Raw genomic sequence first — 55739 nt, 5'->3', positions numbered from 1 at the left:
TGACCGCCGCCGTGCTGGTGCCCAGCGGCAAGATCGCGATGGGCAAGCTCGCGCAGGCCGTGATGCACGGCGCGAAGATCCTGCAGATCGACGGCAACTTCGACGACTGCCTGGAGCTCGCGTCCAAGACGGCGGCCGAGTACCCGGTCACGCTGGTGAACTCCGTCAACCCGGTGCGGTTGATCGGTCAGCGGACCGCGGCGTGGGAGATCTGCGACGTGCTCGGGCAGGCGCCGGACTTCCACTGCCTGCCGGTCGGCAACGCGGGCAACATCACCGCGTACTGGCAGGGCTACCTAGCGTACGAGCAGGGCCTGCCCAAGATGTTCGGCTTCCAGGCGGCGGGCGCGGCGCCGCTGGTCAGCGGTGTGCCGGTGGCGAACCCGGAGACCATCGCGACCGCGATCCGCGTCGGCAGCCCGGCGTCGTGGACCGGTGCCGTCACGGCCCGCGACGAGTCCGGCGGCCTGATCGACTCCGTCACCGACGACCAGATCCTGGCGGCGTACCGGTTGCTCGCGGGCAGCGAGGGCATCTTCGTGGAGCCCGCGTCGGCGGCGTCCATCGCCGGTCTGCTGAAGACGGCGGAGGACGGCCGGCTGCCCAAGGGGTCGACTGTTGTGTGCACGGTCACCGGTCACGGTCTCAAGGACCCGGACACCGCGCTGCTCGGTGTCACCGAGGTCGAGCCGGTCCCGGTCGACCCCGGCGCGGTCGCGCACGCGCTGGAGCTCGCGTGAGGTTTCTGGTTTCCGTCCCGGCGTCGACCGCGAACCTCGGTTCGGGGTTCGACGCGCTGGGCATGGCGCTCGGGTTGTACGACGAGATCGAGGTCGCCGTCGCCGACGGTCTCTCGATCACGGTCGAAGGCGCCGGATCAGGTGACGTCCCGCTCGACGAGTCGCATCTCGTCGTGCGGGCCGTCCGCGCCGCCGGCTACCCCGGCGGGCTCGCCCTGAAGTGCCGCAACGTCATTCCGCACGCACGTGGACTGGGCTCGTCGGCCGCAGCGATCGTGGCGGGTGTCGCAGCCGGATTCACCCTGACGGGTCGCGAGTTGGACACGGACGCGTTGCAAATCGCTGCCGAGTTCGAAGGTCACGCGGACAACGCCGCTGCCTCTCTGTACGGCGGTGTTGTCGTTGCGTGGTCCGAAGGAGAGCGATTCCGCGCGGTCCGGATGGAGCCCGACGCACGGGTGCGCCCGGTCGTGCTGATCCCGTCCCAGGAGTCGTCCACCAAGACGACGCGCGGCCTGCTTCCGGCCGAAGTGCCGCACGCCGACGCCGCGCACGCCGCGGGACGGGCTGCCCTGGCGGTGCACGCGCTGACGTCGGATCCGTCCGTTCTCCTTGCCGCGACTGAGGATCGCCTCCACCAGAACTACCGCGAGCCCGCGTGGCCCGACACCGTCCGGGTGATCAACGATCTTCGCAAGCTCGGTGTTCCCGCCTGCGTGTCCGGAGCGGGACCCACCGTGATCGCGTTCGGCGACCTGCCGGCCGAGGTCGACGTGACCGGCTTCGACGTGCGGAGACTCGACGTCGACACGGCTGGCGTGCGCGTTCGTCCATTGGACTGACACGCGCGACCCCGGTTGTTGCATGCGGGGAGACCGGCGTCTACCCTCGGGGGCGATCAGTCACCGCGCGCACGGGCGCCGGTGTCGCGCCCGGACACTCGTTCCGGGTCGCAATCCTTTTGTGTTCCGGCTCTGTGCCGTGCGGGCGGGGCGGACGCAAAAGAGGCACCCGATCGCCGTGTGACCTGAGAAAAGTCCCGTGCTTGCCGGAAGCGGTGTGTGCTTCCGTCTGCATCGGACTGACCGTCGTTCCCCAGTTGAAGCGGGAAGACGGGTCCGCTGGGCCGCGTAGGAGGCGGGGCCTGGTCAGGAAGGACATGTGTGAGCAACACCGATTTGCTGAGCAGCGACGTCGCAGCTGCTTCTGGTTCTGGAGCCGAGGAGACCGCTCTGTCCACCCCTTCGAACGGCACGACGCCGCGCCGCCGCGCGGGTCTGTCCGGCATGGTGCTCGCGGAGCTGCGTGAGCTCGCGGGCCAAATGGGCATCACCGGAACCGCTGGCCTGCGCAAGGGCGACCTGATCGCGGCCATCAAGGAGAAGCAGGGCTCCGGCGCCCCTGCCAAGGCGGAGAAGCCCGCGAAAGCAGCGAAGGCTCCCGCAGCCGAGAAGCCCGCGGCCGCCGAAAAGCCTGTTCAGCAGCAGCTCGAGGTAGCGGAGCAGCCCGCTGCCGCCGCTGCTCCCGCTGCCGCACCCGCCGAGACCGGCGCGCCGTCGGAGGACGGTGGCCGCCGAGGCAACCGCCGCCGTCGCTCCGGCCGTGGTGGCGGCAATGCCGAGGCCGGCGAGGGCCAGCAGTCCGAGCAGCGCGCCGAGCGTCCGGAGCGCGCCGAGCGTTCCGGTGACCGCCAGGAGCGTTCGGACCGCGGTGACCGCCAGGAGCGCGGCGACCGCCAGGACCGCGGCGACCGCGGCGACCGCCAGGACCGCGGTGACCGCGGCGACCGCGGCGGCCGTGACCGCAACCGCGACCGCGACCGCCAGGGCGGCCAGCAGCAGGACGGCGACGAGGAAGGCGGCCGTCGTGGCCGGTTCCGCGACCGTCGTCGCCGCGGTGGCCGTGGCGAGGGTGGCGAGCGCGGTGACCGCGAGACCGAGGTGCGCGAGGACGACGTCCTGCTCCCGGTCGCGGGCATCCTGGACGTGCTGGAGAACTACGCGTTCGTCCGCACGTCGGGCTACCTGGCCGGCTCGAACGACGTCTACGTGTCGCTCTCGCTCGTCCGCAAGTACGGCCTGCGCCGCGGCGACGCCATCACCGGTGCCGTCCGCCAGCCGCGCGAGGGCGAGCAGCAGCGCCAGAAGTTCAACCCGCTGGTCCGCGTCGACAAGATCAACGGCCTGGACCCGGAAGAGGCGCGCAACCGCCCGGACTTCACCAAGCTGACGCCGCTCTACCCGAACGAGCGCCTGCGCCTGGAGACCGAGCCGCACATCCTCACCACCCGCGTCATCGACCTGGTGATGCCGATCGGCAAGGGCCAGCGCGCCCTGATCGTGTCGCCGCCGAAGGCCGGCAAGACCTCGGTGCTGCAGGCGATCGCCAACGCGATCACCAAGAACAACCCCGAGTGCCACCTGATGGTCGTCCTCGTCGACGAGCGTCCGGAAGAGGTCACCGACATGCAGCGCTCGGTGAAGGGCGAGGTCATCGCCTCGACCTTCGACCGCCCGCCGTCGGACCACACCACCATCTCCGAGCTCGCCATCGAGCGCGCGAAGAGGCTGGTGGAGATGGGTCACGACGTCGTGGTGCTGTTGGACTCGATCACGCGTCTGGGCCGCGCCTACAACCTGGCAGCCCCGGCTTCCGGCCGCATCCTGTCCGGTGGTGTCGACTCGACGGCGCTGTACCCGCCGAAGCGCTTCCTCGGCGCGGCCCGCAACATCGAGGGCGGCGGCTCGCTGACCGTCATCGCGACGGCGCTGGTCGAGACCGGCTCCGCCGGTGACTCGGTCATCTTCGAGGAGTTCAAGGGCACGGGCAACGCCGAGCTCAAGCTGGACCGGAAGATCGCCGACAAGCGGACGTTCCCGGCCGTGGACGTCGACTCGTCCGGTACCCGCAAGGAAGAGCTGCTGCTCTCGCCGGACGAGATGGCGGTCACGCACAAGCTCCGCCGCGTGCTGCACGCTCTGGACGGTCAGCAGGCCATCGACCTGCTGCTCGACCGGCTGCGCAAGTCGCGCACCAACATCGAGTTCCTGATGCAGGTGGCGAAGACGACGCCGGGCGCCGAGCAGGACTGATCGCCCGCGTGAGTTTCACGTGAAAAGACCCCCGCTGCTGGTCAGCGGGGGTCTTTTCGTGTTCGTTCACTCGAATGCCGGAGCCATGTGGGCTTCAGCGGCAGTCCGAGGCAGGCGCGCTCTCGTCGTTCTGCACCAGGCACTGGAACACCAGGCCCAGCAGCACCGGCAGGCCCACCACGGCCGTGACCAGCGCGGGCACCTCCACCGCGCCCACCAGCACTCCGAAGGCCAGCACCGACGCCAGATACGGCCAGCGCACCCAGGTCCGCTGCCAGGAGCGGCGCCACCGCACCCCACCGGACACCGCAGCAGCCACCGCCACTCCGGCACCGGACACCACCGGCGACAACGGCACGGTCGTCCAGGAAGCGGTGATCAGCCCGGCCGACCCCATCAGGCCGAACACGGCGGCGGAGAACAGGAACGGCACAGCCACCCACAGACGCGGGCTCATCGGCCGTTCGGCGGTGCAGAACACGGCACACAGTCTGATGGAAGCTCTCCAACAACACGGAGCCGTATGTGGCCGAACGGGCGCACCTTGCGCCGAACGGCGTATCACGGAGGTTGAACGGTTGTGACTTCCGACACCCGGAAGCGCGGGGAACAACCGCGTTTTTGCACGTGTTGAAGGGTCTGGCAAACTAAGCGGTCGAGTCCGGCTCCGGTTCACCCGTCATCAGCAACAGGGACCCGGCGGCCATCCTTGAAAGGGACAAGATCTTGAAGACTGGAATCCACCCGGAGTACGTGACCACCGAGGTCACCTGCGGCTGCGGCAACACCTTCACCACCCGGAGCACCAAGACCTCCGGCTCCGTGCACGTCGAGGTCTGCTCGAACTGCCACCCGTTCTACACGGGCAAGCAGAAGATCCTGGACACCGGTGGCCGCGTCGCGCGCTTCGAGGCGCGTTACGGCAAGCGCAACAAGTAGCTGCGTTCACGGCGCCTGACCTCGGCAAACGAGCCGAGGTCAGGCGCCGTTGCCGTCTGTACGACCACCACTAGGGAGTCCTCAAGTGTCGCAGTCGCTGGACAGCCTGCTCGCCGAGTACGACGAGCTCGAGAAGAAGCTCGCCGACCCCAGCGTGCACGCTGACCAGGCCGGCGCCCGCAAGCTCGGCAAGCGGTACGCCGAGCTCGGCCCGATCGTGAAGACGGCTCGCGAGATCGAGCAGGTCCGCAGCGACCTCGAGGCCGCGAAGGAGCTCGCGAGCGAGGATCCGGCGTTCGCCGAGGAGGCCAAGCAGCTCGAGGAGCAGCTCCCCGCGCTGGAGGAGAAGCTCACCGAGCTCCTGCTGCCGCGCGACCCGCACGACGGTGACGACGTGCTGCTGGAGATCAAGTCCGGTGAGGGCGGCGAGGAGTCCGCGCTGTTCGCGGGCGACCTGCTGCGCATGTACACGCGCTACGCCGAGCGTCAGGGCTGGAAGGTCGAGATGCTCGACGGCACCGACTCCGACCTGGGCGGGTTCAAGGACGTCACGGTCTCCATCAAGGCCAAGAGCCCGACACCGGACGGTGTCTGGAGCCGGCTGAAGTGGGAGGGCGGCGTGCACCGCGTGCAGCGCGTGCCCGTCACGGAGTCGCAGGGGCGCATCCACACGTCCGCGGCCGGTGTCCTCGTGTTCCCCGAGACCGAGGAAACCGCCGAGGTCGAGATCAACGAGAACGACCTGCGCATCGACGTCTACCGCTCGTCCGGCAAGGGCGGGCAGTCGGTCAACACCACCGACTCCGCCGTGCGCATCACGCACCTGCCGACCGGCATCGTCGTCTCCTGCCAGAACGAGCGCAGCCAGCTGCAGAACAAGGCGCGCGCCATGCAGGTCCTGCAGTCCCGGCTCGCGGCCCTGGCCGAGGAGCAGAAGGCGCAGGAGCAGTCGGACGCCCGTCGTACCCAGATTCGGACGGTCGACCGGTCGGAGCGGGTGCGCACCTACAACTTCCCCGAATCACGAATTTCCGATCACCGGGTTGGGTACAAAGCGCATAACCTGGACCAGGTGCTCGACGGTGACCTGGACGCGGTGGTGGACGCGCTGGCCGCCGCCGACCGGGCAGAACGGCTCGCAGGCGGGTAAACCGACGTGAGAGGGGCGCGTTGTGGCCGAGATCCTGGTGAATCCGCAGACCGCACCCCTCGACCAACCGGTCGACATCATCGTCGTGGGCCTTCCGCCCGGCGACGAGGTCGTCGTTCAACTGTCCACAGGAGACCGTGCGTCCCACGGTGTCTTCATCGCCGACGAGCGCGGCGTCGTGGACCTCACCCGGCACGCCCCTCGTGAGGGCACCTATCACGGTGTCGATCCGATGGGCCTGTTCTGGTCGCTCGAACGCACCGGCGGCAAGCCGGGGCCGATGTGCCTGTCGGTCGAGGGTGCCGGTGAGATCGCGTTGCGGCGGCTGACCGTGCCCGAGGGCGTCGAGCGGCTGGAGGTCCGCGAGAACGGTCTGGTGGGCACTCTGTTCGCCCCTGAGGACGACGGAGGCGACCTGCCGGGCGTGATCGTGCTCGGTGGCTCTGAGGGCGGTTTGCACGAGACCGACGCGGCGCTCCTGGCCGCGCACGGGTTCGTGACGTTCGCGCTCGGCTACTTCGGGATGAAGGGCCTGCCGGAGCACCTCGTGGACATCCCGCTCGAGTACTTCGGCACCGCGATCGACTACCTGGCCGAACGGTCCGGCGAGATCGGCATCGTCGGCGGCTCGCGCGGCGGTGAGCTGGCGTTGCTGGTGGGTTCGATGTATCCACAGGTCAGGGCTGTTGTCAGCGTGGTCGGCAGCGGCGTCGTGACCCAGGGCATCGGGCCGGGCGCCAACCTGCTGCAGAAGCTCTCGTACGAGGCGGCGTCCTGGACCTACAAGGGTGAGCCGCTGCCGTACCTGCCGTACTACGTGAGCGAGGAGCTGCGGGCGAAGATCGTCAACGGCGAACCCGTGCCGTTGCGGCTCGCGTTCGACACGTCCGACGGCATCCCCGAGGACACCGAGATCCGCGTCGAGAACATCGTCGGCGGTGTGTTGCTCATCTCGTCCGGACACGACGACGGGTGGCCGTGCGTCGAGCTGAGCGAGGTCGCGATGCGCCGGTTGAAGGACCACGAGCACCCGTTCCCGTACGAGCACGTCGTGTATCCCGAGGCAGGACACCTGATCGCGGGCCCGCCGCACCGTCCGGCGACCGACGTGACCTATCCGGGGCCCGGTGTCACCTTCTCGGGTGGTGGTGTTCCGCACGCCACAGCGCACGCCCAGGCGAACGCCTGGAAACGGACGGTTGAGTTCTTGCGGGAGCAGCTCGGGACCTAGGGTGTGTGCTTATGAGCGCACACTTTGATGTCGTCGTCGTGGGTGCGGGTCCCGGCGGGTACGTCGCCGCGATCCGGGCGGCTCAGCTCGGGCTGAAGACCGCCGTTGTCGAGGAGAAGTACTGGGGCGGCGTCTGCCTGAACGTGGGCTGCATCCCGTCGAAGGCTCTCCTGCGCAACGCCGAGCTCGCGCACATCTTCACGCACGAGCAGAAGACGTTCGGCATCAAGGTCGACGGCACCGTCAGCTTCGACTACAGCGCTGCGTGGCAGCGCAGCCGCAAGGTCGCGGACGGGCGCGTCAAGGGCGTGCACTTCCTCATGAAGAAGAACGGCATCACCGAGTACAACGGGTGGGCCAACTTCACCGACGACCACACGCTGACCGTGAACGGCGAGACGATCACGTTCGGCCACGCGATCATCGCGGTGGGCGCGACGACCAGGATGCTGCCGAACACGCAGAAGTCCGACCGCGTCGTGACCTACGAAGAGCAGATCATGACCGAGGAGCTGCCGGAGTCGATCATCATCGCCGGCGCTGGCGCGATCGGCGTCGAGTTCGCCTACGTCATGCACAACTACGGCGTGAAGGTCACCATCGTCGAGTTCCTCGACCGCATGGTGCCCCTTGAAGACGAAGAGATCTCCGCCGAGCTGCTCAAGCGCTACAAGAAGCTGGGCATCGACGTGCGCGTCGGCACCCGCGTGGAGTCGATCGACGAGTCCGGCCCCAAGGTCCGCGTCACCGTGACGAAGAACGGCGCCCAGGAAGTCCTGGAAGCCGACAAGGTCATGCAGGCCATCGGTTTCGTGCCGCGCGTCGAGGGCTACGGCCTGGAGAACACCGGCGTGAAGCTGACCGAGCGCGGCGCGATCGACATCGACGGCCGCGGCCGCACCTCCGTGCCGCACATCTTCGCCATCGGTGACGTCACCGCGAAGCTGATGCTCGCGCACACCGCCGAGTCGATGGGCATCATCGCCGCGGAGACCATCGCGGGTGCCGAGACGATGGAGCTCGACTACGTGATGATCCCGCGGGCGACGTTCTGCCAGCCGCAGATCGCGTCGTTCGGCTACACCGAGGCGCAGGCCCGCGAGAAGGGCTTCGACGTCCAGGTCGCGAAGTTCCCGTTCACCGCGAACGGCAAGGCGCACGGCCTGGCCGAGCCCGGCGGCTTCGTGAAGCTGATCAGCGACAAGACGCACGGCGAGCTGCTCGGCGGCCACATCATCGGCCCCGAGGCCACCGAACTCCTGCCCGAGCTCACGCTGGCGCAGCAGTGGGACCTCACCGTCCACGAGGTCGCGCGCAACGTCCACGCGCACCCGACCCTCTCCGAGGCCGTCAAGGAAGCGGTGCACGGCCTGGCCGGGCACATGATCAACTTCTGAGATACCTTCTCGCTGATGATGAACCGGCAGCCGCTCCGCCTCGCCATCTCCGAGGCGGCCAAGATCCTCGCCGAGGCCGGCGTGGACAGCCCACGCGTCGACGCGGAGTACCTGGCCGCGCACGTGCTCGGCGTGGAACGCGGACGGCTGCCGCTCATCCCGCTGGTCGATCCACCGGTGATCGACCAGCTGCACAAGCTGGTCCGCCTCCGGGCCTCGCGCATTCCGTTGCAGCACATCCTCGGCTGGGCCCCCATGGGCGCCATCACGGTCGAGGTCGGCCCAGGCGTGTTCGTCCCCCGGCCGGAGACCGAACTGCTGATGGAGTGGGGCCTGAAGGCACTCGTGGGCGTCACCTCGCCCGTGGTGGTCGACCTGTGCACCGGCACGGGCGCACTGGCCCTGTCGATCGCGCATGCCCGCCCGGACGCGGTGGTGCACGCGGTCGAGATCGACCCGCAAGCCCTCGCGTGGACCCGCCGCAACGCGGACGCGCGCGCGGCAGCCGGAGACACCCCGATCCGCCTGCACTCGGGCGACGCCACCGACCCGTCCCTGCTGTCCGATCTGGACGGTCAGGTCGACCTCGTGGTCTGCAATCCCCCTTACGTGCCAGAGGGAACTCCCGTGCAGCCCGAGGTGGGCGTGCACGATCCGCACCACGCGGTGTTCTCCGGCACCGACGGCCTGGACGTGATCCGGCACGTGGTGTCCGCCGCGGCCCGCTGGCTCAAACCGGGCGGCTCCGTCGGCATCGAACACGACGACACGCAGGGCGAGTCCGTCCCAGCACTCCTGTCGGCCCGCCGCGTGCTCACGGACGTTGCTGACCACACCGACCTGGCGGGCCGCCCCAGGTTCGCGACCGCCCGCAAAGTCTAGAAGAGCACGTCAAAGGCCTTCTGCAGCTCCTTCACCTGCTCACCGAGCCCGCGGTCGGCCAGCTTCTCCATCAGGTGCTCGACAACGTCCCTGCCGGGCTTGGGTTTGCGCGCCTCGACCCGCAGGTCGTCGACCACCTCGATGGTCGACGTAGGCGCCTGGGCGTCGTTGAGGTCCTCACGCAACTCGTCGAGGAGCCGCAGCACCGCACTGACGTCCTTGATGTGTCCGATGTGGACGTCCCCGCCTCTGGAGCGCCCGCTGATCTTGAAGTTCCGTTCGCTCATGGGCTTTCCCTGCTCGTTCCTCCGGCGACCAACACGGCGGTGATCGCGATGCCGCCGTCGCCGCTCCCCGGCTCGCACCCGTCGTAGTACCTGGGCCTGCACATCACGCCGCTGAACCTGAAGAGCGCGAAGAACAGCCCGCTCGCGCCCACCACCCACCCGAGCCCGAACGGCCCGAGCGGCAAGCCCCGCCGCACGCGCAGCCCGAGCCCGAACCGCACCCCGCCCGCGCCGCTGCCCCCGGCCAGCCGCCACAACCCGAGCAGCAACGCGCTGCCGGCGAACAGCACCACGGCCAACGCCGACAGCCCGCTGCGTCGCACCGCTTCCCGCGACTCCACTCCGGCGTTGCCGGACACTTCCACTCGGCACTCGCGAATGGCGACGCCCGTGAACTCCTCGTCGCGGTGCGCGGCTGCGCAGGGGAAGCACACCACGTCGCCGCGTGGCTTCGGAGAATCGCTTCCTTTCGTCGACGTCGGAGTTGACATTGTCTTGTCCACTTTCTGTCATTGAATCTATAGCTTCGCGTTTGTGCTGGTCAGAGGGTTGGTGGACACGTATTTCCCATGCCTTGGCTGCAGATAGCAGGCACAATAGTCGTTCCAGATCGGAATAGGGTAAGGTGCTGTGAATTGCGTATTGTCAATGCGCCGAACGAGGGCAAACGGGCTGGACGACGACAGCGCGGGGTCTCACTGCGCTGTCTGGTAGCCCGAGGATGGCGGAGTGCTCGGCAGAGTTGACAAATTGTGGCCAATTACGTGACGTTCTGTCACGTTGCGGCCGAATGGCCGTATGTTCTTGCCTCGGGGAGGGCACGCGGTCACGCGCTTGAGGAACCGCCGCCTCGCGCGTGACCGCGTGTGCGCCACGATCGTGCCTGGCTCCGCGTAGTCCGCGAGGTCAATCCGCTCGCCAACCGGCTTGGTCGAATAGCCGGGGCCGGGTTGGTAGGTGATCCGAAGTGGACCGCAACTCAACTCGTTCCAGTAGTAGGTCGGCGATCGACGAGGCGTGTGAGACGAGCGCTCGGTCACCACGCGATCGTCCACGGTGTCCCCGAAGATGGAGAGCCACAGGGACTTGGTACCCAACGACGACATGAAGGCGATCGCCGCGACGACGATGATCGGGATGTTGAAGTCGGTCGCTAGCTCCTTGAACGTGTTGCCGATTGCCTTCCACACCTCACTGACAGTGGTGGCGGTGTCAGGAACGTAGTTCTCGGCGACCATGGACTTCATGTGTTCATGCCGTTGGCCTGCGTAGTTCGCGTTCGGCGTTGGAACTGCGGGCTTGACGGGCGCCATGAGATTCCCGCCACGGGCGTTGTTACGGCAGCTTCGGGGCGATCAGATCGGCAGCCTTGGACGCGCGCTGGCACGCGGCTGCGGTGTCTTCTGAGGAGAGGTTCAAGGTCGCGATGACCGCAACGGACGACTTCTCAGTAACTCCGATCACGATGGTGCACTGTGACTTGGCTCCGTCCGGTGCCTCGACCTTGGTCGCGTCGTACTTGCCGACCTTGATCTCAGAGACCTTGTCGCCTTGCAAGTTCAGGTCCTTGATGCCGGATTCGGTGCGGATACCGGCACGAAGCCGTCCATTCCCGGTGACCTTCCATGAACAACCGTCGGAGGTCGCGACCTTCTCCGCCTCACCAGGGAGCTCGAGGCCGAGGCCAGTTGCGTCAGAGCCGGTGAGCAGGTCGCACGGCTTGATCGACTTCAGTCGTGACGACGCGTTGCTGTCGCTCGTCGGCGTGCCGCCGCCCGTGGTAGGGGCCGGAGTGGGGTTCCCAGTCGTGCCAGTGCAGGCTGCAGTGAGCGCCGACAGCCCGATCAGGGTGGCGATGAGGATGCGCTTCATGACTTCCCGTTGAGTTTCTTGAGCGAGTCGGCGCCGGCCTGGTCGACGTTGTGGTACGAGGCACGGCTCTTCTCGATCTGCGTCTTGAGCGAGTCGATCGCTTTGTTGACGTCCAAGATCTGCTGGATTGCCTGCTTGCCGAAATCTGTGTTGGTCCTGGGCGTATCCACGGCCGAGCTTTGCTTCCACGCTCAGGTCAGCCCTCTTCTCCAAGATCTTCTCGAGCTCTTCCTTCATCGCATCAAGCTTTTTGATCATCGAGGATCTTGAGTGAGCGCAACGTGTGCGCCTACTCAGCCCTCTCGGCGACTAAAGGCAGCGGTTCGCGCACTGGGAGCCAGGCCACGAGAAAGATGAACAGGCCGTTGATCAGCAGGCCTGTCAGGAACAGCAGGTTGTGCCACCAGGAAACCTGGTCGGGTTCCAAGCTGCTGAAGAAACCGGTCTTGTCGACGACGACGTCGAACTCGGTGTTGATCGGCTTGACTGACCGGAAGTTGGTGGGAAAGAAAGTCAGTTTCCTGCCGCCGCAGTCCAGATCAGCGCTGAACGAGTCGGATCCACGGCTGCTGCTGTGCCTCTCGATGTTGTCGACGCGGCAGTGCAACGTCTCGCCGAACGCGGTGAGCCAGAGTGAGTGTCCACCGATGCCTGCGGGGAAGACGCTGCCGATGAAGAGCGCGAGCGCCGGCAGAAGCATCCACCGCTCGCCCTTGGGCCGGTAGTTCCCCACCGACGCGATGTAGAACGGCAGAGCCGCCATGGACAGAAACGCCAGCGGCAGGATCACACCCACTCGGCCGGTGCTGCTCAAGAACCCGGTGAGCGTGGGCACGGCAACGCTCACGGTCGCGAGCAGCAGCTTCTTCGGCTGGAACGGAGGCCTCGTCCTGGTCATTCGTCCAAAGATCCTTGCTGGCGCGGAAACGTCCTGCCCTGGTTCTCCAGCTCGTCGTACTTGGCCCACTCACGCAGGTGATCAGCCGTCGCCTTGGCGATCCAGCCACCGTCCTCGACGTTGGGCAAGGAATGCGGCGCCACGGTGCCGTCAGGACGCGTACGCGGCTTGTACGGCGTGTAGGCGCCGACGGCCTCCTGGAACGGCTGAGACGGCTGCGGAACCTTCTGCTGGTACGGCTCTTCGTACTTGTTCCTCCAGACGTTGCCCGCATCTCCGTAGCCGTCCTTGAACTCGCGGCCGGCCTGCTTGACCTGGTCGCCGACGTCGCCGAGATTCGGGCGTGAGTTGCCCCAGTCCTCCAGGCGCTTACCCGCATCCGCGAGTCCGTCTCCGCGGGTCGACGGGATGCGAGGGGCTTGCGGGGCGCTCGTGCCACCGCCTTTGCCGAAGCGGCCGAGGCGCCTGAGCACGTCACCCAGCTGACCGAAGAGTCCCTTGAGACGACTCATGATCCGGGCCACGAGCTTGACGAGTTTGGCAAGTTGCTGGGTGATCTTGCCGAGGACCACAGCGCCGCGTCCGACCGCCCATGCTCCGAACGCCGCGAGGGAACTGCCGAGCGAGACCCACGACGACGCGAGTGCAATGACGGCGTTGCGGATCACTTCCCAGATGAACAGTGCGATGAGGTCACGGATCATGCCGCGGATGGCCGCGGTGATGGTGCCCGCACTGGCGATCTCGGAGGCGACGAAGGTGCACATCTTCGACACCGCAGCGATCTCGGTGGCCAACTCGCCCTGGCTCTGGCGGAACTTCTCGGCCGCAGTGCCCTGCTCCCAGCACGGCAGCTCGCTCTTCACCGCCTTGTCCTGCTGTTCGCCGACGTTGCGGAGGTCCGCAGCGACCTGGTTCCAGGTGGTCACCGCGGCCTTGATCTTGTCGCCACTGCCGGCCAGCCAGTCCAGCGGCTCGCGGAGGAAGCTGAGATGTTCGATCAGCCAGCCGATGCCCGCTGTGGCCAGAGCGCCCACGGGGTCCATCCACGCGCCGAGCGCGTCCAGCCCGGTCGCCGCGAGGTTCATGCCGAACTCGGCGAAATCGCCTTCGCTGAGGCGGCTGGCCGAGTCGATCGTCTGAACGAACGACTCAGCAAGACCTCCACCTGCTACGTTGTCAGGGTTCGTCCAGCTGTCGCCGAAACCGGTCCAGGTCATCGGGAACCTCCGAACCTGTTGCGGTTCGCGTCCTCGTGGGCCTCGTAGGTCAGCGCAGTGGCCTTGGTGTCCTCGGAAGCGTTGCCGACGGCCACCGCCAGTTCCCTGATCGCGGCGGTGGTGCCCTGCGCCCATTCCTGCGCGTTCGCCGCGAAAAAGGACAGCAGCTGGCCGAACGTGTCACCGCCGAGATCCACTTGCGCCGCCTTGCTGGCGGCGGCGTCCAGGGCGTCCTGACGAGCCTGCTGACCCTTGGCGAACTTGTGGAGCTCGGTCGCGTCGACGCTGAAGCTGGGGCCGGTCATCGGAGCACGCTCCCGAACCCGTCCTCTTCGTCATCTGCAGGGCGCTGAGGCCTCGGTGGCGGCGTGGGCCTCTGCACGGGCTCGTTCCAGGAGACTTCGCGCATGACCTGGCCGTCTTCCTGCGGCGGTGGCGGCGGTTCTTCTTCCTCCTGCTGCGGGATGAAGCTGCGCAGGAAGTCCATCGCCTCGGTGCCGCCGAACTCGGGCTCCACAATGGACGCCACTTGTTCGGCCGCCTGAACCTGGGCCTTCTGCACGGTCTGCATCACGATCTGGCTGAGCTGGACGTGTGTCAGGCGCATCGCGGTCGGCGAGAACTCGATGTGCTGCAAGGCGCCGTTGGGTGCCACGCGCACGGTCACCGCCTCGTTGGGGGAGGTGACCGTGCTGCTGGCGTTCTGGATTTGCTCCTGCATCTGCTGGGAGCGATGCTGGAGCTGCTGCGCCTTGGACTCGAGGTCCGCGATCATCTGCTCCGGGTTCATCGTTCGCTCGTCATCGCCAACACCTGTCCGAGGTGTCGCGCCAACCCCATGTTGTCGGCGGGGCTGATGGTGAACCAGCCGTTGCGCATCTGAACGTTGGAGTAGCGGCCCTGCGGGGTGTCGATCCAGGTGACGGGCGGGAAGTCCCGTTTGGTGCGGCCCTGTCCCATCTGGACGAGGAAGTGGCCGTTGCCGATGGCGGGCCCGGTCAGCATCTGCTTGGCGATGCGGACGTCGTCGTTTTCCATCGTGCGGACCGCCTGGCGGAAGCCTTCCTGTTGCTGCGGCTGGTTCTCGAAGGCTTCGGCGGGCACCGTGACGAGCCTGCCCGGTCCCGGCCGGCCGTGCGGCATTGCGTTGGCCAGGCTGGTCGCGATCTCGTTGGGCTGCAACAAGTTCAGTGTGACGGTGGTGTCCTCCTGGGTCACCAGCACCGCGTAACCACCGCGCGCCACAACGCTGGCGCGCACGACCTTCTGCCCGTTCATGTCCGGAATGCACATGGCGATGACGCGGAGTTCGGGACGTGCCAACAGGTTCAGCGCGTCCTCGAGGTCCGGCTCCGGCCTGCCGCGCCGCGCGAGACCCTTGCGTTCGAGGTCCGCGTGCACCGCGGCCTTGATGCGCGCGCGTTCGTCGAGCGTGTCGCCGTGCGGCGTCACGTCGAAGGGGTAGGGCACACTCCCCGCCCGCAGGTCCTCCCAGAGAACCTCGAACGCGGGCAGGGAGAGCTGAGCGATCTGCCTCATCCGCCGATCACCGGCGGCGCGACCATGCGATCGTCGTCGAAGAACTCGTCAGTGGGCACGAGATAGTTCGACTTGTGCTCCTTGTCCTCCTCGCCGCCACCGTGACCGGCACCAGCGCCGCCCCCCATGCCGGCAGCACCGGCCGCACCCGCACGACCACCCGCGGCGCCGGCGCCTGCCGCACCGCCGGGACCGCTGCCCATGACTCCAGCGCCACCGCCGGGGTTCGCAGGCCCGAAGCTGCCCATGCCGCGGCCGCCCACACCGCTCATGCCGCCTGGTCCCATGCCACGACCACCAGCTCCGCCACCGGGCGCACCGCCGCGCATGCCACCGCCGCCGGGAGCCGGCCTGCCCTGACCGCCACCAGGAGGCCTGCCCTGGCCGCCACCTCCGGGCGGGATCCGGCCGGGCGGGAACGGGCCGGGGGTTGGAATGCCCGGCGGGCGGTTCTGGTTGCCGGGCGGCCGGTTCGGGTCGTAGTTGCCGGGGAGGTTCGGGTCCTTGGTCTGCGGCGGCACCCACGACGGGTTCGTCGTGCCGTTGTTCGTGCCGGGCGGCGGCGGCATGCCCGGCATGCCGGTGGTGCCCGGGGGTCGGTACCCGTTGGAGTTGCTGAGGCTGTGCGTGCTGGTGCTGCTGCTCGTCTGCGTGACGCCTTGGTCCTGCGTGACCTGCGGCGTGGACTCCATGGTGGGCATGGACATCGCCGCGGCCATCATCGTGTTGTCACGCGTCTGCATGACCTGCACGGCTTCTTCTTTGGCGCCCTGCTGCTTGTTGTACGTGGAGATCATCTCGATGGGCGCGCCGACCATCATGGCGGGGGCGATGAAGCCACCCTTGTTCGTCAGCCAGTCGCCGGCGATCTTCATCGGGTTGAACTCGACCGGGTCGGGCATGCTCTTGTTCGCCTGAACCGCGGCCTCACGCTGCTGCTCGATAGCGCTCGACGTCTTGAGAAAGCCGTCGCCGGTCTGGTCCGCGAATGTGCCCACCTTGCCAAGCGCAGTCCTGACGCCCTCGGCGGCGCGACCCTTCCACCCATCCTGCGAGCCGTTGACCAGGATGGAGAAGTCGGTGGCCAGTTCCTTGAACGTGTTGCCGATCGCCTTCCACGCTTCGCTCACGGTGGTCGCGGTATCGGGCGCGTAGTTCTCGGTGACCAGAGACTTCATGCGTTCATGTGGCTGGCCTGCGTAGTTGTCGTTCGGCGTTGGAACGGTGGCCTTGATGGGCGCCATGAGATTCCCCCTCGGACGGCGTTAAGGCAGTTTCGGTGCGATCATGTCGGCGGCCTTGCGAGCACGCTCGCACGCGACTGGGGTGTCTTCGGAGCTGACGTCCAAGGTCGCGATCACCGAGATTGATGAAGTCTCAGTCACGGAGATCATGACGTTGCATTGGGACTTCGCTCCGTCCGGAGCTTCAACCTTCTTCGCGTCGTACTTGCCAACCTTGATGTCAGAGATTTTGTCGCCCTGAAGATTCAGGTCCTTGAGGCCGGACTTGGCGCGGATGCCTACCCGAAGCCGGCCGAGTTCCGACGAGATGAAGTAGCTGCACCCGTCAGAAGTTCCGACCTTCTCTTCCTTGCCGGGCGTCTTGATGCCCAGGGTGGCCGTTTCGGACTCGGTGAGCAGATCGCAGGGCTTGATCGACTCGAGTCCTGACGAGGTGCCGGCGTTGCTCGTCGGCGTGCCACCGCCGGTGGTAGGAGTTGGCTTGGGATCGCCTGCCATGCCGGTGCAGCCGCTTGTGAGCACGGACGTTGCGATCAAGGCGGCGATGAGGATGCGCTTCATGACTTCCCGTTGATTTTGTTGAACGAGTCGGAGCCCGCTTGGTCAGCGTTGTGGTAGGAAGCGCGGCTCTTCTCGATCTGCGTCTTCAATGAATCGATCGCTTTACCGAGTTCGGTGATTTGCTGGGCAGCTTGCCTGCCGAAATTCATGCTGTCCCGGCTCACGGCCATGGCGTATCCGCCGCCGATCTTGGTTTCCTGGCTCAGCTCGTTTCTGCGCTCTGCGATCGAAGCAAGCTCGTCCTTCATCGCGGTGAGCTTCTTGATCATGGCGTCGACCAGGTGCGGGTCGACGGACAGTTGTTGAGTCTCCACCGCGACCGCGACCGCTTTTGCCGCGTCGGCGATAGCGGCGAGACCGCCCCCGAAGATGCCACTCCACGAGCCGCTGGCGGCTCGGTCGGCGATGCTGTTGCCGCGTGAGCCGCTCGTTACCAGTCCCTCGTCGGACACAGAAGCTCGACCCTCCCCGATAGCGCTCTGTGGTCGGCATATGACCTTACCGTGGTGCGCCCGTTCGGGGGATGAGTTGAACTACTTAGCCCTGTTTGGGTTAAAACTTTGCCCTGGTCAGGATCGCTTTGAATGCGCTAAGTGAGAATGAAAGCGCAGGTCCAGGGCGGTGCTCGGAGTCGTGGACACCTGCCTGGTCGTGGCCAACGCCACCTCGACGCAGTCCGCCTCGTCCGCTGGCTCTGCTCTTGCGCCAGACCGCCTTGTCGCCATCCGCGTGCCACTCAACCGAGCCGAGCTGCTGGACGCCGCACATGAGTTGAGCGGTTTCCCGCGGGTGGCTGAGCCTGGTGACATCGGTGTTTCAAATGAACCGGGCGCCGCGAGATCGCCGACGATCTCGAGCGGTCGGTTCGGCTTTGGATCAGTCAGGACCAGTGCGAGACTCGCATCGAAACACAGTCGGCAGATTGGCCCGCTGACCGGTGAACACATCGAGTGGCCCGAGCAGGCCCGATGTGGGAAGACCCGCAGAGCTGACTAGGCTCGGCGAGGTGAGCACGGTCTACGACTGCAGCGAACCGAGCAACCGCGCGGCAGGTCTTGCCGCCGCCGCCGGTGCGGTGCGGAGCGGGCGCCTTGTCGTCCTGCCCACCGACACCGTTTACGGCATCGGGTGCGATGCGTTTGACGCTGAGGCTGTTCGGAGTCTTCTCGAGGCCAAGGGGCGTGGGCCCGACATGCCCGTGCCGGTGTTGGTCGGGTCCTGGACCACGATTGACGGGCTGGTGCTCAGCGTGCCGCGGCAGGCGAGGGCGCTCATCGAGGCGTTTTGGCCTGGTGGGCTGAGTCTTGTGTTGCCGCACGCGCCCAGTTTGGCGTGGGATTTGGGGCAGACCAGGGGCACGGTGATGTTGCGGATGCCGTTGCACCCGGTGGCTCTTGAACTGCTGCGCGATGTTGGGCCGATGGCCGTGTCCAGTGCCAACAAGTCCGGGTTTGCGCCCGCCTCCAGTGCTCAGGAGGCTCGGGATCAGCTCGGGGATGCCGTGCCCGTGTACCTCGACGGTGGGTTGAGCGGGGAGAACATCGCCTCGACCATCGTGGATCTCACCGGGGCCGACGCGCTGATCTTGCGCGAGGGTGCGGTGAGCAGGGAAGAGATCAACGAGGTGCTCGGGATCGAGGTCGAAGTCGCGCGGTGAGCGGCTGCTGCCAGAATTGATCATGTCGCCGCGGGTACCGTGGCGTGCACCCCGAACTGCTCCCGATTGATTGGTAGGCCCGTGGGGCCCGCATCCTCGTTCGTCCTTCCCGTGCGCGAGTACCTGCTCGTCGCGTTGATTGCTGCCGTCGTGACGTTCCTGCTCGTGGGGTTGGTGCGGGCCATGGCGTTCCGGCTTGGGGCTGTGGCGTATCCGCGGCAGCGTGACGTGCATGTGCAGCCGATGCCTCGCATGGGTGGTGTCGCCATTTACGGTGGCGTGCTGTGCGGCATGTTCGTGGCGCATCAACTGCCGGTGCTGCGGGCCGCGTTCGACTTCTCCAACGACCCGTGGGGGGTCATCGTCGCGGGCGGCGTCATCGTGCTCGTGGGTGCGATCGACGACAGGTTCGAGCTCGACTCGCTGACGAAGCTCGCCGGGCAGGTGACGGCGGCGGGCATTCTCGTGTTGTTCGGTCTGCAGTGGATGATCGCGTGGGTGCCGTGGGACGGTGGCGCGACCATCAGTCTCGACCAGAACCAGGGCGCGCTGCTGACCGTGCTGCTCGCGGTCACGATGATCAACGCGATGAACTTCGTCGACGGGCTCGACGGGCTGGCCGCCGGCATCGGGCTCATCGCCGCCGCGGCCACGTGTGCGTTCTCGATCGGACTGCTGGTCGAGCGGCAGGGTGCCGTCGAGGCCTATCCGCCGGCGCTGATCGCCGCCGCGCTCGCCGGGGCGTGCCTCGGGTTCCTGCCGCACAACTTCAACCCCGCGCGCATCTTCATGGGCGACTCGGGCTCGATGCTCATCGGCCTCATGCTCGCCGCCGCCACGACCAGCGCGTCGGGGAAGATCAACCAGGCCACGGGCAGCGCTGCCGACCTGCTCGGTCTGCTGTCGCCGCTGATCGTCGTCGCCGCCGTGCTCTTCGTGCCGCTGCTCGACCTGCTGATGGCGATCATCCGCCGCACGCGGCGAGGGGAAAGCCCGTTCTCGCCGGACAAGATGCACCTGCACCACCGGTTGCTGGAGATCGGCCACTCGCAACGGCGTGCGGTCCTGCTCATCTACCTGTGGGCCGGTGTGCTCGCGTTCGGTGCGGTGGCGCTGACGTTGTTCGATCCGATCATCGTGGCCACGTGCTTCGTCATCGGGTTGATCGTTACGTTCGTGGTTTCGGTGATCCCGAGGCTGCGGGACGTCCGCAAGCCGTAAACGGCGTTCATCTTGTTTGGGTCCGCTTAACCGTCGTTTACGCGGGGCTGCCTGCAAGCGTTCACAAGCGGCTTCCTACACTTCGGGACATGAGCGACGCGGACAAGGCCGTCACGCACGAGCTGACCGTCCAGCGGCTCGCCGGGGAAATGTTCCGCGCGGCCGCCTGGGCCGCGCTCGGCACGTTTGTCCTCGGCGTCGTCGTGTCAACTGTGATCTGGGGGACCGCTGGTCTCTTCGGATCATTGATCGGTGGTGCGATCGCCATCGCTTCGAGCCTCGCCACGCTGTTGTTGATGCGCAAGACGGCGGCGCTTGATCCGATGTTCGTGATGGTTGCCGCACTCGGCGGATTCATGGGCAAGTTGATCGTCTTGCTACTCGCGGTGATCTTGTTGCGGAACCAGCCGTGGCTCGAACCCAAGGCACTGGGAATCACCCTGGTGGCGACGGTGCTGGTGACTTCGTTCCTGGAGGCCAGGGCCTCCAAGCGCAGTCGCAGTCAGATGGTGGTGCCCGCCTCGGAAGGCGCCTGAGACCTGCTGATATGGTCCGCGCAGACCAGGGACACCCGATCGCAGGGGTGCCTCTGGTAGTCGCTTGCGAACCGTAAGGTACGTTAAGTCCAGATCGTGACGATTCCCCCGGCGGAGTGAACGCCGGCCGGGAGAACCGGAAGGAACACAGTGACCGAGATGGTGCTGGCCTCGGGTGACAAGTTCGTCGCCCCAGGAGTTGCGGACTTCTTCCTCCCGCCGATCTTCGGCTCGGTCACGAAGCCGATGGTCCTGCTGGTGCTGTCGATCTTGATCATCGGCGCCTTCTTCATCGCGGCCAGCCGCAACCTGAAGCTCATCCCCGGCAAGTTCCAGTTCGCCGCCGAGTCGGTTTACGACTTCGGGCGCAACAACATCGCCAGGGAGCAGATCGGTGCGAAGGACTTCAAGCCGTTCATCCCGCTGATCCTCACGATCTTCTGCTTCATCCTGGTGAACAACCTGTTCGGGCTCATCCCGCTCGTCCAGTTCCCCACGATGTCGCACATCGGCTTCCCGCTCGCCGTTTCGTTGCTGGTTGTTTACCCGGTGTACCACTTCGTCGGGTTCAAGCGGCACGGCTTCGTGGGCTACTTGAAGCACCAGACGGTTCCGCCGGGCGCACCGTGGTTCGTGCTCCCGCTGCTGATCCCGATCGAGTTCTTCCAGAAGTTCATCCTGAACCCGCTCACGCTGGCGATCCGAGTTTTCGCCGCCATGTTCGCGGGTCACCTGCTGCTGCTGGTGTTCACCCTGGCCGGTGAGTTCCTGCTGCTGAATGGCGGGCTGACCGTCATCGTGGCGCCGGTGTCCTTCGCCTTCGCCATCGCGCTGACCTTCCTGGAGGCACTGATCATGTGCCTGCAGGCCTACATCTTCGCGCTGCTGTCTGCCAGCTACATCGGCATGGCGCTGGCAGAAGAGCACTGAGAAACAGCACAAAGCCTCCGATCCGCGAACACTCGCGGACCGAGTTGGAAAGGGAACAGCAACAGTGAGCGCTCTCCAGATCGCCCAGGACGCCGCCGCCAACATCAACCCGGGTCTCGCGGCCATCGGTTACGGTCTCGCGGCCATCGGCCCCGGCATCGGCGTGGGTCTGATCTTCTCCTCGGTCATCAGCGGCACCGCCCGCCAGCCCGAGGCCCGTGGCGTCCTGCTCGGCCTCGCGTGGACCACCTTCGCCATCGTCGAGGTCCTCGCGCTGATCGGCTTCGTCGTGTACTTCATCGCGACCGCGAACGCCTGACCTAACCCTTCTACGAGTTAGGAGACGTCGTGTACGACATCCTGATCCTGGCCGCGGAAGAGAAGCACAATCCGGTCGTTCCGCAGATCGCTGAGGTCATCCTCGGTCTCATCGCGTTCCTGCTTCTCTTCTTCGTCATCAAGAAGTTCGTGTCGCCGAGGTTCGAAGCGCTGTACGCGGAGCGGACGGCCAAGATCGAGGGTGGCATCGAGAAGGCGGAGCAGGCACAGGCCGAGGCTCAGCGCACGCTCGAGCAGTACAAGGAGCAGCTGGCCGAGGCTCGCGCCGAGGCCGCGCGCATCCGCGACGACGCGCGGGCCGAGGGCCTGCAGATCATCGAGGAGCTGCGCGAGCAGGCGCAGGCCGAGTCCGCCCGCATCGTCGCGCAGGGCCAGCACCAGCTGGACGCGCAGCGCGCCCAGATCATCGCGGAGCTGCGTGCCGACCTCGGCCGCACCGCTGTTGAGCTGGCGAGCAAGGTCGTGGGCGAGTCCCTCGAGGACGAGGCCCGCCGCCGCGGCACCGTCGACCGCTTCCTCAACGAGCTGGACGCCGTCGCGGCGCCGGCGAACAAGTAGAGGCTGCCGATGACGTTGCATGCCGCAAGTCGTGAAGCTCTGGCAGCCGCGGAACTGCGGCTGCTGGAGCTGGCCGACGCCACCACGTCCACGGACGACCTCGCCAAGCTCGGCGAGGAGCTCTTCGCCGTGCTCGGCCTGCTGATCGACCAGCCCGCGCTGCGTCGTGCCGCTGCCGACGCCTCGTCGGAGCCCGCCGGTCGTGAGCAGCTGATCCGCGGCCTGTTCGCGGGCAAGGTGAGCGACGCGACCCTGCAGGTGCTGGTCGCCGTCGTGACCGCGCGCTGGTCCAGCCCGCGCGAGCTCGTCGACGGTGTCGAGTCGCTCGCCCGCACCACGCTGCTGGTGCGTGCCGAGCGCGACGGTCAGCTCGACTCGACCGAGGACGAGCTGTTCCGGCTCGGCCGCATCGTCGCCGGCTCGCACGAGCTCGAGCTGCTGCTGGCGGACCCGGCCGGGTCTGCCGACGGCAAGGTCGCGCTGGTCGACTCCCTGATCGAGGGAAAGGTCAGCCCGGTCACCAAGACGCTGGTGAGCCAGCTGGTCCGCAACCCGCGCGGTCTCCGCGTGGCCGACGGCCTGGCCGAGCTCGCCGACCTGGCGGCCAAGCGCCGTCAGCGTTCCGTCGCGCACGTCCGGTCCGCGGTGGAGCTGACCGCGGAGCAGATCGACCGCTTGACCGCGACGCTGACCACGATCTACTCGCGCCCGATCGCGCTGCACGTCGAGGTCGACCCGGCTCTCGCCGGCGGCCTCACGATCAAGATCGGCGACGAGATCATCGACGGAAGCATCGCCGGCCGGTTGGCGGCACTGCGCCGCAATCTCGCCAGCTAGCCCCCGAGCCCTTTCCCAGAACGAAGAAGTGAGAGCAGGAACGACATGGCGGAGCTGACGATCTCGTCGGACGAGATCCGCAGTGCGATCGAGAAGTACGTCTCGAGCTACTCCCCGGAGGTCAGCCGGGAAGAGGTTGGTGTCGTCTCCGAGACCTACGACGGCATCGCCATCGTCGAGGGCCTTCCGGGCACGATGACCAACGAGCTGCTCGAGTTCCCCGGCGGCGTTCTCGGCGTCGCCCTGAACCTCGAGGTCCGCGAGATCGGTGCGGTCATCCTCGGTGACTTCGACAAGATCGAAGAAGGCCAGGAGGTCCGCCGGACGGGCAAGGTCCTGTCCGTGCCGGTCGGCGACGGCTTCCTCGGCCGCGTCGTCAACCCGCTGGGCCAGCCGATCGACGGCCTCGGTGACATCGTCGCCGACGACAACCGCGCCCTGGAGCTGCAGGCGGCCACCGTGCTGCAGCGTCAGCCGGTGTCCGAGCCGATGCAGACCGGTATCAAGGCCATCGACGCGATGACCCCGATCGGTCGCGGTCAGCGTCAGCTGATCATCGGTGACCGCAAGACCGGCAAGACCGCGGTCTGCATCGACACGATCATCAACCAGAAGAAGGCCTGGGAGTCGGGCGACCCCAAGCAGCAGGTCCGCTGCGTCTACGTCGCCATCGGCCAGAAGGGCTCCACCATCGCGGGCGTCAAGACCGCGCTGGAGGAGGCGGGCGCGCTCGAGTACACGACGATCGTCGCCGCCCCGGCGTCGGACTCCGCCGGCTTCAAGTGGCTGGCGCCGTACACCGGCTCCGCCATCGGCCAGCACTGGATGTACCAGGGCAAGCACGTCCTGATCATCTTCGACGACCTGACCAAGCAGGCCGAGGCGTACCGCGCGATCTCGCTGCTGCTGCGCCGCCCGCCGGGCCGTGAGGCGTACCCCGGCGACGTCTTCTACTTGCACTCGCGTCTCCTCGAGCGTTGCGCGAAACTGTCGGACGAGATGGGCGGCGGCTCGATGACGGGTCTCCCGATCATCGAGACCAAGGCGAACGACGTGTCGGCGTACATCCCGACCAACGTCATCTCGATCACCGACGGTCAGTGCTTCCTCGAGTCCGACCTGTTCAACGCCGGTGTCCGCCCGGCCGTCAACGTGGGTATCTCCGTGTCCCGCGTCGGTGGTGCCGCGCAGATCAAGGCCATGAAGCAGGTCGCCGGCTCGCTGCGTCTCGACCTGTCGCAGTTCCGCGAGCTGGAGGCGTTCTCCGCGTTCGCGTCCGACCTCGACGCCGCGTCGCGCGCCCAGCTGGACCGCGGTGCCCGTCTGGTCGAGCTGCTCAAGCAGGGCCAGTACTCCCCGGTGCCCGTCGAGGAGCAGGTCGTCGAGATCTTCGCCGCGACCAAGGGCCACCTGGACGACGTCCCCGTCGGCGACATCCGCCGGTTCGTCGCCGAGTTCAAGGACTCGCTGCGCCGCAACCACGCGGACGTGCTCGCGAGCATCGTCGAGACCAAGCAGTTCGGTGACGACGCCCAGAAGCGCGTTGTCGACGCCGTGACCGAGTTCAAGAAGCAGTTCACCGCTTCCGACGGCACGACGATCGTCAACGAGGCGCCCGAGAAGGCGATGGACGCCGACAAGGTCGGCCAGGAGTCGGTGAAGGTCCACAAGCCCGAGCCCACCAAGAAGTGATCTGAGCCATGGGCGCACAGATTCGGGAGCTCCGCCAGCGGATCCGAACGGTCAACTCGACCAAGAAGATCACGAAGGCCTACGAGCTCATCGCGACGTCTCGCCTCGCGAAGGCGCAGACCAGGGTCGCGGCCTCCCGGCCGTACGCGGACGAGATCACGAACGTGCTCTCCGCGTTGGCCGAGGCCTCGGCGAACCTCGACCACCCGCTGCTGTCGGAGCGTGAGAACCCGAAGCGCGCCGCGGTGCTGGTGATCACGAGCGACAAGGGCATGTGCGGCGGTTACAACGCCAACGTCCTCAAGGCCGCGGAGCAGCTGCTGCAGCTGCTCCGGTCCGAGGGCAAGGAGCCGGTGCTGTACGTGACCGGCCGCAAGGGCCAGGGCTACTACCAGTTCCGCCGCCGCGAGATCACGGCAGCGTGGAGCGGGTTCTCGCAGACCCCGCACTACGTCAACGCCGTCGAGGCGGGCGACGCGCTGGTCCAGGCGTTCCTGGAGGGCACGGAGAACGGCGCGCAGGGCGTGGACGAGATCCACGTCGTGTACACCGAGTTCAAGTCCATGCTCAGCCAGACGCCCACCGCCAGGCGGATCGCGCCGATGGAGGTCGAGTACACCGGTGAGGCCCCCAAGGGCCCGCGCGCGGTGTACGACTTCGAGCCCAGCGCCGAGGCGCTGCTCGGTGCGATGCTGCCCAAGTACGTGAAGACGCGCCTGTTCTCCGCCATGCTGGAGGCCGCGGCTTCGGAGTCGGCGGCTCGTCGTACGGCCATGAAGGCCGCGACGGACAACGCGACGGAGCTGGTCCGGAACCTCAGCCGGGCGGCGAACTCGGCCCGTCAGGCCCAGATCACCCAGGAGATCAGCGAGATCGTCGGTGGCGCTGCCGCGCTTACCGGTGGCGCAGGAAGTGATGAGTGACATGAGTGCTACTGCCACCACCACCCGCACCGGCCGTGTGGTCCGGGTGATCGGTGCGGTCGTCGACGTGGAGTTCCCGCGCGACGCCGTGCCGGAGCTGTTCAACGCCCTGAACGTGGAGATCACGTTCGAGGCCGTCGCCAAGACGCTGACCCTCGAGGTCGCGCAGCACCTCGGCGACAACCTCGTCCGCACCATCTCGATGCAGCCGACCGACGGTCTGGTCCGCGGTGCCACCGTGACCGACACCGGCGCCGCGATCTCGGTGCCGGTCGGCGACGTCGTCAAGGGCCACGTCTTCAACGCCCTCGGTGACTGCCTCGACCAGCCGGGTCTCGGCCGCGACGGCGAGCAGTGGGCCATCCACCGCAAGGCTCCGTCGTTCGACCAGCTCGAGGGCAAGACCGAGATCCTCGAGACCGGCATCAAGGTCATCGACCTGCTCACCCCGTACGTCAAGGGCGGCAAGATCGGCCTGTTCGGCGGCGCGGGTGTCGGCAAGACCGTTCTGATCCAGGAGATGATCACGCGTATCGCGCGTGAGTTCTCCGGCACCTCGGTCTTCGCCGGCGTCGGTGAGCGCACCCGTGAGGGCACCGACCTCCTCCTCGAGATGGAGGAGATGGAGGTCCTCCAGGACACCGCCCTGGTGTTCGGTCAGATGGACGAGCCGCCGGGCACGCGTATGCGCGTCGCCCTGTCCGCTCTGACGATGGCGGAGTACTTCCGCGACGTTCAGAACCAGGACGTGCTGCTCTTCATCGACAACATCTTCCGCTTCACCCAGGCCGGTTCCGAGGTGTCGACCCTGCTGGGCCGCATGCCTTCCGCCGTGGGTTACCAGCCGACGCTGGCCGACGAGATGGGTGAGCTCCAGGAGCGCATCACCTCGACGCGCGGTAAGTCGATCACCTCGCTGCAGGCCATCTACGTGCCCGCGGACGACTACACCGACCCCGCCCCGGCGACCACCTTCGCCCACCTGGACGCGACGACGGAGCTTTCCCGTCCGATCTCCCAGAAGGGCATCTACCCGGCCGTCGACCCGCTGTCGTCGTCGTCTCGAATCCTCGAGCCGGCGATCGTGGGCGACGAGCACTACCGGGTCGCGCAGGAGGTGAAGCGGATCCTGCAGAAGTACAAGGAGCTGCAGGACATCATCGCCATCCTCGGTATGGACGAGCTGTCCGAAGAGGACAAGGTCCTCGTCGGTCGTGCGCGTCGTCTCGAGCGCTTCCTGGGCCAGAACTTCTTCGTCGCGGAGAAGTTCACCGGTCAGAAGGGCTCGTTCGTGCCGATCAAGGAGACGGTCGAGGCGTTCGACCGGGTCTGCAAGGGCGAGTTCGACCACTACCCCGAGCAGGCGTTCTTCTCCTGCGGCGGGTTGGACGACGTCGAGGCCAACGCCAAGAAGCTGGCCGGCAACTGAGCTGGCTCCGGCTTTCTCGAAGGGCCGTCTCTCCATTGTGGAGGGGCGGCCCTTCGGGCGTTTCGGGTTCTCGAGGGCCGCCAGGTTTCCGGCGAGTGGAAAGTGCTCTCCCTTCTGTCTGTGGTGCGACGCAGGATGCACGGCATCTCATGGCAGTGCCTCGACGAGGAGGAGCGCGCGTGAACAAATGGGTGTTGCCGCTGTGCTGGACGGCGGTGCTGCTCGACGGGTTCGATCTCGTCGTGCTCGGCACGGTGATTCCCGTGTTGTTGCAGGAGAAGGTGCTCACCACGGCTTCGGCCAGCGCGGTGTCCACTGCCGGGCTGGTCGGGATGATGCTCGGGGCGTTGGTCATCGGCACGATCACCGATGTCATCGGGCGGCGCAAGGTCATGATTTTCGCGGTGGCCGGGTTCTCCGTGTTCACGTTGGCCTGTGCGGTGGCGCAGGACGCCACGACGTTCGGGGTGCTTCGGTTCCTCGCGGGGCTTGGGCTTGGCGGGTGTCTGCCGACCGCCATCGCGTTGGTCAACGAGGCTCGGCCCCACCAGGGTGGGCGGGCCACCACGCTGATCATGACCGGGTATCACGTCGGCGCTGTCATCACGGCGTTGCTCGGGATCGTGCTCATTCCGCAGCTCGGGTGGCGGGCGCTGTTCGTGGCCGGGGCGTTGCCGGCGTTGGTGTTGATTCCCCTGATGGTCAAGCACTTGCCGGAGACCGTGGCGCGCAAGGCTCCTGCGTTGGAGGCCGTTGGGTCGTTGTTCAGGCCTGGGTTGCGGAAGGCGACGGTGGCGTTCTGGGTCGCGTCGTTCATGGGGCTGTTGCTCGTGTACGGGCTCAACACGTGGTTGCCGCAGATCATGCGGAGTGCCGGGTACGAGCTCGGTGCGGCCCTGGCCTTGTTGCTGACGCTCAACATCGGTGCGGTTGCCGGGCTGTTGATCGCCGGGGCTGTTGCTGATCGGGTTGGGGTGCGGCCTGCCGCTGTCGGGTGGTTTGCGGGTGCTGTGGTGTTCTTGGGGCTGCTCAGCATCAAATTGCCCGGGGTTGGCGTGTACGTGGCCGTGTTGTTGGCCGGGTGCTTCGTGTTCAGTGCTCAGGTGCTCGTTTACGCGTATGCCGGGCGGGTTTACGAGGAGAACCGGGCCACCGGCATCGGGTGGGCCGCCGGGGTGGGACGGTTGGGGGCCATCAGCGGACCCCTGCTCGGTGGGGCGCTGTTGACTGCCGGGTTGGCGCATCCGTGGGGTTTCTACGCCTTTGCCGTTGTGGCGGCGTTGGGGGCCATGGCCGTTGCCGCTGTTGGGGTGCGCGCAAAAACGGTCGTGTCGCACGGCGGGTGATGGCACAGTCGGGCCATGTCCCGACATGCGCCATACGACGATCCGGGCACGCCTGACACCCGATCGCCCTGGCGGTACCTGTGGTGGCTGGTGAGGATGCAGCGCTGGCGGGTGCTTGCCGGGGCGTGGTGGGGGTCGTTGTGGATGTGCGGGCTGATCGTGCCGCCGTATCTCATTTCGCAGGCGGTCAGGGCGCTTCGGGCTGAGGATCGTGCCGGGTTGGTGTGGTGGAGCCTGGCGCTGGTCGGCGTGGCGGGGGCGCTGGCTCTTGTCGGGCTGGCGCGGCATCGCACGATGACGCTGGTTCGGACGGATGCGGCGCTCAGGACGGCGCAGGTCGTGGTTCGGCGTGTCACGCGGCTTGGTGGCGTGGTGCGGCGGAAGTTGTCCACGGGTGAGTTGACGTATCTGCAGAACGGGGACACCGCGCGGATCGCGCACGCGCTCACGAGCACCGGGCCTGGCGTGGGGGCCGTGATCGCCTATGTGGTCACGGCTGTGTTGCTGGTGCGGATTTCGGTGCTGCTCGCGGTGGTCGTGCTGCTCGGGGTGCCGGTGCTGGCGGTGGCCACCGGGCCGGTGATGCGGCGGCTGCACGCGGTGGAAGCCGGGTATCGGCAGAGCCAAGGGGAGTTGAGCTCGCGGGCCGGGGACATCGTGGCCGGGTTGCGGGTGTTGTCCGGGATCGGCGGCAAGCCGGCGTTCGCCGAGCGCTTCGAGGCGAAGTCGCGTGAGGTGCTGCGCGACGGGTACCGGGTGGCGACGTGGCTCAGTTGGGTGCACGCGTTGACGTGGGGGTTGCCTGCGCTCTTCCTGGCCGTTGTCACGTGGATCGTGGCGCGGATGGCGGTGACCGGTGCCATCTCGATCGAGGAGATGCTCGCGGTCTACCTGTACGTCACGACGTTGATCGTGCCGGTCAGCTTCTTCATGGAGGGGGCGGACGCCATTCCGCGGGCGTTGGTGTCGGCGGGGCGGGTGATCGGGATCCTGAAGCTGCAGCCGGACGACAGCGGTGACGACACGCCTGAGCTGGACGTGAAGAGCGGCGCGCTCACCGTGGTGGTGTCCGCCAACGCCACGCTGGCGAGGGAGGCGGTGGACCGGTTGCCGGGAGTGGTGGCGGACAACGACGACTACCTCTTCGCCGGTCCGTTGCGGGAGGCGGTGTCGGTGGGTGACCACGACGACGCCGAACTGGAGGAGGCCATCTGGGCGGCGGCTGCGGCCGATGTCGTGGAGGCGTTGCCGGACGGGCTCGACTCGCACCTGGAGTCCAAGGGGCGCAACGTTTCCGGGGGCCAGCGCCAACGGCTCAGGCTCGTGCGGGCGTTGCTCAGCGAACCGGACCTGCTGGTGCTCGTCGAGCCGACGTCGGCGCTGGACGCGGTCACCGAGGCGGCGGTGGCGCGACGGGTGAAACAGGCGCGGCTCGGGCGGACCACCGTGGTCGTGTCGTCGTCGCCGTTGTGGATCGGGCAGGCCGATCAGACCGTGCACCTGGAGGAAGCCCGATGAACCGGTTGCCGATCGCGGACCGGGGTGAGGTCCGGCTGGCCGCCGCGCGGCTGCTGCGGGACGAACGGCGCGCGCTGGTCGTGGTTCTCGCGCTCACGGTGCTGACGGCGTTGTCCGGGCTCGTCGGGCCGTACCTGCTCGGCAAGATCGTGGCTGGGGTGCAGGACGGTGGACTGGAATTGTCCACTGTGGACATCATGGCGCTCGGGGTGCTCGTTGCGGCGGTGGCGCACCTGTTGCTGGTGCGGTGCAGCAACCTGCAGACGGCACGGCTCGGCGAACGGTTCCTGGCCTCGCTGCGGGAGGAGGCCGTGGCGCGGACGCTGGCCCTGCCTGCACGGGTGGTGGACCGGCTGAGCACCGGCGATCTGCTCACGCGCGTGACGAGCGATGTCGGCACGGTCGGGCAGGCGTTGCGGGACAGCGTGCCAGAGGTGTTCACCGGGGTGGTGCACATCGTCGTGGTGTTCGTGGCGATGTTCCTGCTGGATCCCCTGCTCGGGCTGGTGGCGTTCGTCGGGTTGCCGTTCATCGTCTGGGTGACTCGCTGGTACCTGGCACGTGCGCGTGCCGCGTACCTCGCGGAGAGCGAGGCCAACGGTGACGTGGCCGAGATTTCCGCCGCGGTCGGCGAGGGCAGCAGGACGATCGAGACGTACGGCCTGCGCGACCGGATGGTGGCAGCGGCCGACGTCACCATCGACCGCTTGTACTGGGCGCGGATGCGGACGTTGCGGCTGCGGAACGTCCTGTTCCCGATCGGCTCCTTCGTGAACACCCTGCCGACCGTGCTGGTGCTGCTGGTGGGCGGTCTGGCGTACGCGGCGGACGGTGTCAGCATCGAGGTCGTCGTCACGGGCGCTCTGTGGGTGTGGCGGCTCGTCGAGCCGATGGACCGCATCCTGATGTGGATTGAGTTCCTGCAACGCGGCGGAGCGTCGTTCGCGCGGATCGAGGGGATCGGGGCCAACGCTGAACCTTCGCCGGAGGTCGGCGAACCTGCTGACGATCGCATCGAGGTGCGCGGGGCTCGTTACTCCTATGTGGACGGACATGAGGTTCTGCACGGTGTGGATCTCGTTGTGCAGCCGGGAGAACGGCTCGCGATCGTGGGTGTGTCCGGTGCGGGCAAGTCGACGCTCGGCAGGCTGATCGCGGGTGTCGACCGGCCCGCGGAGGGCTCGGTGCTCGTGGGCGGAGTTCCGGTCGCGGATCTCGTGGCGGCGGGCAACCAGCAGGTTGTGCTGGTGACGCAAGAACATCACGTGTTCATCGGAACGCTGCGGGAGAACCTGGCGATGGCCGCGCCGGACGCGCCGGACGAGCGGCTGGTCGAAGCGTTGCGAACCGTGGACGCGCGGTGGTTCGACGAGCTGCCGGACGGTCTGGACACCAGGCTCGGCGCGGGCGGCGTGGAGCTCGATCCCGCTCAGGCACAACAACTCGCGCTCGCACGGGTGGAAGTCGCCGACCCGCACACGCTGGTGCTGGACGAGGCGACGTCGTCGTTGGACCCGGCCACCGCCAGGCACGCCGAGCGCGCGATCGCGGCCGTGCGGGAGAGTCGCACGGTGATCGCGATCGCGCACCGGCTGCAGACCGCGCGGGACGCCGACCGGATCGCCGTCGTCGACGCGGGCCGCGTCGTGGAGCTGGGGTCCCACGACGACCTGGTCGCCAGAGACGGCACGTACGCGACGCTCTGGCGGTCCTGGCACGGCGGTTAGAGCGGCACGACCACCTGGTCGCCGGAGCGCCAGATGGTCACCTCCGTGGTGCCGGGCGGTGCGAGCCACGCGCCCTCGCGCTCCTCCGGCCCGAGCAACGCGTTGCGGTCGGCGAGGATCGTGCCCTGACCGTCCGGCAACACGAGCCGCACCGGCACCGGCTTGCCTCGCACCGCGGGGCCGCCGGGCAGCACCCGGTCGAACGTGCCGTCCGCCTGGTAGAGAGCCCCGATCAGGTCCCCGTTCGTCTCCGTCACCACGGCGTACCTGCCGTCCGGGAGCCAGGCGCGCACCTCCCACAGCACCAGTGGATGGCCGTAGTCCATGTAGCCGCGTCTGCGGAGGTCCTCGGAGACCAGCTTGTCCTGGCTCTGGCCCGGCTTGCCGGGGTCCTGCCTGGACGTGGCCCACAGGACGCTCGACCAGCCGAGGCCGGTGCGCGGCGGCGCCTGCTCGATCTCCTGGCGTGGAGAGATCCGTTCACCGAGGCGCGAGAAGTCGTCGGCGGCGGGCGCGATGGTCGTGCGCAGGAAGACGGGGCTTTCCGCGGGTTTGGCGCGCACGACGGCCACCCCGTCGTGGATCTCGGCGTCCTGCCACGCGCGCGAGTACCTGAGGTCCGGTCCCCGCACGGGGTTCACCGACCAGAAGACCCGCTCCCCGAGGCCCAGCACCACGTACGTCGCCTCGCCGTCGCCGATGCGGTAGATGCCCTGCTCGCGGCCGTCCCGGTAGACGACCTCCTGGTCGACCACCTCGGTCCCGTGCACCAGGCCCACCAGGGTCTGCGGTTCCGCCGACGCCTTCACCCGGACCGACTGCGCGATCAGCGCTGCGGGGCCGTCCGGTGTGTTCGCCGTCCAGAACACGTGCGCGTCCGACGAGACCTCCGTCACGGGGACCGGGCGTTTCCCGTTCCACGCGGTGAGCGCCTGCTCGATGACGTCGGTGCGGTCTGCCAGGTCACCGGCCGTCGCCGCGGTGAGCCGCACGTCCCCGGCCGTGAACGTCTCGGGGGAGGAGCGGGTCAGCGCCACCCCCGTCGTCACGCCCGCGAGCAGCGCGACCGCCGCGGTGATTGCGAGCAGCTTGCGCGTGTGTCGTCGCCGCGCACCGGCCATCACGTCCCCCACGAATCCCGGCCGCACGTCCAGGTCTGCCGTCGCGGCCTCCAGCGCTTCCTTCAGTTCCACGTCAGCACCTGCTCACCCATCAGCTCCCGCATGCGGGCGAGGCCGCGCGAGGTCTGGCTCTTCACCGTGCCGATGCCGCAGCCGAGCGTGCGGGCGGTCTCGGCCTCGCTGAGGTCGTCGAAGAACCTCAGCACCAGGACCGCGCGCATCTTCCTCGGCAGCTCCGCCAGCGCGCGCACCACGCTGTCCGCGTCCACGACCTGCTGTTCGTGCCCTCGCGACGTAGGCACCGCCCCCAGTTCCAGCGGTGCCTCCGGCTTGCGGGAACGCCGTCGCCAGCGGTTGGCCGCGGCGTTGGCCAGCGCGGTGCGCGCATAGGCCTCCGGAGAGGTTCGGATGCGCCGCCACTTGCCGTACATCCCCATCAGGACGTCCTGCAGAATGTCCTCGGCGGCGCCTTTGTCACCGCCGCACAGCAGGTAAGCGGTGCGCAGCAGTGCCTGCGAACGCAACGCCACGAAGTCTTCGAAGTCCTGCATGTCCCCCCTTCGGCGGTTGTCGTGGGTACTGACACCGGGCGGGGCGGCAAGGTTGTCAGGCGACCGTTTAGACTCAGTTCGACTCCAGACGACGAGGGAGATACGCGTGGCCGAGATGACCGTTGAACTGGTCGCCGTTGAACGCCGCCTGTGGTCCGGCAAGGCCACCTCTGTTTCGGCGCAGACCACCGAGGGCGAGATCGGCATCCTGCCCGGTCACGAGCCCGTTCTCGGCCAGCTCGTCGAGGGCGGTGTGGTGCGCATCCGCACGACCGACGGTGGCCTCGTCACCGCCGCCGTGCACGGTGGCTTCCTCTCCGTGACCGGCACCGGCGTGTCGATTCTCGCCGAGGACGCCGAGCTTGCGGGCGAGATCGACGTGGACGCGGCGCGATCGGCACTGCAGGACGCCGACGATGCCGAGCGAGCACGTGCGGCAGCGCGCGTGCGGGCCGTGGAACAGTCGGCCTGAGACCGGGCGCGAGGGCGCAGCCGTGGGGATCACCGAGATTGCCGGACTGATCCTTCTTGGGGTGGCGGTCGTCATCGCCTACTTCGCCTGGCGACGTATCCGGCTGCTGCGTGAGGGTGGCGTGCACGTCGCCCTGCGCAGCCAGTTCGACGATCGTGGCCGTGGCTGGCATCTGGGCGTGGGGCACTACCGGGGCGACAAGTTCGCCTGGTTCCGTGTGCTCTCGCTCGGGTCCGGCCCGGACCAGCTGATTTCCAGAGACGGGCTCGAGATCGACGCACGCCGTGAGCCGACGGGGCCGGAGGCGTACGCAATGCCGGCGGGAGCCACGGTGCTGCGGTGCCGGTCCGCCTCGGGTGAAGTCGAGATCGCGATGGGCCCGGACGCGCTGACAGGATTCCTGTCCTGGTTGGAGTCAGCGCCTCCGGGCCGCAGCATTCCCTGGGCTTCCTAGGCGTTCCCGCCGGGCTGCCAGAGCACGTCGCCGTCCGGGTTCGCCACGCGGGCCAGGATGAAGAGCAGGTCGGAGAGCCGGTTCAGGTACTTCGCCGTGAGCACGTTCGTGTGCTCGGCGTCGGCCTCGATGAGCGCCCAGGCACGCCGTTCCGCGCGCCGGGCGATCGTGCGCGCCTGGTGCAGCAGAGCCGCGCCGGGCGTGCCGCCGTTCAGGATGAACGAGTCGAGCTTGCCCAGCCGCTCGTTGAACGTGTCGCAGTACCCCTCCAGGCGGTCCACGTAGGCCTGGGTGATGCGCAGCGGCGGGTACTTGGGCTCCGGCACGATCGGCGTGCACAGGTCAGCTCCGACGTCGAACAGGTCGTTCTGCACCTTGCGCACGACCTCGTGGACGTCCTCCGCCAGCTGACCGAGCGCCAGCGCCACGCCCAGCGCCGCGTTCGTCTCGTCGACGTCCGCGTACGCCTCGATGCGAGGCGAGGTCTTGGGCACGCGGGAGAAGTCGCCGAGTCCGGTCGTGCCGTCGTCGCCGACCCGCGTGTAGATCTTGGTGAGATGCACCGCCATAAACGGCACTCTATGGCCGTACGTAGGATTGCCGCGTGAGCGAGCATTTCCGGGTACACGGTGGCGCACGTCTGGTCGGCGAAGTTGATGTCGTCGGCGCCAAGAACAGCGTCCTCAAGCTGATGGCCGCAGCTCTGCTCGCCGAGGGCACAACGACCCTCACCAACTGCCCGGACATCCTCGACGTGCCGCTGATGGCGGACGCGTTGCGCAGCCTCGGGTGCGAGGTCGAGCTCGAAGGTGACGTGGCGAGGATCACCACGCCCGCCGAGCTCAGCTACCACGCCGATTCCGAGGCGATGGGCAAGCTGCGGGCGTCGATCTGCGTGCTGGGGCCGCTGGTCGGCCGGTGCAAGCGCGCGGTCGTCGCGCTGCCGGGTGGCGACGCGATCGGCTCGCGGCCGCTCGACATGCACCAGAGCGGGCTGGAGAAGCTCGGCGCCAAGACGTGGATCGAGCACGGCTGCATCGTCGCCGAGGCCGAGGGGCTGCACGGCGCGCAGATCTGGCTCGACTTCCCGAGCATGGGCGCCACCGAGAACATCCTGATGGCCGCTGTTCTCGCCAACGGCACGACAGTCATCGACAACGCCGCGCGCGAACCGGAGATCGTCGACCTCTGCCTGATGCTCACGCAGATGGGTGCCAGGATCGAGGGCGCGGGCACGTCCACGCTGACGGTCCACGGCGTCAAGGAGCTCCAGCCGACCGAGCACCGCGTGATCGGCGACCGGATCGTCGGCGCCACGTGGGGGTTCGCCGCCGCCATGACGCGCGGCGACGTGCGGGTGCGCGGCGTGAACCCGCACCACCTCGACCTGGTGCTCGAGAAGCTGCGCATGGCGGGCGCCGAGGTCACGGTCTACGAGGGCGAGGACGAGGGCTTCCGCGTCGTCATGGACGGCCGGCCCAAGGCCGTCGACTTCGTGACGCTGCCGTACCCCGGTTTCGCCACGGACAACCAGCCGTTCGCGATCGCGCTGTCCGCGGTCGCCGAGGGCACGTCGATGATCACCGAGAACCTGTTCGAGGCGCGGTTCCGGTTCATCGACGAGATGATCAGGCTCGGGGCCGACGCGCGCACGGACGGTCACCACGCCGTGATCCGCGGCGTCGAGCAGCTGTCCAGTGCGCCGGTGTGGGCGAGCGACATCCGCGCTGGTGCGGGGCTCGTGCTCGCGGGTCTGTGCGCGGACGGGGCCACCGAGGTCTACGAGATCTTCCACATCGAGCGCGGCTACCCTGGCTTCGTGGAAAACCTCCGCAAGCTCGGTGCCGACGTGGAGCGCGTGAGCTCCTAGGTTTTCAGCACCAGCCGCGCGTTCGCGACGTCCGCCGGGAACACCATCACCCGGTACGGCGCGTTCCGCGAACGCGTGGCACGCACCCCGTTCGCCTTCAGCTTCTGCACGAGGACGTTCGCGGCCTCCTCCGTGGGCACCATCGCCACCTCGCTCAGCAACCCGAAGTCCGTGCCGTCGGGATCCGGTACGGGCCGTCTGTCGTTGCCCACGAAGTACCTCAACGCCAGCGCCAGCAGTCCGATCACCCCGAACACGACCACTGTCTGGTAGATCGCCGTCACACCTCACATTCTGCTCCGTAGTCTCGATTCAGTGAGCAATCGCACGCGCGGCAGTGGTTACCGGCCAGTACGCTCCGGACAACGACTTGTGGGAGGTTGCTGTGCCGTACCCAGCTGACCGTGAACGCGACCGCCCCTGGGTGATGCGCACGTACGCGGGTCACTCCTCGGCCGCGGCATCCAACGCGCTCTACCGCCGGAACCTCGCCAAGGGGCAGACGGGCCTCTCGGTGGCGTTCGACCTGCCGACGCAGACCGGTTACGACCCCGACGACGAGCTCGCGAAGGGCGAGATCGGCAAGGTCGGCGTGCCGATCAGCCACATCGGCGACATGCGGCAGCTCTTCGACCAGATCCCGCTCGGCGAGGCCAACACGTCGATGACGATCAACGCGACGGCCATGTGGCTGCTCGCGCTGTACGTCACCGTGGCCGAGGAGCAGGGCGCGGACCGGTCGGCGCTCGCCGGCACCACGCAGAACGACATCATCAAGGAGTACCTGTCCCGCGGCACGTACGTGTTCCCGCCGGGACCGTCGCTGCGGCTGATCACCGACATGGTCGCGTGGACCGTGTCGAACGTGCCGAAGTGGAACCCGATCAACATCTGCAGCTACCACCTCCAGGAGGTCGGCGCGACGCCGGCGCAGGAGGTCGCGTACGCGATGTGCACGGCGATCGCGGTCCTGGACTCGGTGCGCGACTCCGGGCAGGTGCCCGTTGAGAAGTTCGGTGAGGTCGTCGCCCGCATCTCCTTCTTCGTGAACGCCGGTGTGCGGTTCATCGAGGAGATGTGCAAGATGCGCGCGTTCGCCCAGCTGTGGGACGAGATCACGCTGGAGCGCTACGGCGTCGAGAACCCGAAGCACCGCCGGTTCCGCTACGGCGTGCAGGTCAACTCGCTGGGGCTCACGGAAGCGCAGCCGGAGAACAACGTCCAGCGCATCGTGCTGGAGATGCTCGCGGTTTCCTTGTCCCGCAACGCTCGTGCCCGCGCGATCCAGCTCCCGGCGTGGAACGAGGCGCTCGGCCTGCCGCGCCCGTGGGACCAGCAGTGGGCCCTGCGCATGCAGCAGGTCCTCGCCTACGAGACGGATCTGCTGGAGTACGAGGACATCTTCGACGGCTCGCCGGTGATCGAGGCGAAGGTGAACGAGATCCTGCGCGGCGCCCGCGAGGAGATCGACCGCGTGCAGGCGATGGGTGGTGCGGTCGCCGCCGTCGAGTCCGGCTACATGAAGTCGCAGCTGGTGTCGTCCCTGGCCGAGCGGCGCCGCCGCGTCGAGTCGGGCGAGGAGATCGTCGTCGGTGTCAACAAGTTCGACACCACCGAACCGTCGCCGCTGCAGGCCGAGGGCGCGAACGCGATCGAGACCATCGACCCGGTCGTCGAGATGCACGCCGTCGAGGCGATCCGGCAGTGGCGTGCTTCGCGCGACAACGCCGCCGTGGAGTCGGCTCTGGACGCGTTGCGCGAGGCCGCCAAGACCGACCAGAACCTCGTCGAGGTGACGCTGGCCTGTGCGCGCGCCGGCGTGACGACCGGTGAGTGGTCCCAGGCTCTGCGCGAGACGTTCGGCGAATACCGCGCCCCCACCGGCGTTTCCGGCGCCTCGGCGTCGGGCGAGGCCGGTTCGGAGATCGCCCGCGTGCGCGACCGCGTCCGCGCGACCGGCGAGGAGATCGGTGAGCGCCTGCGCATGCTGGTCGGCAAGCCGGGCCTCGACGGCCACTCCAACGGCGCCGAGCAGGTCGCCGTGCGCGCCCGCGACGTCGGCTTCGAGGTCGTCTACCAGGGCATCCGCCTCACGCCGTCGCAGATCGTGTCCGCTGCCGTGCAGGAGGACGTGCACGTCGTCGGCCTGTCGATCCTGTCCGGCTCGCACCTCGAGGTCGTGCCCGCGGTCGTCGACGGGTTGAGGGCCGCAGGAGCCGGGGACATCCCGGTGATCGTCGGCGGCATCATCCCGCCGGACGACGCCGCCAAGCTGCGCGATCGGGGCGTGGCGCGGGTGTTCACGCCGAAGGACTACGAGCTGACCGAGATCATGGACGAGATCGTCACCGTGATCCGCGAGGTGCACCAGCTCGGCTGATCAGCTCGTAACGCTTGCTCGTCCGGAGTAGAAACTCTCCGTAGATCTTGTTACTACGGGGAGGGGTGTCCGATGGCGGTGGAGCTCGCCGAGCTGATCGGCCAGTTGCGGTCGGAGCTGACCGAGGCGATGCACGCGGGTGAGAACGAGGACCTGCGCTTCGAGGTCGGACCGGTCGAGCTCGAGCTGACCGTCGCCGTCACCAAGGAGGCGAAGCCGGGCGCGAAGGTCAAGTTCTGGGTGGTCGAGCTCGGAGCGGAGGCCACCGTCGCGTCCGCCACCACGCAGACGATCAAGCTCGTGCTCGACCCGCGTCGCAAGGGCAGGTCCGGCCCGCTGGAGATCTCCGGTGCGGAGGAGGACGACGAGAAGTGAGCGGCGCGCCGCTCGATCGGGCACGGGTCGCGGAACTGATCGTGACCCGCGCGGGCGAGCGGCATCGCGGCTCCGGCTACCGCGTGCGCGGCGACGCCGTGCTGACGGCGGCGCACGTCGTCGACGGCGCGGACTCGGTGCGCATCCGGTTCGAACCCGATCTGCCCGGTGAGTGGACCGTCGACGCGATCTCGTGGTGGGCGGACCCGGTGTCGGACGTGGCGGTCGTGCTGATCGAACCGCGGGACGGCGAGACCGTGGCGCGGATCAGCTTCGGGCGCATCGAGGACCGCGCGGCCGTGCTCACCGTTGAGGCTGTTGGCTTTCCGTGGTGGAAGATGCGCACGGACGCGGCGGGCAAGCGCTATCGCGACTCCTGCCACGCGGTCGGCACGATCGCGGTGCTGTCGAACTGGCGTGAGGGCACGCTGGAAGTCGTCGTCGAGCCCGCCACGGCTCGCGATGACGAGAATTCGTCGCCGTGGGAAGGCATGTCCGGTGCGGCCTTGTGGGCCAACGGCCACATCGTCGGTGTCATCGCGAAACATCACCCCGGTGACGGTCTCGGCCGGCTCGCCGCGGTCCGGCTGGACCTCGCTCTCGACCGCGTGGATCCCGAGCACGGCACGCCGTTGCGCGACGCGCTGGCCGTGCCGGCACCACTGCCCGGTGTCCTGCCCGCACCACGACCCGAGCTGGTGACGAACGCCTACCAGGCGCTCGTCGCCGACGCCGCGCCGGAACGGCTGTACGACCGCAACTGGGAGCTGGACGAACTGGTCCGCTTCTGCGCGGGCGACGAGCCCTACCTGTGGTGGCAGGCCGGTCCGTGGGCGGGCAAGTCGGCGCTGCTCGCGTGGTTCGCGCTGCACCCGCCCGACGGCGTGGACGTGGTGTCGTTCTTCATCGTCGCGCGCCAGGCCAGCGAGTCCGACAGCGACGCGTTCATCGAGGCGCTGATCGAACAGCTCACCGCGCTCGTCGGCGAACCACCCGAGCTCGTGCAGGAAGCCCGTGCCCGCCGCGGTCACATGCTGAGGCTGCTCAACCTCGCCGCCGCTCGCTGCGTGGAGGCGGGCCGCACGCTGCTCCTCGTGGTCGACGGCCTGGACGAGGACGCGAGTCGCGCCGACGGAACCGATCGCCCGAGCATCGCCTCGTTGCTGCCGCGCCGCCCACCGCCGGGCGTGCGGGTGCTGGTGGCGAGCCGCCCGCACCCCGACCTGCCGGACGACGTGAGCAGCGACCATCCACTTCGGACGGTCGTGCCGCGGCAGCTGACGGCGTCGCCGTACGCGAAGAACCTGGAGGACGCGGCCAAGCGCGAACTGACCACCCTGCTCGCCAAACCCGGCCTGCAACGGCAGGTCCTCGGGCTGATCACCGCGTCAGGAGGTGGTCTCACCCAATCCGACCTGGAGGAGCTCACCGGTCAGCCGCCCTTCGAGCTGGAGGCGTTGTTCGGCGGGATGCTCGGCCGCAGCGTCGGCGCCCGCTCGTCGCGCGACCACGGCGAACGCGTGTACCTGTTCACACACGACACGCTTCGCGAGCAAGCAGAACGCAAGTACGGCAACGGAATCGCGATCTACCACGCGCAGCTGCACGAGTGGGCGGACCGGCACCGTGCGCGCGGCTGGACCGAGGACACCCCGGTGTATCTGCTGCGCGGGTACCCCCGGCTGCTCGCCGCACTCGGTGACGTGGAACGTCTGGTGGCCTGCGCGACCGACCGCGCCCGCCACGACCGGATGCTGGCGTTGACCGGAGGCGACGCGCTCGCGCTGAGCGAGATCGACTCGGCGTCGCGCCTGCTCGCCCGCGCCCCTCGGCCGGACCTGCTGATGTTGTTACGGGTCGCTCTTGCGCGAGTGGACCTCGGCGACCGCAACGTTCACATCCCTCCCGAACTGCCCGGCGTGTGGGCGTCGCTCGGTGAGATCGACCGCGCTGTCGCACTGGCGAGCAGCATCGCCGACGATCAGCAGCGGGCCGAGGCGCTGACCAGGATCATTTCGGTGCTCGTGGAGTCGGATGACCAGGACCGCGTTCCCACCGTCGCGGAGGAGGTGGAACGTGCGGCCCTGAAGGTCGGTCATCCGCTCTTCCGCTACGAGGTGCTGCTCGATCTGGCGGCAGCGTTGTCGGGAGGCGATCACGAGGACCACGCTCGAAGACTCGGCGCCCAGGTGGAGGAGGCGCTGGCGCAGATCGGCGAATCCTTCTCCCGCGATGAGCTGCTCGGCAAGCTGGTTCGCCTGTACGCGATGTGGGGCGACCATGAACGGGCTCTTGCGCGGCTGGCTGACATCGAGAACAACTACCAGCAGTGCGGGGTGTGCAAAGGGGTTCTCGGTGAGTTGCTGAGCACCGAGAACGACGAGCTGGTGATGCGATACGTGCTGACACTGCGCGAGGACTACTACCGCAAAGACGTCTTGGAGGACCTCGCGGCCGCAGTGCACCACGACGCCGAGCGAGCGCTGCGCTACGTTCTCGCGATCGACAGCGAATTCAGACGCGTCAATCCGCTGCGCACTCTGGCGACGGAAGCTGTGGACGAGGGTGACGACGACCGCGCGTTGCGGTTCGCGGCCTTGAGCATCGAGCCGGACGAGCTGCTCGTCGGGATGATCGACCACGTGCTGGCACTCGGTGACACGGCCCGTGCAACCAAGTTCGCCGAGCGGATCGCGGCCCCCTTCGTGCGTGCGGACACGTGGATTGATCTGGCGCTGGTCCACGTCGAGAACGGCGATGCCGCGCAGGCCGCACAGCTGGTCACCGCAGCCGAGGCGGTTCTGCCCGACGTCGTGGGTTCCGATGGCCGGGCGTTGGTGCTGGCCGGACTGGCATCGGTCATGACCCGGCTCGGAATGCCGGAACGCGCAGCGGAGCTGAACGCGTCCGCGGACACTCTCGCCGCCGGAATTGCCGACGAACTCGTCAAAGCCGAGACGCTCGGCGGTCTGGCCGTGGTTGCGCTGGACGGGGGTGACCACGACCGTTATGCCCGGCTCGCGGATCTGGCGGCAACGGTGCTCGGCCGGCACGCCGATCATGTGGCGCGTGCCAACGGCCTGACGGAACTGGCTCAGCGTGCGTTGTGGGTGAACGACAGTCCTCGGGCTCGTCGGCTCGCCGGGGCGGCGGCGCGTGCACTGGCCGGCCTTCCCGAGTCCGGCGATGTGCGCCGGACCGCGTGGATCCTCACCAGGGTTGCGTTCGACGCCGGCGCGGTGGACGAGGTACTTCGGCTGAATGCGTTCAATCCTGCCGTCGCCGAACTGATCGAAGTGGCGGCCGTCGCCGATGACGCCCGAGCAGCGCAGGTCGCGGGTGTGATCGCACGACGCGAGTACGACTCCTCGCCGGAGCGCCAGATCGTGGGCCTGGCCGAACTCGGTGAGGACGAGCGAGCGCTCGCGCTCGCCGCCCGTGTCGTGGACTACCACGAGCGCGACCGCGCGCTCCTGCTCGCGGCCGAGACCGCCGTCGACGCGGGCGACGATGCTCGCGCGATGCGGTTCGTGGCCGCCGTGCGCTGGCATGACGACGCCTGTGCCAGACTTGCCTCGTCGCTGGCAGGGGAAGGGCAGTTCGACCGCGCCGCCGGTTTCGTTCGTGCGATCGACGGGACGACCACCCTGGACCGAGAGTTCCAATCACTCGCGAAAGCGGCGGTGGAGCACGGCGATGTCGAACGTGCGCTCGCTTTGCTCGGCGAAGTGACCGACAGCTTCTCCCGCGCGGCGGGGGTCGCGGCGATTGCGGCGACTGCGGTGGCCAACGGCGACACCGATCGCGCTCGGACCCTGTGCCTGATGACGGAGGAGAGCGCGCGGAGAGGTGCGGACAAGACACAGCTGACCGAGCTTCGAATCGATCTCGCGCTCGCGCTCATGCAAGCGGGTGACAGCGAGAGGGCCCAGCGGCTGGTGCGCGCGACGGACAACCCGGATCTGCGGCTGGAGGCGTTCGCGGAGTTCGTGTCCGACGCGCTGGACAGGGCGGACGACGCGTCGGCACGTGCGTTCGCCGACGAGTTGGTTCGAATCGAGCGCGCAGGGGCTCCCTGGCGGTACCAGAAAGTCATCGACGTTCTGCTCCGCGTCGGCGACGTGGCGATGGTTCGGAGGATCGTCGAAGAACTCGAGGCCGCCGTCGACGCCGCTGTCGAGGAGTATGACCGCACCGCTCTTCGACTGCGGTTGATCGAGCCGCTGTCCTGGCTCGGACATCATGAGAAGGCGCTGGAACGCCTCAGCGCGATCAGGGACGAGAGTCACCGCTACCAGGCCTTGGCCGCGGTCGCGCGGACAGCCCCGGAGGGCTTTGCTCGCGACCGGGTGAAGGAATTGATCATCAGGGATGCCGACGACATCAGGTTCGACATCCCGAACTACTGGCTCCCCAACGCGGGCACCGCCCTGGCCGTCATCGGCGAGTTCGAGCGGGCGTTGACCCTGGTGCGCTCCAGCACCAAACCGTCGGAGCAGTCGGAGGTGCTGCAGGCGCTGGCGAAGGCAGCGCCGGGCGATCCCGAGCTGCGCCGGGAGTTGTTCGGCCAGTGGAAAGCGGCAGCGGGTGAGATAGCGGACGTCTACTACCGCGACGGGGTGTACGTCGAGTTCGCCACTGTGCTGGACAAACGCGGTGAGCACGAGGAGGCGGCGCGGCTCGCCGCGCTCATCACCGATCCGGCGCGACGGGCCGAGGAGGAGCGCAAGATGCGGTTGCGGGCGATCGCCGCAGGCCGGGACACGGCAGGGGCGCGGTCGTACGTGGCCGAAGCGCTCATCGACGGCGACTGGCCGAGTGTGCTGCCCGCCGTCGCGAAGGTGGACCTCGCCGCGCTTCAACAGTTCGCGGACGAGATTCTGGGTTAGCGTTGGCGGATGGTTGACGTCGCGCGGGACGGGTCCGTCGTCCGGATCACGATGAATCGGGTGGCTCGGCGCAACGCGCTGTCCGCCGAGCATCTGACCGAGCTCCTGGAGGCCTTCCGGGAGGCGGGTGCGTCCGACGCGGCCGGCATCGTGCTGGGCGCCGAGGGGCCGGTTTTCTCCGCTGGGCACGACTTCGCGGACGTGCACGCCCGTGACGAGGAGGGCGTGCGGCTGCTACTGGAGCTGTGCACGGTGCTGATGAAGACCATCCAGTCCGTGCCGCAGGTGGTGATCGCGCGCGTGCAGGGCCTGGCGACGGCGGCCGGGTGTCAGCTGGTCGCGTCGTGTGACCTCGCGGTGGCGGCGGACACGGCGGGATTCTCGTTGCCCGGCGGCAAAGCGGGGTGGTTCTGCCACACGCCCGCGGTGCCGGTGGCGCGCTCGATCGGGCGCAAGCGGCTGATGGAGATGGTGCTCACCGGCGACGTGATCGACGCGGCGACGGCCGTCGAGTGGGGGTTGATCAACCGGGCGGTGCCAGCTGACGCACTGGACGCCGAGGTCGACGACCTGCTGGCGCGGGCGACCAGGGGTTCGCGGGCATCGAAAGCCGTTGGGAAGCGGACGATCTACGCGCAGCTGGACCGGCCGGAGGCGGACGCCTACGAGATCGCGTTGGCCGTCATGGCCGAGACCTCGCAGTCTCCTTCTGCCAAGGAGGGGCGCGCGTCGTTCCTGGAGAAGCGGCCACCCGTCTGGCCCGACTAGTCAGCAGGACGGGCCTGCAGACCGCCTGCAAGCCGTCTGCAGGGCGACTGCAGAACCAGTTGCAGAGTTTTTGCAGGTGAGCGGACGACAGTCTTCCCCAGCAAGGCACAACATCAGCCTGGGGGAGTGAAATGAGTTCACTGAGCACAGCTCTGCGCAGATCAAGAGCGTTAGCCGTCGCAGCGGCCCTCGTGTCCGCGCTCGGCGCGACGCTGCTGGCGCCGCCCGCGACGGCGGCACCGGAGAAGCCCGAGAAGGCCGAGACGCCCGCCACGGCGTCCATGACCGTCACGCAGGAAGACATCGCGGCCAGCGCGACGCTGACCCGCAGCGAGGTCCTCACCCGAGCCCGCAGCTGGGTCGACCCGAACGTGAAGTACTCGCAGCTCAAGTCGTACACCAACCAGTACGGCACCTACCGCACCGACTGCTCCGGCTTCGTCTCGATGGCGTGGGGGCTCTCCCGCTCGGAGACGACGCGCACGCTGCACAACTTCGGCACCTGGTTGAACAGCCTCGACGAGCTGAAGCCGGGTGACGCGATCAACGACGTGGAGAACCACGTCGTGCTGTTCGTCAGCTGGACGGACAGCAGCCACACCGTCGCGAACGTGTACGAGTCGACCTCGTACGGAGGCATCGAAGGCCCCGATCCCGGCACGATCGCGAGCAGGTACACCCGCAGCAAGCTGGTGAACGGCGGCTACCGCGGGCTCCGTGCGCACAACGTCATCGACGACGCACCGCAGGCGCCCGCCGGCGTGCGTTCGATCGTGACCGCGTCGGGCGGCAGCCAGATCTTCGGCATCGGCGCGGACGGCCACGTGATGTCGACGTTCTGGTCGCCGAACATCACCGACAACGGTGGCTGGCACGCGTGGTTCGCGATCCCGACGGGTTACGCGGACGGGACGACGGCGCCGAACTCCACGGTTTCGGTGACGACGATCAACGGCCAGACGCAGCTGTTCACGACCGCTCCGGACCGTCACGTGATCTCGACGTTCTGGTCGCCGAGCATTCCGACGAACGGTGGCTGGCACGACTGGTTCGTGATCCCGACCGGCCACGCCGACGGTGTCACCGCTCCTGGCTCGGTCGTGACGGCCGGCGGCACGCAGCTGTTCACCACGGCCGCGGACGGCCACGTGATGTCGACGTTCTGGTCGCCGAGCATTCCGACCAACGGTGGTTGGCACGAGTGGTTCGCGATCCCGACGGGTTACGCGAACGGCAAGACCGCGCCGAACTCCACTGTCTCGGTCACGACGATCAACGGCCAGGCGCAGCTGTTCACGACGGCTCCGGACCGCCGGGTGATCTCGACGTTCTGGTCGTCGAGCATCCCGACCAACGGTGGCTGGCACGAGTGGTTCGCGATCCCGACCGGCCACGCCGACGGCATCACCGCGCCGAACGCCACCATCACCGCGGGCGGCACCCAGCTGTTCACCACAGGTGCTGATGGTCACGTGATGTCGACGTTCTGGTCGCCGACCATCACCACGAACGGTGGCTGGCACGCCTGGTTCGCCATCCCCACCGGCTACGCGGACGGCACCACGGCACCCAACTCCCGGATCAGCGTCACCACCCTCAACGGCCAGACCCAGCTCTTCACCACCGCCCCGGACGGCCAGGTGATCTCGACCTTCTGGTCGAGCAGCATCCCGACCAACGGTGGCTGGCGCGAGTGGTTCGCCATCCCGACCGGGTACGCGAACGGCAAGTCGGCCACGGGTTCCGGGGTCTCCGTCACGACGCTCAACGGTCAGGTGCAGCTCTTCACCGCGGCGCCGGACGGTCAGGTGATCTCCACCTTCTGGTCGAGCAGCATCCCGACCAACGGTGGCTGGCACTCCTGGTTCGCGATCCCCACCGGCCACTCCAACGGCCACGTCCGGATCTGATCCCCGCACGGCGCGCCGGTTCCCGACCGGCGCGCCCCTTCCTCTTCCTGGAAAGCAGGCTTTGCCATGCGTGCAACCAGCACGATGGTCGCCGTTGCCGCTGCTCTCAGCGGGGTTCTCCTGGCGATCTCACCCGTGTCGGCCGCTCCGGTCGACGACTCCTCCGAACTCTCCGCCCAGAACGTCAACTCCTCCCTCAACACCCTGCCCTGCGTGACCGGTGGACCGTCCCAACAGGACGAACAGAACGCGGCGGCGCTCAACCCGCAGCTGACCAACACCATGCGCGGCAACATGACCGCCTACCGCGCGTCCTGCGCGAGAGCCGTGGTGCAGGCGGTCAAGGACCGGGGGCTCAACCAGCGGGCCGCCGCGATCGCCATGTCCACGGTCATCGTCGAATCCACCATCAGGAACGTCGACGGCGGCGACCTCGACTCGGTCGGGCTGTTCCAGCAGCGCGACAGCTGGGGCAGCTTCGCCGACCGCACCAACCCGGTGAAGGCGACGAACAAGTTCCTCGACGTGATGCAACAGTTCTACCCCAACGGTTCCTGGAACACGGCGCCGATCGGTGACGTGGCCGCCGACGTGCAGCGGCCCAGGGAGGACCTCCGCTTCAAGTACGGCGTCGAGGCGAACGACGCGGTGAAGATCGCCAACCTGCTGTGGGGTGCTCCGCCCGCCACGGCCGGCATGCGCTCGGTGGTGACCGCCGGCGGGACGCAGCTCTTCGGCATCGGCGCCGACGGTCACGTCATGTCGACGTTCTGGTCGCCGAACATCACCGACAACGGTGGCTGGCACGCCTGGTTCGCCATTCCCACGGGCTACGCGGACGGCACGGCGGCGCCTGGCGCGACGGTGTCCGTGACGACGCTCAACGGCCAGACGCAGCTCTTCACCACGGCCCCCGACGGGCGGGTGATCTCCACGTTCTGGTCGAGCAGCATCCCCACCAACGGTGGCTGGCGCGAGTGGTTCGCCATCCCGACCGGGTACGCCGACGGCAGGGTGGCGAGCGGCTCGGCCGTGTCCGTCACGATGATCAACGGCCAGGTGCAGCTGTTCGCGACCGCTCCGGACCGGCACGTGATCTCGACGTTCTGGTCGGGCAGCATCGCGACGAACGGTGGCTGGCACGAGTGGTTCTCGATTCCGACGGGTCACGCCGACGGGGTGACCGCGCCGGGTTCGACCGTGACGGCGGGCGGTACCCAGCTGTTCACCACCGGTGCGGACGGCCGCGTGATGTCGACGTTCTGGTCGCCGAACATCACCACGAACGGTGGCTGGCACGCCTGGTTCGCGATCCCGACGGGCTACGCGGACGGCATGACCGCTCCCGGCTCCACGGTCTCGGTGACCACGATCAACGGGCAGGCGCAGCTGTTCACGACCGCTCCTGATCGTCGGGTGATGTCGACGTTCTGGTCGGCGAGCATCCCGACGAACGGTGGCTGGCACGAGTGGTTCACGATTCCCACGGGTCACGCAGACGGGGTGACGGCGCCGGGTTCGACCGTGACGGCGGGCGGTACCCAGTTGTTCACCACCGGTGCGGACGGCCGGGTCATGTCGACCTTCTGGACGCCGACCACGACCGACAACGGTGGCTGGCACGCCTGGTTCGCCATCCCGACGGGCTATGCCGACGGCGTCACCGGCCGTGGCGCCGCGGTCTCCGTGACGACGATCAACGGGCAGGCGCAGCTCTTCACCGCGGCGCCGGACGGTCACGTGATGTCGACGTTCTGGTCGGCGAGCATCACGACCAACGGTGGCTGGCACTCCTGGTTCGCCATCCCCACCGGCCACGCGGACGGCAGGGTCCGGCTGTAGGTGCGGCGGAATCCCGGTTCTCCTGCAGGAGGACCGGGATTCTCAGCTTCGCGCCGCCAGCCACAGCGGCGTCGTTCCCGTGGAAGCGGTACCCGAGGTGGCCCGGCTGGTCGCGAGGAGCTTCAGCGCGTCGGCGTTGGGGCCCGGCTCCGCCTGGTAGATCACGAGGAACTGGCCGGGCGCCTCGCGCACGTCGAACGAGTGGTAGTTGAGGGTGAGCGGGCCCACCGCCGGGTGCACGAAGTCCTTGGCGTCCTGCGTTTTCCCACGCACCTCGTGCTGTGCCCACAGCTCCCGGAACACCGGGTGCTGGTTCAGCTCGGCCACCATGTGCTCGAGGCGCTGGGACTTCGGGTCCGCCGTCCGCCGCAGGTGCGCGACGGTGCTCTGCGCGACCCACTGCCAACGCGGGTAAAAGCTCTTCGCCGCGGGGTCGAGGAACGTCATCCTGGCGGCGTTGTCGGCCGGCGTGAACGGCTCGTAGAGGGCGTCGGCCAGCGCGTTCGTGGCGAGGATGTCGAGCAGCGAGTTCATCACGAACGCCGGCATGTCGTGCAGGCCGCTGATCAGCCGCCGCAGCTCCGGGCTGACGACGTCGGTCTCGTGGCCTTCCTCGGCGACGACCCCTGCCAGGCGGTGCAGGTGGGCCCGTGCGTCGGTGTCCAGCCGGAGGGCGCGGCTCAGGGCGTCCAGGACCTGGGCCGACGGGTTGGTCTCCCGGCCCTGCTCCAGGCGCGCGTAGTAGTCCGCGCTCACGCCCGCCAGGACGGCGACCTCTTCTCGTCGGAGGCCCTTGACCTTGCGCTGGGTGTGGCTGGGCAGGCCCGCGTCCTCCGGGCTGACGCGGGCGCGGTGGGCCTTCAGGAACTCGCCGAGCACGTGGTCGAGGGTATTCGTCTTCCGCGCGTGCTGCCCGGGTGTGTCACACCTAGGGAGAAGGTGTCCTGGTTGGCGTCGTTCGCGCTGGCCATCGTTGTGGCCATGAGCAAAGTTGTGTTGATCAGTGGAGCTTCCAGCGGTATCGGCGAGGCCACGGCCCGTGTGCTGGCCGCGGCCGGGCACCAGGTGTTCCTCGGGGCGCGCCGGGTCGATCGGCTGGAGGCGTTGGCTTCGGAGATCGGTGGTGCCTACGCGCCGCTGGACGTGACCTCGCGGGAATCCTTTCAGTCCTTTGTGGACGCAGCGGTCGAACGGTACGGCCGGGTCGACGTGCTGGTGAACAACGCGGGCGTGATGCCGTTGTCCCTCATGAGTTCGTTGAAGGTCGACGAGTGGGACCGCATGGTGGACGTGAACATCCGCGGCGTGCTGAACGGCATCGCCGCGGTGCTGCCCCGGTTCGCCGATGGTGGGCACATCGTGAACGTCGCCTCGATCGCCGCGCACATGGTCATGCCGACGGCTGCCGTGTACTGCGCGACGAAGTACGCGGTGTGGGCGCTGTCCGAGGGGCTGCGGCAGGAGCGCGACGACCTGCGGGTGACCGTGATCTCGCCGGGTGTCACGGAGTCCGAGCTGGCGGACACCATCACCGAGGACTACGCGACGTCGTTGATGGAGGACTTCCGCAAGATCGCCCTGCCGGCGTCGGCGATCGGTGACGCCATCGCGTACGCGATCTCGCAGCCCGCCGAGGTCGACGTCAACGAGATCGTGGTTCGGCCGGTGTCGCAGCGCTAAGCACCCGTCGTCGAGCCCGGCCGGAGGATCATCAGCACCGTCACGGTCGCCCAGAGCAGGTTGAAGACGCCCGTGTACACGGCCAGGTGCTTGACGTCCTTGGTCCTGATCGCTTTCTCCTGGCCGGGAAGGATTTTCAGGGCCAGCACGAACGCGGCGGCGGTGGTGAGCGCGATCGAGACGATCACCCACGGGTGGCCGGTCACGCCCATCACGCCGGCCGTCGCGAACCCGAAGACCGGCACCGAGATGCCGATCAGGGCGTAGACCCGGCAGATCCGGTGCAGCAGCTCGGGGTTGCCGTTGCCGGTCACGGCTTTCGGGAACATGCTGGCTGCCACCGTGACCGGGCCGATCGCGATGATGGCCGCGAGGACGTGCAGCGAGAGGAACAGCTTGCTCATGGTCCTGACGGTAGGACCGGGGTGATCGTTTCAAAACTGGCTGGAATGCCATGTTCCAACGGATTCTCGCCAGCTACCGTGGTGGACGTGCACGAGGTGGCTGTGGTGGCGATGGACAGCGTCGTCCCGTTCGACTTCGCGACGCCGGTCGACGCGTTCAACTGGAGCGGGCGCTACCGGGTCCGGGTCTGCGGTCCGAAGAGGACCGTCGACGCGGGCTGCTTCGAGCTGAAAGTGCCGCACGGCTTGGAGTTGCTGTCCGAAGTGGACACGATTGTGCTGCCGGGCCACGATCCGGGCCTCGTCGTGCCCGAGCGGTTGATCGAGGCGCTGCGGCAGGCCGCGGCGAGAGGTGCGCGGATCGCGTCGATCTGCACGGGGGCGTTCGTGTTCGCGGCCACCGGCCTGCTGGACGGGTTGCGGGTGACCACGCACTGGCTCGGAGCCGCGGAGCTGGCGGCGCGGTTTCCGGCTCTCGAGGTCGACCCGGACGTGCTCTACGTGGACAACGGGCAGTTCCTGACGTCGGCGGGCGCCGCGGCCGGGCTGGACCTGTGCCTGCACATGATCCGGCGCGACCACGGGTCGGCGGTGGCGGCCGATGCGGCGCGGTTCGCCGTGATGCCCCTTGAGAGAGAAGGCGGGCAGGCGCAGTTCATCGTGACGCCGCCGGTGGCGCCGCAGGGAGCGGAGCTCGAACCGTTGTTGCTGTGGATGGAGGCCAACGCCTCGCGTGACCTGACGCTGGACGACCTGGCGCGGCAGGCGGGCATGAGCACGCGGACGCTGAACCGGCGGTTCCGCGAGCAGACCGGGACGACGCCGTTGCAGTGGTTGCACCGGGCGCGGGTGCGTCAGGCGCAGCACCTGCTGGAGACGACCAGGGACTCGGTGGAGCTGATCGCGAGCAGGGTCGGGTTCGGCTCGGCCACGGCGTTCCGCGACAGGTTCAAGAGGATCGCCGGGACTTCGCCGAACGCCTACCGGGCGGCCTTTCAGGGCTGCCAGAACTAGGGTTGCGAGTGTTCGTGCAGCAGGAGGAGCGTGTAGGCGGCGATCGACTGGGCGTCGGTGATCTCGCTCTTCGCGATCATCGTCTCGAGGTCGGCACGCGGGAACCACGCCGAGCGCATGTCCTGCTCCTCGTGCTCCCGCTCGTGGAAGCCCTCGGTCAGCTCGGTGGCGAGGAACACCCGCCCGCGCTGCGACGACATGCCCGGCGCCACGTCCAGCACGCCGAGCTCGATCATCCTGCCCGCGCGCAGACCCGTTTCCTCGCGGAGTTCGCGGGCGGCGAGCTCGACCGGGTCGGAGTCCTCCCGGTCGGGCGCCGTGCCCTGGGGGAACTCCCAGCGCCGCATCCCGATGGGGTACCGGTACTGCTCGACGAGCCGCACGCGTTCGCCGTCCAGCGGGATGATCAGGGCGAAGTCCGGCTTCTCGACCACGCCGTAGATGCCGTTCGTGCCGTCCGCACGACGGATCTCGTCCTCGCGAACGGCCATCCACGGGTTTGCGTACACCTGACGGGTGCCAAGGGTCTCCACGCCACGGACCGTACCTAACGACCCGTTTCTGGACACACCCCGTAGCCTGTCGCGGTGCGTCTCGTCATCGCTCGCTGCCAGGTCGACTACGTAGGACGACTCACCGCCCATCTGCCGATGGCTCAGCGACTGCTGCTGATCAAGGCAGACGGCTCGGTGTCGATCCACTCCGACGACCGTGCCTACAAGCCGTTGAACTGGATGAGCCCGCCCTGCTGGCTGATCGAGGACCCGGACATCTGGACCGTGCAGAACAAGGCGGGGGAGAAGCTGATCATCACCCTCGAAGAGGTGATGCACGACTCCAAGCACGAGCTCGGCCCCGAACCCGGCCTGCAGAAGGACGGCGTCGAGGCGGACCTGCAGAAGCTGCTCGCCGAACACGTCACGACGCTGGGCGAGGGCTGGACCCTGGTGCGCCGCGAGTACCCGACCGCCATCGGTCCCGTCGACCTGATGTGCCGCGACGCCTCCGGGGCCTCGGTCGCCGTGGAGATCAAGCGGCGGGGTGAGATCGACGGTGTCGAGCAGCTGACCCGGTACCTGGAGCTGCTCAACCGCGACCCGTTGCTCGCGCCGGTGCAGGGTGTGTTCGCCGCGCAGCAGATCAAGCCGCAGGCGCGGACGTTGGCCGAAGACCGCGGGATCCGGTGCGTGGTGCTGGACTACGACGCGTTGCGCGGGATCGAGCCGGACGAGTTCCGCCTGTTCTGATCAGCGCGCCGCAGGCGCATGCGGTAGCTGACCATCCGCATGTACTCGGTGTTGGGGCGCTTGCCGCCGTCCAGCTCCATCAGCCGGTAGATCGACGGGATCGCGCGGTCGTTGTCGACCATCTCCCCGATCTCGTCGCGGACGGACTGCGGCAGCGCCTCCCAGAGCGGCCTGGCCTCGCAGCTCGAACAGCTGCTGCACCCGGCGTCCGCGTCGTACTCGATCTGGCTCCCGCACTCGGGGCACGTCCACGTCCTCCGCTGCGCTGCGCAACGCTCACACGTCGGGTTCAGGACGAGGTGCGGCCGGAACACGGCTCCCGGCTCGCCGCAGCACGTGCAGGCGATCGGGAGTCCCTTGCTCTCGGCCAGGGCCAGGAGCGTGTCGTCGACCTCATCCGAGCTGACCGTCTGCGGACAGTGCCGGCGCAGCCAGAACCGCGCGAGGAGAACGTCACCCTCGGCGAGGTGGGTCTCGATCTTGTCGCGGAGGTCGTCGGGAAGCTCGATCACGAGGGGCAGTGTGGGGCGGTGCGGGAACCCGCCGCACCCCATTTCTGATGAGCACACCAACTCAGGTCGTGGTTTCGTGATCACGCACACGGGGTAAGAAGTCGCGCACCTGGAGTAGTGTCCCCTCCTGGTCGTTTGTGTTCGACTTTGTTGGAAGTCTTGGGAGGTGGGCCGTGCGAGTGTTGGCCGAGGCGGACCTGCGGCTTGACGCGGGACCGATCGACTACGCGTTGCTCGTCATCTACTTCGTCGTGGTGCTCGGCATCGGCGTGATGGCGCGACGATCCGTCTCTTCCAGCCTCGACTTCCTGCTGTCCGGACGGTCGCTGCCGGCGTGGGTCACCGGTCTCGCGTTCATCAGCGCGAACCTCGGTGCGCTCGAACTGATGGGCATGACGGCCAACGGCGCCCAGTACGGCATGGCGACCGTGCACTACTACTGGATCGGTGCCATCCCCGCGATGGTGTTCCTCGGTCTGGTGATGATGCCGTTCTACTACGGCTCCAAGGTGCGCAGCGTTCCCGAGTTCATGCGCCGTCGGTTCGGCAAGCCGGCTCACCTCGTCAACGCCATCAGCTTCGCGGTCGCGCAGATCCTGATCGCGGGCATCAACCTGTTCGCGCTCGCGGTGATCATCGACGCACTGCTCGGGTGGCCGTTGCCGGTGTCGATCGTGGTCGCGGCGCTCGTCGTGCTCGCCTACACGACGCTGGGCGGTCTGAGCGCGGCGATCTACAACGAGGTGCTGCAGTTCTTCGTGATCGTGGCCGCGCTGGCGCCGATCACCATCCTCGGCCTGATCAAGGTCGGGGGCTGGCAGGGGATTGTCGACAAGGTGACCGACAAGGAGCAGCTCAGCGCGTGGCCCGCGACGGAGCTCACCGGCATCGACAACCCGGTGTGGAGCGTCATCGGGCTGGTGTTCGGTCTTGGGTTCGTGTTGTCGTTCGGGTACTGGACGACGAACTTCGCCGAGGTGCAGCGCGCGATGAGCGCGAAGTCGATGTCGGCGGCCAAGCGCACGCCGATCATCGGTGCGTACCCGAAGGCGCTCATTCCCGCGGTCATCGTCATCCCCGGCATCATCGCTGCGGTGATCGTGCCGGAGATGGCGCAGCTCAAGGCGGGCGACACGAGCAGCGGCGTGGTCTACAACAACGTGCTGCCGTTGCTGATGCGCGACCTGCTGCCCAACGGCATCCTCGGCATCGCGATCACGGGTCTGCTGGCGAGCTTCATGGCCGGTGTGGCGGCGAACGTCAGCTCGTTCAACACGGTCTTCACGTACGACCTGTGGCAGGACTACATCAAGAAGGACCGGCCGGACGAGTACTACCTGCGCGTCGGACGCCTGGCGACGGTCGGTGCGTGTGTGCTCGCCATCGGCACGGCGTTCATCGCGGCGGCGCTCGGCGGGTCCAACATCATGGACTACATCCAGGCGCTGTTCTCGTTCTTCAACGCGCCGCTGTTCGCGACGTTCATCGTCGGCATGTTCTGGAAGCGGATGACCCCCACCGCCGGATGGGTGGGTCTGCTCGCGGGCACGTTCACCGCGATGTTCATCTACGCGATCTCGGAGCCGTCGTTCGGCATCAAGTGGCTGGAGCTGCCTGGCCAGGGCGCGAGCTTCCTCGGCGCGGGTCTCGCGTTCGCCGTGGACGTCGTGGTGAGCGTCGCGGTCAGCCTCGTCACGCGGCCCAAGCCGGACAGCGAGCTGGTCGGGCTGGTCTACAGCCTGACGCCGAAGGAAGACCGTTCGCACGCCACCACCGGCGAGGACGCGGGCTGGTACCGCTCGCCCGCCCTGCTCGGCGGCGGAGTGCTGGCGCTGACGACCGTTCTCTACATCATCTTCGGCTGAGGGAGGCCGTCATGAGGTTGTTCGACCTGCGAGTGATCATCGCTTTCCTCTTCGGCCTGTACGGCGTTGTACTGGTCGTCGTCGGTCTCGGCTTCACGTCCGAGGACGACCTGAGGAAGGCCGAAGGGGTCAACATCAACCTGTGGGCCGGCATCGCCATGGTGGTGCTGGCGGCGGTGTTCGCCGCGTGGGCGACGCTGCGGCCTCAGTTCGCGAAAACGGGCAAGGGCTGACTACGACTGGGGACGACCGGGGAAAACGGGGTTGAAGGCCTCGATCGTCCACGCGTCGAGCCAGTTGAATGCGCGGCGAATTCGGTTGCGCACGTCTCTCCTTCTCTCGGGGTCTTCACCAGGTACATCGCGTTGATCTTCTGAATCGTTCCCGTAGCGCTGCGTGACATGTGCCACGGAGTAACTCGGGGTACTGCCCACGAGCGCACACGAAGGTCGCTACCGTGCACGTCGTGCTCCGTTTTCGTGCCACGGCCGTGGTCGCCGCCGCTGCTCTGCTGATGGCCGGCTGCGCGACCGGTCCCGGTCTCGCCAAGACCAACTCGCCGCGCCGCACCGTGCAGGCGGGAGCGGACGCGAGCTCGACCGATCCGTCCGTCAAGCCGT

General features: G+C 67.9%; 58 protein-coding genes (2 of these 58 only partly in view). 36 read left to right on the top strand and 22 right to left on the bottom strand.

Annotated features, from left to right (window positions below):
* The 3 genes from thrC to rho all read left to right on the top strand — a co-directional run.
* Positions 1-740, top strand: partial view of a threonine synthase gene (gene thrC / locus IEZ09_RS26260; protein WP_189256424.1) — the 3' portion only. It extends 316 nt beyond the left edge of the window; the window shows 740 of its 1056 coding nt (coding positions 317-1056); its start codon lies off the left edge, out of view; it ends in the stop codon at positions 738-740.
* A complete protein-coding gene (thrB, locus tag IEZ09_RS26255; RefSeq protein ID WP_229812969.1) occupies positions 737-1582 on the top strand; it encodes a homoserine kinase in 846 nt (281 codons plus the stop codon). Before thrC ends, thrB begins: the two co-directional genes overlap by 4 nt.
* 321 nt (positions 1583-1903) lie before the next feature.
* Positions 1904-3832: a transcription termination factor Rho gene (gene rho / locus IEZ09_RS26250; RefSeq protein WP_189256422.1), complete on the top strand. Its 1929-nt coding sequence runs from the start codon at positions 1904-1906 to the stop codon at positions 3830-3832.
* A gap of 94 nt (positions 3833-3926) precedes the next feature.
* Here rho and IEZ09_RS26245 read toward each other — a convergent pair whose 3' ends face one another.
* On the bottom strand, positions 3927-4313 hold the full coding sequence (locus tag IEZ09_RS26245; protein WP_189256421.1) for a hypothetical protein: 387 nt from the start codon (positions 4311-4313) through the stop codon (positions 3927-3929).
* 245 nt (positions 4314-4558) lie between these two features.
* Here IEZ09_RS26245 and rpmE point away from each other — a divergent pair, with 245 nt between their 5' ends.
* From rpmE to prmC, 5 genes are all read left to right on the top strand, one after another.
* A complete protein-coding gene (gene rpmE / locus IEZ09_RS26240; RefSeq protein ID WP_030472471.1) occupies positions 4559-4771 on the top strand; it encodes a 50S ribosomal protein L31 in 213 nt (70 codons plus the stop codon).
* An 85-nt stretch (positions 4772-4856) separates the two neighbouring features.
* Positions 4857-5921, top strand: a complete 1065-nt coding sequence (gene prfA, locus IEZ09_RS26235; RefSeq protein WP_189256420.1) for a peptide chain release factor 1 — start codon at positions 4857-4859, stop codon at positions 5919-5921.
* A gap of 22 nt (positions 5922-5943) precedes the next feature.
* Positions 5944-7152: an acyl-CoA thioester hydrolase/BAAT C-terminal domain-containing protein gene (locus IEZ09_RS26230; RefSeq protein WP_189256419.1), complete on the top strand. Its 1209-nt coding sequence runs from the start codon at positions 5944-5946 to the stop codon at positions 7150-7152.
* Between the two features lie 11 nt (positions 7153-7163).
* Positions 7164-8549 carry a dihydrolipoyl dehydrogenase gene (gene lpdA, locus IEZ09_RS26225; RefSeq protein ID WP_189256418.1) on the top strand — a complete coding sequence of 462 codons (1386 nt, stop codon included), beginning with the start codon at positions 7164-7166 and terminating at the stop codon, positions 8547-8549.
* Positions 8550-8567: 18 nt separating this feature from the next.
* The gene (gene prmC / locus IEZ09_RS26220; protein WP_189256436.1) at positions 8568-9431 is read left to right on the top strand and encodes a peptide chain release factor N(5)-glutamine methyltransferase; all 864 of its coding nucleotides are present in this window, start codon (positions 8568-8570) and stop codon (positions 9429-9431) included.
* Here the strand turns inward: prmC and IEZ09_RS26215 are convergent.
* From IEZ09_RS26215 to IEZ09_RS47970, 13 genes are all read right to left on the bottom strand, one after another.
* Positions 9428-9718, bottom strand: a complete 291-nt coding sequence (locus tag IEZ09_RS26215; RefSeq protein ID WP_189256417.1) for a hypothetical protein — start codon at positions 9716-9718, stop codon at positions 9428-9430. The genes prmC and IEZ09_RS26215 overlap by 4 nt on opposite strands.
* Positions 9715-10209, bottom strand: coding sequence for a hypothetical protein (locus IEZ09_RS26210; RefSeq protein WP_189256416.1), 495 nt, complete (start codon positions 10207-10209; stop codon positions 9715-9717). The genes IEZ09_RS26215 and IEZ09_RS26210 overlap by 4 nt, the downstream gene beginning before the upstream one ends.
* A gap of 204 nt (positions 10210-10413) precedes the next feature.
* A complete protein-coding gene (locus IEZ09_RS26205) occupies positions 10414-10965 on the bottom strand; it encodes a hypothetical protein (protein WP_189256415.1) in 552 nt (183 codons plus the stop codon).
* Positions 10966-11053: 88 nt separating this feature from the next.
* A complete protein-coding gene (locus IEZ09_RS26200) occupies positions 11054-11590 on the bottom strand; it encodes a DUF3558 domain-containing protein (protein ID WP_189256414.1) in 537 nt (178 codons plus the stop codon).
* 289 nt (positions 11591-11879) lie between these two features.
* The gene (locus IEZ09_RS26195; protein WP_189256413.1) at positions 11880-12380 is read right to left on the bottom strand and encodes a hypothetical protein; all 501 of its coding nucleotides are present in this window, start codon (positions 12378-12380) and stop codon (positions 11880-11882) included.
* Positions 12381-12484: 104 nt separating this feature from the next.
* A complete protein-coding gene (locus IEZ09_RS26190) occupies positions 12485-13708 on the bottom strand; it encodes a hypothetical protein (protein ID WP_189256412.1) in 1224 nt (407 codons plus the stop codon).
* Positions 13705-14013, bottom strand: coding sequence for a type VII secretion target (locus IEZ09_RS26185; protein ID WP_189256411.1), 309 nt, complete (start codon positions 14011-14013; stop codon positions 13705-13707). Before IEZ09_RS26185 ends, IEZ09_RS26190 begins: the two co-directional genes overlap by 4 nt.
* On the bottom strand, positions 14010-14498 hold the full coding sequence (locus IEZ09_RS26180) for a YbaB/EbfC family nucleoid-associated protein (protein ID WP_189256410.1): 489 nt from the start codon (positions 14496-14498) through the stop codon (positions 14010-14012). Before IEZ09_RS26180 ends, IEZ09_RS26185 begins: the two co-directional genes overlap by 4 nt.
* On the bottom strand, positions 14495-15247 hold the full coding sequence (locus tag IEZ09_RS26175; protein ID WP_189256409.1) for an ESX secretion-associated protein EspG: 753 nt from the start codon (positions 15245-15247) through the stop codon (positions 14495-14497). The genes IEZ09_RS26180 and IEZ09_RS26175 overlap by 4 nt, the downstream gene beginning before the upstream one ends.
* Positions 15244-16425, bottom strand: a complete 1182-nt coding sequence (locus IEZ09_RS26170; protein WP_189256408.1) for a hypothetical protein — start codon at positions 16423-16425, stop codon at positions 15244-15246. The genes IEZ09_RS26175 and IEZ09_RS26170 overlap by 4 nt, the downstream gene beginning before the upstream one ends.
* Positions 16426-16512: 87 nt before the next feature.
* Positions 16513-17052, bottom strand: a complete 540-nt coding sequence (locus IEZ09_RS26165; protein WP_189256407.1) for a DUF3558 family protein — start codon at positions 17050-17052, stop codon at positions 16513-16515.
* On the bottom strand, positions 17049-17504 hold the full coding sequence (locus tag IEZ09_RS26160; RefSeq protein ID WP_189256406.1) for a hypothetical protein: 456 nt from the start codon (positions 17502-17504) through the stop codon (positions 17049-17051). The genes IEZ09_RS26165 and IEZ09_RS26160 overlap by 4 nt, the downstream gene beginning before the upstream one ends.
* A gap of 100 nt (positions 17505-17604) precedes the next feature.
* Positions 17605-17820, bottom strand: coding sequence for a DUF397 domain-containing protein (locus IEZ09_RS47970; RefSeq protein WP_189256405.1), 216 nt, complete (start codon positions 17818-17820; stop codon positions 17605-17607).
* Positions 17821-18058: 238 nt separating this feature from the next.
* Between IEZ09_RS47970 and IEZ09_RS26150 the strand changes: the two genes are divergently transcribed.
* The 13 genes from IEZ09_RS26150 (at position 18059) to IEZ09_RS26090 (ending at position 31765) form a co-directional block, all read left to right on the top strand.
* The gene (locus IEZ09_RS26150; protein WP_189256404.1) at positions 18059-18709 is read left to right on the top strand and encodes an L-threonylcarbamoyladenylate synthase; all 651 of its coding nucleotides are present in this window, start codon (positions 18059-18061) and stop codon (positions 18707-18709) included.
* 81 nt (positions 18710-18790) lie between these two features.
* Positions 18791-19930 carry a glycosyltransferase family 4 protein gene (locus IEZ09_RS26145; RefSeq protein ID WP_189256403.1) on the top strand — a complete coding sequence of 380 codons (1140 nt, stop codon included), beginning with the start codon at positions 18791-18793 and terminating at the stop codon, positions 19928-19930.
* 89 nt (positions 19931-20019) lie between these two features.
* Complete coding sequence (locus IEZ09_RS26140; RefSeq protein WP_189256402.1) at positions 20020-20466, top strand: Cg1360 family ATP-synthase-associated protein; 447 nt, start codon at positions 20020-20022, stop codon at positions 20464-20466.
* Positions 20467-20616: 150 nt separating this feature from the next.
* Positions 20617-21396, top strand: a complete 780-nt coding sequence (atpB, locus tag IEZ09_RS26135) for a F0F1 ATP synthase subunit A (RefSeq protein WP_189256401.1) — start codon at positions 20617-20619, stop codon at positions 21394-21396.
* A 64-nt stretch (positions 21397-21460) separates the two neighbouring features.
* Entirely contained in the window at positions 21461-21715 is a 255-nt protein-coding gene (locus IEZ09_RS26130; RefSeq protein ID WP_189256400.1) for an ATP synthase subunit C-like protein, read from the top strand.
* Positions 21716-21759: 44 nt separating this feature from the next.
* Positions 21760-22293 carry a F0F1 ATP synthase subunit B gene (locus tag IEZ09_RS26125; RefSeq protein WP_189256435.1) on the top strand — a complete coding sequence of 178 codons (534 nt, stop codon included), beginning with the start codon at positions 21760-21762 and terminating at the stop codon, positions 22291-22293.
* A 3-nt stretch (positions 22294-22296) separates the two neighbouring features.
* Entirely contained in the window at positions 22297-23130 is an 834-nt protein-coding gene (locus tag IEZ09_RS26120; RefSeq protein WP_189256434.1) for a F0F1 ATP synthase subunit delta, read from the top strand.
* 45 nt (positions 23131-23175) lie between these two features.
* Positions 23176-24822: a F0F1 ATP synthase subunit alpha gene (gene atpA, locus IEZ09_RS26115; protein WP_189256399.1), complete on the top strand. Its 1647-nt coding sequence runs from the start codon at positions 23176-23178 to the stop codon at positions 24820-24822.
* Between the two features lie 8 nt (positions 24823-24830).
* Entirely contained in the window at positions 24831-25745 is a 915-nt protein-coding gene (locus IEZ09_RS26110; RefSeq protein ID WP_189256398.1) for a F0F1 ATP synthase subunit gamma, read from the top strand.
* The gene (gene atpD / locus IEZ09_RS26105; RefSeq protein ID WP_229812967.1) at positions 25738-27174 is read left to right on the top strand and encodes a F0F1 ATP synthase subunit beta; all 1437 of its coding nucleotides are present in this window, start codon (positions 25738-25740) and stop codon (positions 27172-27174) included. The genes IEZ09_RS26110 and atpD overlap by 8 nt, the downstream gene beginning before the upstream one ends.
* A 149-nt stretch (positions 27175-27323) precedes the next feature.
* A complete protein-coding gene (locus IEZ09_RS26100) occupies positions 27324-28520 on the top strand; it encodes an MFS transporter (RefSeq protein ID WP_189256396.1) in 1197 nt (398 codons plus the stop codon).
* Positions 28521-28616: 96 nt separating this feature from the next.
* A complete protein-coding gene (locus tag IEZ09_RS26095) occupies positions 28617-30038 on the top strand; it encodes an ABC transporter transmembrane domain-containing protein (RefSeq protein WP_229812971.1) in 1422 nt (473 codons plus the stop codon).
* Positions 30035-31765, top strand: coding sequence for an ABC transporter ATP-binding protein (locus IEZ09_RS26090; RefSeq protein ID WP_189256394.1), 1731 nt, complete (start codon positions 30035-30037; stop codon positions 31763-31765). The genes IEZ09_RS26095 and IEZ09_RS26090 overlap by 4 nt, the downstream gene beginning before the upstream one ends.
* Here the strand turns inward: IEZ09_RS26090 and IEZ09_RS26085 are convergent.
* Complete coding sequence (locus IEZ09_RS26085) at positions 31762-32958, bottom strand: hypothetical protein (protein WP_189256393.1); 1197 nt, start codon at positions 32956-32958, stop codon at positions 31762-31764. The two genes, IEZ09_RS26090 and IEZ09_RS26085, sit on opposite strands and share 4 nt — an antisense overlap.
* Positions 32949-33437 (bottom strand): SigE family RNA polymerase sigma factor, encoded by a 489-nt coding sequence (locus IEZ09_RS26080; RefSeq protein WP_189256392.1) that lies wholly within the window; start codon positions 33435-33437, stop codon positions 32949-32951. The genes IEZ09_RS26085 and IEZ09_RS26080 overlap by 10 nt, the downstream gene beginning before the upstream one ends.
* A gap of 106 nt (positions 33438-33543) precedes the next feature.
* Here IEZ09_RS26080 and IEZ09_RS26075 point away from each other — a divergent pair, with 106 nt between their 5' ends.
* The gene (locus IEZ09_RS26075; protein WP_189256391.1) at positions 33544-33909 is read left to right on the top strand and encodes a F0F1 ATP synthase subunit epsilon; all 366 of its coding nucleotides are present in this window, start codon (positions 33544-33546) and stop codon (positions 33907-33909) included.
* Positions 33910-33931: 22 nt separating this feature from the next.
* Positions 33932-34363 (top strand): DUF2550 domain-containing protein, encoded by a 432-nt coding sequence (locus IEZ09_RS26070; protein ID WP_189256390.1) that lies wholly within the window; start codon positions 33932-33934, stop codon positions 34361-34363.
* On the opposite strand, the gene IEZ09_RS26065 is transcribed toward IEZ09_RS26070, so the two are convergent.
* Positions 34360-34932, bottom strand: a complete 573-nt coding sequence (locus IEZ09_RS26065) for a cob(I)yrinic acid a,c-diamide adenosyltransferase (protein WP_189256389.1) — start codon at positions 34930-34932, stop codon at positions 34360-34362. The genes IEZ09_RS26070 and IEZ09_RS26065 overlap by 4 nt on opposite strands.
* 35 nt (positions 34933-34967) lie before the next feature.
* Between IEZ09_RS26065 and murA the strand changes: the two genes are divergently transcribed.
* Positions 34968-36233 (top strand): UDP-N-acetylglucosamine 1-carboxyvinyltransferase, encoded by a 1266-nt coding sequence (gene murA, locus IEZ09_RS26060; RefSeq protein ID WP_189256388.1) that lies wholly within the window; start codon positions 34968-34970, stop codon positions 36231-36233.
* Here the strand turns inward: murA and IEZ09_RS26055 are convergent.
* On the bottom strand, positions 36230-36517 hold the full coding sequence (locus IEZ09_RS26055) for a hypothetical protein (RefSeq protein WP_189256387.1): 288 nt from the start codon (positions 36515-36517) through the stop codon (positions 36230-36232). The genes murA and IEZ09_RS26055 overlap by 4 nt on opposite strands.
* A 101-nt stretch (positions 36518-36618) precedes the next feature.
* On the opposite strand from IEZ09_RS26055, the gene IEZ09_RS26050 reads away from it, so the two are divergent.
* The 6 genes from IEZ09_RS26050 (at position 36619) to IEZ09_RS26025 (ending at position 48397) form a co-directional block, all read left to right on the top strand.
* Positions 36619-38613: a protein meaA gene (locus tag IEZ09_RS26050; protein WP_189256386.1), complete on the top strand. Its 1995-nt coding sequence runs from the start codon at positions 36619-36621 to the stop codon at positions 38611-38613.
* 72 nt (positions 38614-38685) lie between these two features.
* A complete protein-coding gene (locus tag IEZ09_RS26045; protein ID WP_189256385.1) occupies positions 38686-38988 on the top strand; it encodes a trypco2 family protein in 303 nt (100 codons plus the stop codon).
* Complete coding sequence (locus IEZ09_RS26040; protein WP_189256384.1) at positions 38985-43877, top strand: trypsin-like peptidase domain-containing protein; 4893 nt, start codon at positions 38985-38987, stop codon at positions 43875-43877. Before IEZ09_RS26045 ends, IEZ09_RS26040 begins: the two co-directional genes overlap by 4 nt.
* A gap of 9 nt (positions 43878-43886) precedes the next feature.
* Complete coding sequence (locus IEZ09_RS26035; protein ID WP_189256383.1) at positions 43887-44645, top strand: enoyl-CoA hydratase-related protein; 759 nt, start codon at positions 43887-43889, stop codon at positions 44643-44645.
* A 131-nt stretch (positions 44646-44776) separates the two neighbouring features.
* Positions 44777-46555 (top strand): PLL family lectin, encoded by a 1779-nt coding sequence (locus IEZ09_RS26030; protein WP_189256382.1) that lies wholly within the window; start codon positions 44777-44779, stop codon positions 46553-46555.
* A 66-nt stretch (positions 46556-46621) separates the two neighbouring features.
* Positions 46622-48397, top strand: coding sequence for a PLL family lectin (locus tag IEZ09_RS26025; protein ID WP_189256381.1), 1776 nt, complete (start codon positions 46622-46624; stop codon positions 48395-48397).
* Between the two features lie 42 nt (positions 48398-48439).
* Here IEZ09_RS26025 and IEZ09_RS26020 read toward each other — a convergent pair whose 3' ends face one another.
* A complete protein-coding gene (locus IEZ09_RS26020) occupies positions 48440-49276 on the bottom strand; it encodes a helix-turn-helix transcriptional regulator (RefSeq protein ID WP_189256380.1) in 837 nt (278 codons plus the stop codon).
* 102 nt (positions 49277-49378) lie between these two features.
* On the opposite strand from IEZ09_RS26020, the gene IEZ09_RS26015 reads away from it, so the two are divergent.
* Positions 49379-50077 carry an SDR family oxidoreductase gene (locus IEZ09_RS26015; RefSeq protein ID WP_189256379.1) on the top strand — a complete coding sequence of 233 codons (699 nt, stop codon included), beginning with the start codon at positions 49379-49381 and terminating at the stop codon, positions 50075-50077.
* Here the strand turns inward: IEZ09_RS26015 and IEZ09_RS26010 are convergent.
* Complete coding sequence (locus IEZ09_RS26010; RefSeq protein WP_189256378.1) at positions 50074-50481, bottom strand: hypothetical protein; 408 nt, start codon at positions 50479-50481, stop codon at positions 50074-50076. The two genes, IEZ09_RS26015 and IEZ09_RS26010, sit on opposite strands and share 4 nt — an antisense overlap.
* An 87-nt stretch (positions 50482-50568) precedes the next feature.
* Here IEZ09_RS26010 and IEZ09_RS26005 point away from each other — a divergent pair, with 87 nt between their 5' ends.
* Entirely contained in the window at positions 50569-51495 is a 927-nt protein-coding gene (locus IEZ09_RS26005) for a GlxA family transcriptional regulator (protein ID WP_189256377.1), read from the top strand.
* Here the strand turns inward: IEZ09_RS26005 and IEZ09_RS26000 are convergent.
* Positions 51492-52028 (bottom strand): NUDIX domain-containing protein, encoded by a 537-nt coding sequence (locus IEZ09_RS26000; protein WP_189256376.1) that lies wholly within the window; start codon positions 52026-52028, stop codon positions 51492-51494. The two genes, IEZ09_RS26005 and IEZ09_RS26000, sit on opposite strands and share 4 nt — an antisense overlap.
* 54 nt (positions 52029-52082) lie before the next feature.
* Between IEZ09_RS26000 and nucS the strand changes: the two genes are divergently transcribed.
* On the top strand, positions 52083-52742 hold the full coding sequence (gene nucS, locus IEZ09_RS25995) for an endonuclease NucS (protein ID WP_189256375.1): 660 nt from the start codon (positions 52083-52085) through the stop codon (positions 52740-52742).
* Here the strand turns inward: nucS and IEZ09_RS25990 are convergent.
* Complete coding sequence (locus IEZ09_RS25990; RefSeq protein ID WP_189256374.1) at positions 52694-53254, bottom strand: hypothetical protein; 561 nt, start codon at positions 53252-53254, stop codon at positions 52694-52696. The two genes, nucS and IEZ09_RS25990, sit on opposite strands and share 49 nt — an antisense overlap.
* Before the next feature lie 173 nt (positions 53255-53427).
* Between IEZ09_RS25990 and IEZ09_RS25985 the strand changes: the two genes are divergently transcribed.
* The 3 genes from IEZ09_RS25985 to IEZ09_RS25975 all read left to right on the top strand — a co-directional run.
* Positions 53428-55119 (top strand): sodium:solute symporter family protein, encoded by a 1692-nt coding sequence (locus tag IEZ09_RS25985; RefSeq protein ID WP_189256373.1) that lies wholly within the window; start codon positions 53428-53430, stop codon positions 55117-55119.
* Positions 55120-55130: 11 nt separating this feature from the next.
* Entirely contained in the window at positions 55131-55352 is a 222-nt protein-coding gene (locus tag IEZ09_RS25980; RefSeq protein WP_189256372.1) for a hypothetical protein, read from the top strand.
* A 233-nt stretch (positions 55353-55585) separates the two neighbouring features.
* On the top strand, positions 55586-55739 hold the 5' portion of the coding sequence (locus tag IEZ09_RS25975; protein WP_189256371.1) for a hypothetical protein. 863 nt of this gene lie beyond the right edge of the window; only the first 154 of its 1017 coding nucleotides appear in the window; its start codon is at positions 55586-55588; its stop codon lies off the right edge, out of view.

It is taken from the genome of Lentzea flava (genome assembly GCF_014648475.1).
Taxonomy (GTDB): domain Bacteria; phylum Actinomycetota; class Actinomycetes; order Mycobacteriales; family Pseudonocardiaceae; genus Lentzea; species Lentzea flava.
Note: the sequence above shows the minus strand (reverse complement) of the source record. Positions and strands in the feature narration are given on the sequence as shown.

Excerpts from the sequence above, each read along its gene's own strand:
- lpdA (WP_189256418.1), top strand. The coding sequence starts at position 7,164 with ATGAGCGCACACTTTGATGTCGTCGTCGTGGGTGCGGGTCCCGGCGGG.
- prmC (WP_189256436.1), top strand. The coding sequence starts at position 8,568 with ATGAACCGGCAGCCGCTCCGCCTCGCCATCTCCGAGGCGGCCAAGATC.
- IEZ09_RS26215 (WP_189256417.1), bottom strand. The coding sequence starts at position 9,718 with ATGAGCGAACGGAACTTCAAGATCAGCGGGCGCTCCAGAGGCGGGGAC.
- IEZ09_RS26210 (WP_189256416.1), bottom strand. The coding sequence starts at position 10,209 with ATGTCAACTCCGACGTCGACGAAAGGAAGCGATTCTCCGAAGCCACGC.
- IEZ09_RS26205 (WP_189256415.1), bottom strand. The coding sequence starts at position 10,965 with ATGAAGTCCATGGTCGCCGAGAACTACGTTCCTGACACCGCCACCACT.
- IEZ09_RS26200 (WP_189256414.1), bottom strand. The coding sequence starts at position 11,590 with ATGAAGCGCATCCTCATCGCCACCCTGATCGGGCTGTCGGCGCTCACT.
- IEZ09_RS26190 (WP_189256412.1), bottom strand. The coding sequence starts at position 13,708 with ATGACCTGGACCGGTTTCGGCGACAGCTGGACGAACCCTGACAACGTA.
- IEZ09_RS26185 (WP_189256411.1), bottom strand. The coding sequence starts at position 14,013 with ATGACCGGCCCCAGCTTCAGCGTCGACGCGACCGAGCTCCACAAGTTC.
- IEZ09_RS26180 (WP_189256410.1), bottom strand. The coding sequence starts at position 14,498 with ATGAACCCGGAGCAGATGATCGCGGACCTCGAGTCCAAGGCGCAGCAG.
- IEZ09_RS26175 (WP_189256409.1), bottom strand. The coding sequence starts at position 15,247 with ATGAGGCAGATCGCTCAGCTCTCCCTGCCCGCGTTCGAGGTTCTCTGG.
- IEZ09_RS26170 (WP_189256408.1), bottom strand. The coding sequence starts at position 16,425 with ATGAAGTCTCTGGTCACCGAGAACTACGCGCCCGATACCGCGACCACC.
- IEZ09_RS26165 (WP_189256407.1), bottom strand. The coding sequence starts at position 17,052 with ATGAAGCGCATCCTCATCGCCGCCTTGATCGCAACGTCCGTGCTCACA.
- IEZ09_RS47970 (WP_189256405.1), bottom strand. The coding sequence starts at position 17,820 with ATGTGCGGCGTCCAGCAGCTCGGCTCGGTTGAGTGGCACGCGGATGGC.
- IEZ09_RS26140 (WP_189256402.1), top strand. The coding sequence starts at position 20,020 with ATGAGCGACGCGGACAAGGCCGTCACGCACGAGCTGACCGTCCAGCGG.
- atpA (WP_189256399.1), top strand. The coding sequence starts at position 23,176 with ATGGCGGAGCTGACGATCTCGTCGGACGAGATCCGCAGTGCGATCGAG.
- IEZ09_RS26110 (WP_189256398.1), top strand. The coding sequence starts at position 24,831 with ATGGGCGCACAGATTCGGGAGCTCCGCCAGCGGATCCGAACGGTCAAC.
- atpD (WP_229812967.1), top strand. The coding sequence starts at position 25,738 with ATGAGTGACATGAGTGCTACTGCCACCACCACCCGCACCGGCCGTGTG.
- IEZ09_RS26100 (WP_189256396.1), top strand. The coding sequence starts at position 27,324 with ATGGCAGTGCCTCGACGAGGAGGAGCGCGCGTGAACAAATGGGTGTTG.
- IEZ09_RS26095 (WP_229812971.1), top strand. The coding sequence starts at position 28,617 with ATGCAGCGCTGGCGGGTGCTTGCCGGGGCGTGGTGGGGGTCGTTGTGG.
- IEZ09_RS26090 (WP_189256394.1), top strand. The coding sequence starts at position 30,035 with ATGAACCGGTTGCCGATCGCGGACCGGGGTGAGGTCCGGCTGGCCGCC.
- IEZ09_RS26080 (WP_189256392.1), bottom strand. The coding sequence starts at position 33,437 with ATGCAGGACTTCGAAGACTTCGTGGCGTTGCGTTCGCAGGCACTGCTG.
- IEZ09_RS26065 (WP_189256389.1), bottom strand. The coding sequence starts at position 34,932 with ATGGCGGTGCATCTCACCAAGATCTACACGCGGGTCGGCGACGACGGC.
- IEZ09_RS26045 (WP_189256385.1), top strand. The coding sequence starts at position 38,686 with ATGGCGGTGGAGCTCGCCGAGCTGATCGGCCAGTTGCGGTCGGAGCTG.
- IEZ09_RS26035 (WP_189256383.1), top strand. The coding sequence starts at position 43,887 with ATGGTTGACGTCGCGCGGGACGGGTCCGTCGTCCGGATCACGATGAAT.
- IEZ09_RS26030 (WP_189256382.1), top strand. The coding sequence starts at position 44,777 with ATGAGTTCACTGAGCACAGCTCTGCGCAGATCAAGAGCGTTAGCCGTC.
- IEZ09_RS26025 (WP_189256381.1), top strand. The coding sequence starts at position 46,622 with ATGCGTGCAACCAGCACGATGGTCGCCGTTGCCGCTGCTCTCAGCGGG.
- IEZ09_RS26015 (WP_189256379.1), top strand. The coding sequence starts at position 49,379 with ATGAGCAAAGTTGTGTTGATCAGTGGAGCTTCCAGCGGTATCGGCGAG.
- IEZ09_RS26010 (WP_189256378.1), bottom strand. The coding sequence starts at position 50,481 with ATGAGCAAGCTGTTCCTCTCGCTGCACGTCCTCGCGGCCATCATCGCG.
- IEZ09_RS25980 (WP_189256372.1), top strand. The coding sequence starts at position 55,131 with ATGAGGTTGTTCGACCTGCGAGTGATCATCGCTTTCCTCTTCGGCCTG.